This window comes from Limisalsivibrio acetivorans, assembly GCF_000421105.1.
GTDB lineage: Bacteria > Chrysiogenota > Deferribacteres > Deferribacterales > Geovibrionaceae > Limisalsivibrio > Limisalsivibrio acetivorans.
This window is the reverse complement of sequence record NZ_ATWF01000001.1, coordinates 576,714-634,384: the sequence shown is the minus strand read 5'-3', so window position 1 is coordinate 634,384 and position 57,671 is coordinate 576,714. Positions and strand designations below refer to the sequence as shown.

Annotated in this window: 48 protein-coding genes (1 of these 48 only partly in view); 32 read left to right on the top strand and 16 right to left on the bottom strand. The window is 48.9% G+C overall.

All coding sequences use genetic code 11. The features are described 5' to 3' along the window. From K300_RS0102990 to K300_RS0102975, 4 genes are all read right to left on the bottom strand, one after another. Window positions 1-742: the 5' portion of a phenylacetate--CoA ligase family protein gene (locus tag K300_RS0102990; protein WP_022850181.1), read on the bottom strand. It extends 560 nt beyond the left edge of the window; 742 of the gene's 1,302 nt are visible here — the first part of the coding sequence; it begins with the start codon at window positions 740-742; its stop codon lies beyond the left edge, outside the window. A gap of 234 nt (window positions 743-976) precedes the next feature. Next, on the bottom strand, window positions 977-2,560 hold the full coding sequence (locus K300_RS14370; RefSeq protein WP_022850180.1) for an ArnT family glycosyltransferase: 1,584 nt from the start codon (window positions 2,558-2,560) through the stop codon (window positions 977-979). Then, on the bottom strand, window positions 2,557-3,201 hold the full coding sequence (locus K300_RS16920) for a lipid-A-disaccharide synthase N-terminal domain-containing protein (protein ID WP_022850179.1): 645 nt from the start codon (window positions 3,199-3,201) through the stop codon (window positions 2,557-2,559). The genes K300_RS14370 and K300_RS16920 overlap by 4 nt, the downstream gene beginning before the upstream one ends. Continuing rightward, window positions 3,188-3,907, bottom strand: coding sequence for a glycosyltransferase family 2 protein (locus tag K300_RS0102975; protein WP_022850178.1), 720 nt, complete (start codon window positions 3,905-3,907; stop codon window positions 3,188-3,190). Before K300_RS0102975 ends, K300_RS16920 begins: the two co-directional genes overlap by 14 nt. Window positions 3,908-4,055: 148 nt before the next feature. Here K300_RS0102975 and K300_RS14360 point away from each other — a divergent pair, with 148 nt between their 5' ends. From K300_RS14360 to K300_RS0102960, 3 genes are all read left to right on the top strand, one after another. Then, a complete protein-coding gene (locus K300_RS14360; RefSeq protein ID WP_022850177.1) occupies window positions 4,056-7,058 on the top strand; it encodes a PAS domain S-box protein in 3,003 nt (1,000 codons plus the stop codon). Then, on the top strand, window positions 7,055-7,411 hold the full coding sequence (locus K300_RS0102965; protein WP_022850176.1) for a cupin domain-containing protein: 357 nt from the start codon (window positions 7,055-7,057) through the stop codon (window positions 7,409-7,411). The genes K300_RS14360 and K300_RS0102965 overlap by 4 nt, the downstream gene beginning before the upstream one ends. Window positions 7,412-7,527: 116 nt before the next feature. Further along, the gene (locus tag K300_RS0102960) at window positions 7,528-8,787 is read left to right on the top strand and encodes an ammonium transporter (RefSeq protein ID WP_022850175.1); all 1,260 of its coding nucleotides are present in this window, start codon (window positions 7,528-7,530) and stop codon (window positions 8,785-8,787) included. A 1,392-nt stretch (window positions 8,788-10,179) separates the two neighbouring features. On the opposite strand, the gene scpC is transcribed toward K300_RS0102960, so the two are convergent. From scpC to K300_RS0102945, 3 genes are all read right to left on the bottom strand, one after another. Continuing rightward, entirely contained in the window at window positions 10,180-11,739 is a 1,560-nt protein-coding gene (gene scpC, locus K300_RS0102955; RefSeq protein WP_022850174.1) for a succinyl-CoA:acetate CoA-transferase ScpC, read from the bottom strand. A 27-nt stretch (window positions 11,740-11,766) separates the two neighbouring features. Continuing rightward, window positions 11,767-12,552, bottom strand: coding sequence for a nitrilase-related carbon-nitrogen hydrolase (locus K300_RS0102950; RefSeq protein ID WP_022850173.1), 786 nt, complete (start codon window positions 12,550-12,552; stop codon window positions 11,767-11,769). A 299-nt stretch (window positions 12,553-12,851) separates the two neighbouring features. After that, on the bottom strand, window positions 12,852-13,922 hold the full coding sequence (locus tag K300_RS0102945; protein WP_022850172.1) for a radical SAM/SPASM domain-containing protein: 1,071 nt from the start codon (window positions 13,920-13,922) through the stop codon (window positions 12,852-12,854). Between the two features lie 209 nt (window positions 13,923-14,131). Here K300_RS0102945 and K300_RS0102940 point away from each other — a divergent pair, with 209 nt between their 5' ends. The 9 genes from K300_RS0102940 to K300_RS0102900 all read left to right on the top strand — a co-directional run bounded on the left by K300_RS0102940 (window position 14,132) and on the right by K300_RS0102900 (window position 23,906). Beyond that, entirely contained in the window at window positions 14,132-14,986 is an 855-nt protein-coding gene (locus K300_RS0102940) for a hypothetical protein (protein ID WP_022850171.1), read from the top strand. A 17-nt stretch (window positions 14,987-15,003) separates the two neighbouring features. Further along, entirely contained in the window at window positions 15,004-16,113 is a 1,110-nt protein-coding gene (locus K300_RS0102935; RefSeq protein ID WP_022850170.1) for a hypothetical protein, read from the top strand. 90 nt (window positions 16,114-16,203) lie between these two features. Further along, on the top strand, window positions 16,204-18,216 hold the full coding sequence (locus K300_RS0102930; RefSeq protein WP_022850169.1) for a CHASE2 domain-containing protein: 2,013 nt from the start codon (window positions 16,204-16,206) through the stop codon (window positions 18,214-18,216). An 18-nt stretch (window positions 18,217-18,234) separates the two neighbouring features. Beyond that, window positions 18,235-18,915 carry a 7-cyano-7-deazaguanine synthase QueC gene (gene queC / locus K300_RS0102925; protein WP_022850168.1) on the top strand — a complete coding sequence of 227 codons (681 nt, stop codon included), beginning with the start codon at window positions 18,235-18,237 and terminating at the stop codon, window positions 18,913-18,915. A 27-nt stretch (window positions 18,916-18,942) separates the two neighbouring features. After that, on the top strand, window positions 18,943-19,905 hold the full coding sequence (pfkA, locus tag K300_RS0102920) for a 6-phosphofructokinase (RefSeq protein ID WP_022850167.1): 963 nt from the start codon (window positions 18,943-18,945) through the stop codon (window positions 19,903-19,905). Next, window positions 19,905-20,411 (top strand): cob(I)yrinic acid a,c-diamide adenosyltransferase, encoded by a 507-nt coding sequence (locus K300_RS0102915; protein WP_022850166.1) that lies wholly within the window; start codon window positions 19,905-19,907, stop codon window positions 20,409-20,411. The genes pfkA and K300_RS0102915 overlap by 1 nt, the downstream gene beginning before the upstream one ends. A 1-nt stretch (window position 20,412) precedes the next feature. Then, window positions 20,413-20,865 (top strand): GatB/YqeY domain-containing protein, encoded by a 453-nt coding sequence (locus K300_RS0102910; RefSeq protein WP_022850165.1) that lies wholly within the window; start codon window positions 20,413-20,415, stop codon window positions 20,863-20,865. After that, the gene (locus K300_RS14355) at window positions 20,852-21,625 is read left to right on the top strand and encodes a CvpA family protein (RefSeq protein ID WP_022850164.1); all 774 of its coding nucleotides are present in this window, start codon (window positions 20,852-20,854) and stop codon (window positions 21,623-21,625) included. The genes K300_RS0102910 and K300_RS14355 overlap by 14 nt, the downstream gene beginning before the upstream one ends. Beyond that, window positions 21,609-23,906, top strand: a complete 2,298-nt coding sequence (locus tag K300_RS0102900; RefSeq protein ID WP_022850163.1) for an endonuclease MutS2 — start codon at window positions 21,609-21,611, stop codon at window positions 23,904-23,906. The genes K300_RS14355 and K300_RS0102900 overlap by 17 nt, the downstream gene beginning before the upstream one ends. Before the next feature lie 62 nt (window positions 23,907-23,968). Here K300_RS0102900 and K300_RS0102895 read toward each other — a convergent pair whose 3' ends face one another. After that, a complete protein-coding gene (locus tag K300_RS0102895) occupies window positions 23,969-24,358 on the bottom strand; it encodes a response regulator (RefSeq protein WP_022850162.1) in 390 nt (129 codons plus the stop codon). Window positions 24,359-24,747: 389 nt separating this feature from the next. On the opposite strand from K300_RS0102895, the gene K300_RS0102890 reads away from it, so the two are divergent. Beyond that, entirely contained in the window at window positions 24,748-25,341 is a 594-nt protein-coding gene (locus K300_RS0102890) for a helix-turn-helix domain-containing protein (protein ID WP_022850161.1), read from the top strand. A gap of 3 nt (window positions 25,342-25,344) precedes the next feature. Here K300_RS0102890 and zapE read toward each other — a convergent pair whose 3' ends face one another. After that, window positions 25,345-26,397 carry an AFG1/ZapE family ATPase gene (gene zapE / locus K300_RS0102885; RefSeq protein WP_022850160.1) on the bottom strand — a complete coding sequence of 351 codons (1,053 nt, stop codon included), beginning with the start codon at window positions 26,395-26,397 and terminating at the stop codon, window positions 25,345-25,347. Window positions 26,398-26,502: 105 nt separating this feature from the next. On the opposite strand from zapE, the gene K300_RS0102880 reads away from it, so the two are divergent. The 11 genes from K300_RS0102880 (at window position 26,503) to K300_RS14340 (ending at window position 38,168) form a co-directional block, all read left to right on the top strand. After that, a complete protein-coding gene (locus tag K300_RS0102880; RefSeq protein WP_026836261.1) occupies window positions 26,503-27,267 on the top strand; it encodes an inositol monophosphatase family protein in 765 nt (254 codons plus the stop codon). A gap of 148 nt (window positions 27,268-27,415) precedes the next feature. After that, window positions 27,416-28,198 carry an ABC transporter ATP-binding protein gene (locus tag K300_RS0102875; RefSeq protein ID WP_022850158.1) on the top strand — a complete coding sequence of 261 codons (783 nt, stop codon included), beginning with the start codon at window positions 27,416-27,418 and terminating at the stop codon, window positions 28,196-28,198. Continuing rightward, entirely contained in the window at window positions 28,189-30,087 is a 1,899-nt protein-coding gene (locus K300_RS0102870; RefSeq protein ID WP_022850157.1) for an AMP-binding protein, read from the top strand. Before K300_RS0102875 ends, K300_RS0102870 begins: the two co-directional genes overlap by 10 nt. A 3-nt stretch (window positions 30,088-30,090) precedes the next feature. Continuing rightward, on the top strand, window positions 30,091-30,975 hold the full coding sequence (locus tag K300_RS0102865) for a branched-chain amino acid ABC transporter permease (protein WP_022850156.1): 885 nt from the start codon (window positions 30,091-30,093) through the stop codon (window positions 30,973-30,975). Next, the gene (locus K300_RS0102860) at window positions 30,972-32,024 is read left to right on the top strand and encodes a branched-chain amino acid ABC transporter permease (RefSeq protein WP_022850155.1); all 1,053 of its coding nucleotides are present in this window, start codon (window positions 30,972-30,974) and stop codon (window positions 32,022-32,024) included. The genes K300_RS0102865 and K300_RS0102860 overlap by 4 nt, the downstream gene beginning before the upstream one ends. 26 nt (window positions 32,025-32,050) lie before the next feature. Then, complete coding sequence (locus K300_RS0102855; RefSeq protein WP_022850154.1) at window positions 32,051-33,196, top strand: ABC transporter substrate-binding protein; 1,146 nt, start codon at window positions 32,051-32,053, stop codon at window positions 33,194-33,196. After that, a complete protein-coding gene (locus K300_RS0102850) occupies window positions 33,196-33,978 on the top strand; it encodes an ABC transporter ATP-binding protein (RefSeq protein WP_022850153.1) in 783 nt (260 codons plus the stop codon). The genes K300_RS0102855 and K300_RS0102850 overlap by 1 nt, the downstream gene beginning before the upstream one ends. Then, window positions 33,966-35,138: a phenylacetate--CoA ligase family protein gene (locus tag K300_RS14350; RefSeq protein ID WP_022850152.1), complete on the top strand. Its 1,173-nt coding sequence runs from the start codon at window positions 33,966-33,968 to the stop codon at window positions 35,136-35,138. The genes K300_RS0102850 and K300_RS14350 overlap by 13 nt, the downstream gene beginning before the upstream one ends. Window positions 35,139-35,163: 25 nt before the next feature. After that, window positions 35,164-35,829, top strand: coding sequence for a CBS domain-containing protein (locus tag K300_RS0102840; protein WP_238320635.1), 666 nt, complete (start codon window positions 35,164-35,166; stop codon window positions 35,827-35,829). A gap of 574 nt (window positions 35,830-36,403) precedes the next feature. Further along, window positions 36,404-36,667 carry a helix-turn-helix domain-containing protein gene (locus K300_RS16810; protein WP_162139841.1) on the top strand — a complete coding sequence of 88 codons (264 nt, stop codon included), beginning with the start codon at window positions 36,404-36,406 and terminating at the stop codon, window positions 36,665-36,667. A gap of 73 nt (window positions 36,668-36,740) precedes the next feature. Beyond that, entirely contained in the window at window positions 36,741-38,168 is a 1,428-nt protein-coding gene (locus K300_RS14340) for an SDR family oxidoreductase (RefSeq protein ID WP_022850149.1), read from the top strand. 1 nt (window position 38,169) lies between these two features. On the opposite strand, the gene K300_RS0102815 is transcribed toward K300_RS14340, so the two are convergent. The 7 genes from K300_RS0102815 to K300_RS17030 all read right to left on the bottom strand — a co-directional run bounded on the left by K300_RS0102815 (window position 38,170) and on the right by K300_RS17030 (window position 47,041). After that, a complete protein-coding gene (locus K300_RS0102815) occupies window positions 38,170-39,297 on the bottom strand; it encodes a sodium ion-translocating decarboxylase subunit beta (protein WP_022850148.1) in 1,128 nt (375 codons plus the stop codon). 6 nt (window positions 39,298-39,303) lie between these two features. After that, window positions 39,304-39,717, bottom strand: coding sequence for a biotin/lipoyl-containing protein (locus K300_RS0102810; protein WP_022850147.1), 414 nt, complete (start codon window positions 39,715-39,717; stop codon window positions 39,304-39,306). After that, on the bottom strand, window positions 39,714-40,073 hold the full coding sequence (locus K300_RS0102805) for an OadG family protein (RefSeq protein ID WP_022850146.1): 360 nt from the start codon (window positions 40,071-40,073) through the stop codon (window positions 39,714-39,716). Before K300_RS0102805 ends, K300_RS0102810 begins: the two co-directional genes overlap by 4 nt. 11 nt (window positions 40,074-40,084) lie before the next feature. Beyond that, on the bottom strand, window positions 40,085-41,635 hold the full coding sequence (locus K300_RS0102800; protein ID WP_022850145.1) for an acyl-CoA carboxylase subunit beta: 1,551 nt from the start codon (window positions 41,633-41,635) through the stop codon (window positions 40,085-40,087). 121 nt (window positions 41,636-41,756) lie between these two features. Further along, window positions 41,757-42,737, bottom strand: a complete 981-nt coding sequence (locus K300_RS0102795) for a hypothetical protein (RefSeq protein WP_022850144.1) — start codon at window positions 42,735-42,737, stop codon at window positions 41,757-41,759. Window positions 42,738-42,885: 148 nt separating this feature from the next. Further along, window positions 42,886-44,586 (bottom strand): thioredoxin domain-containing protein, encoded by a 1,701-nt coding sequence (locus K300_RS14335; protein WP_022850142.1) that lies wholly within the window; start codon window positions 44,584-44,586, stop codon window positions 42,886-42,888. Window positions 44,587-44,764: 178 nt separating this feature from the next. Beyond that, window positions 44,765-47,041 (bottom strand): NADP-dependent malic enzyme, encoded by a 2,277-nt coding sequence (locus K300_RS17030; protein WP_022850141.1) that lies wholly within the window; start codon window positions 47,039-47,041, stop codon window positions 44,765-44,767. A gap of 520 nt (window positions 47,042-47,561) precedes the next feature. Between K300_RS17030 and xerA the strand changes: the two genes are divergently transcribed. From xerA to recO, 8 genes are all read left to right on the top strand, one after another. Further along, complete coding sequence (gene xerA, locus K300_RS0102775) at window positions 47,562-48,458, top strand: site-specific tyrosine recombinase/integron integrase (RefSeq protein WP_022850140.1); 897 nt, start codon at window positions 47,562-47,564, stop codon at window positions 48,456-48,458. After that, on the top strand, window positions 48,425-51,115 hold the full coding sequence (locus K300_RS0102770; RefSeq protein ID WP_051135282.1) for a CBS domain-containing protein: 2,691 nt from the start codon (window positions 48,425-48,427) through the stop codon (window positions 51,113-51,115). Before xerA ends, K300_RS0102770 begins: the two co-directional genes overlap by 34 nt. Beyond that, complete coding sequence (locus K300_RS0102765; RefSeq protein ID WP_022850138.1) at window positions 51,112-52,077, top strand: PhoH family protein; 966 nt, start codon at window positions 51,112-51,114, stop codon at window positions 52,075-52,077. Before K300_RS0102770 ends, K300_RS0102765 begins: the two co-directional genes overlap by 4 nt. Next, a complete protein-coding gene (ybeY, locus tag K300_RS0102760; RefSeq protein ID WP_022850137.1) occupies window positions 52,074-52,529 on the top strand; it encodes an rRNA maturation RNase YbeY in 456 nt (151 codons plus the stop codon). Before K300_RS0102765 ends, ybeY begins: the two co-directional genes overlap by 4 nt. Before the next feature lie 236 nt (window positions 52,530-52,765). After that, window positions 52,766-54,031 carry a hemolysin family protein gene (locus K300_RS0102755; RefSeq protein ID WP_238320634.1) on the top strand — a complete coding sequence of 422 codons (1,266 nt, stop codon included), beginning with the start codon at window positions 52,766-52,768 and terminating at the stop codon, window positions 54,029-54,031. Window positions 54,032-54,036: 5 nt separating this feature from the next. After that, window positions 54,037-54,930 (top strand): GTPase Era, encoded by an 894-nt coding sequence (gene era, locus K300_RS0102750; RefSeq protein WP_022850135.1) that lies wholly within the window; start codon window positions 54,037-54,039, stop codon window positions 54,928-54,930. Window positions 54,931-55,122: 192 nt separating this feature from the next. Beyond that, window positions 55,123-56,481: a magnesium transporter gene (gene mgtE, locus K300_RS0102745; protein WP_022850134.1), complete on the top strand. Its 1,359-nt coding sequence runs from the start codon at window positions 55,123-55,125 to the stop codon at window positions 56,479-56,481. Continuing rightward, a complete protein-coding gene (gene recO, locus K300_RS0102740; RefSeq protein WP_022850133.1) occupies window positions 56,478-57,173 on the top strand; it encodes a DNA repair protein RecO in 696 nt (231 codons plus the stop codon). Before mgtE ends, recO begins: the two co-directional genes overlap by 4 nt. Window positions 57,174-57,671: the final 498 nt, after the last annotated feature.

Genomic DNA, 57,671 nt, shown 5'->3' with positions numbered 1-57,671 from the left:
ATTCGAAGGCGACACCGGGGCCTATTATCTCGCTGAGACCGTATATATCAACTGCATCGATACCCCATTTCTCTTCGATATCCCTGCGCATCTCATCGGTCCATGGCTCTGCACCGAAGACCCCCACTTTTATGGGGAGTTCTCGCATATCTATCCCTTCCTCTTTGGCTATCTCGTAAAGGTTAAGGGCGTAGCTGGGCGTGCAGGAGATGGCTGTGGAGCCGAAATCCTTCATTATCATAAGCTGGCGCTTGGAGTTACCACCGGAGATGGGGATAACGGATGCGCCTATCTTCTCCGCGCCGTAATGGGCGCCGAGACCTCCTGTGAAAAGGCCGTAGCCGTAGGCGTTCTGCATAACATCACCCTTGCCGACACCTGCTCCGCTGAGGGTTCTGGCCATGAGTTCCGACCATGTATCGATATCCCTGCGGGTGTAGCCGACAACGGTTGGCTTGCCCGTTGTCCCGCTGGAGGCATGTATCCTTACAACCTGTTCCTGGGGAACGGCAAACATGCCGAAGGGGTAGTTATCCCTTAGGTCCTGCTTATAGGTGAAGGGGAATTTTGAAAGATCTTTAAGCGTTTTGAGGTTCTCGGGCTTGACTCCCACCTCGTCAAACTGCTTCTTGTAAAAGGGGACTCTTGCATAGACGTTTTCGAGCATAGCTCTCAGCCTGTTAAGCTGGAGTGCTTCCAGGGCTTCTCTTGGAAGGGTCTCGAAATCTTCATTCCAGATCATTGACACATCTCCGGGGAAAATTTCAAAAAATGTAGCAGGTTTAACAACTTTAGTCAAATTAAATTTAACAATGTTTAGTCTATCTTTATCGACGAGATGTGTTGATTGCTGTGCAGATTGTAATATACAACAGTAGTTTACTGGTTAATAGTGCGGATTTGCTCACTAAAACGATATTTTAATCATCCCGTTTGCCCTGTTTTTGCTCAGATAAAATATTAACGAGATATAAACTCAGTCCCTTTCGCAGAGGAAGAGGTGCTGGCGGTCGTGTTCAAAAGCGACACTGCATTCATAGCCGAACCACCACTCGAAATATTTCCTGTTTTTGGGTTTTGTTACCATAAAAAGCCTTTCTCTCGAGGATAGCCATTCTTTGAGTTCGCTGTTTTCATCGATGTAATACTCGCTGTACTCCTCTTCATCCTGAAACTGTGTCTCCCTCGTTTTGCTTATGGCCGCAGGGACTATCTCGTTCCTGTAGAAGCTGAGTGAGGGGAGGAAGCAGTGGTAGCAGAGCATATCCAGCTCCGGTGCGATATTCTTCGATGCTTCGGCCATTAGCCTGTAGCCCTTCATATGCGGACCGATGAGCGGGGTTACAAGGTAAACAGAGTTTATTGAGATGATGAGCACAAGGGCGGAGGCGGCTATAAGCCCCCTCTTCATTACAAAGACAGTCACAAACCATACCAGCAGGCAGAACGCTGATGCGGCATACATCTGAATCCTGTAAGGCTCTGTGAAACTGATGAAACTACCCGCCAATGCAGGAAAAAATGCAAAAAGCAGGAGGTAGGCATGCCCCGCAGAAAGCCCCCATCTGTTTGTTATTCTGGGTATCTCCCCCGCAAATAGTATGGCAAAGAGTGGGAAGAGGGGGAGGATATACGTGGGAAGCTTGCTCATGGACAGGGAGAAAACGATAAAGGGGAACAGTATGTAGAATGTTATCGTTGTTGCCTGTCTTATCCCCCTTCGCCGTATCATGGCGGAGGTTATGTAGAGTGAATACGGTCCGGCAAGGAGCATGAAAATCTGCAGGAAGTACCACCAGGGTTCCATCCGTTTGAATTTATCCGTGGCTACACGGTCGATGGTCTGGGTTCCTATGAAGTAATCAAGCAGACCGGGATTTTTCAGTATGACAGCGATGTACCACGGCAGCCCGATGAAGAGGAAAAGTACAGCTGTGATCCCCCACTCCCTTAGGGAAAACGCTCTGCGGTGGTTTTTTGAGAATGGAATGCTCAGTATGAAAGGAATAATAGTGAATAGGAGTATCAGCGGCCCCTTGGTTAGAAAGCCCAGCCCGAGTATAACCCCCAGCTTGAGTGAATCCAGCTTGTTACGTACACCCTCAAGCCTACAGAAGATGTGATAGTAGGCGATGGCGGTGAACATTGTGAGGTAGATGTCCGTAGACACCACCCTTGAAACGATGATGAAGAGAGCCAAAGAGGCGAGGATGAGAACGGCGTTCCCCCCTGTTTTTTCATCCCCCAGGAGCCTGGCGGTTCTATAAGTGTACATCAATGTAACAAGGGCGGCGAATGCACCGAAGAACCTTGCTCCGAATCCGTTTATTCCGAATAATAAGTATCCGAGGGATGTCATCCAATAGGTTAAGGGTGGCTTGTGGAAGTGCTTTATCCCGTTGAAATGGGGCTCAAGAAGGTTCCCGCTAACGAACATCTCCCTCGCAATCTCTGCATACCTTGCATCGGTGGTTTCGAAAAGGGGGATAAAGTAGTTCGGCATTATTATCAGAAGAAACCAGCCTGCCATGAAAAGGGGTGCGTACGATACCCGGTTCATTCTGAAGCCTTTGCCTCTTTGCCTATGTAGTATATGTTCCGGAAATAGATGAGGAGCCCGATAATCTGTCCGATGATGAAGACGACATCGCCGACAATTATGGAATACGTGAGAAGGAATACGCTCCCTGCTATGCTGAAATACCAGAAAAGCACGGGGAATGCGCTTTTGCGCAGCTTCTCAGAATACAGCCACTGCACGAAGAAGCGCAGGAAGAAAAATCCTTGACCCACAAGGCCTATGCCGTATATCCAGAGGAGCTGGGAAGCCTCCTTCTCCTCACGAATAGATGGAGCAATGAACGCAGCGGCGGCGGAAACGCCAACATAGACTATAAGGAATATAAGGGTATAGCGGGTGAACTTCGATTTGCTCACACCCCTTTCTAGATATATGAAGTAAAGATTCCGCAGGTAAATGATAAAGCCGAGGGACTGACCGAAGATGAAGATAGGATCCTTTATGATTATGGAGTAGGTAAGTAGTATAAAACTGCCCGAAAGACTGAAATACCAAAAAGATATGGGAACAACGCTCCTCTTCTGCCTCTCGGTGTAAAGCCACTGTATGATAAAACGGGTGAAAAAAATTATCTGTCCAGCTATCCCGAAAATCAGGAGAAACGTTTCAAAGCTGGTCATTATGCTCCTTTATCTCTGGTTCAATATGCCTGAGCATCATCCATCTGGTACTTAAAAGATCATAGAAGGCGACCTTGGCACGCTTCAGGTTTGTATATTTCGACTTTCCGAACTGCCGTGCCTGATGGTTTACCGGGACCTCAATAACCTTTGCCCCCTCATTACGCATCATGGCTGGGAGGAAGCGGTGAAGACCATCGTACATCTTAATGCGTCTTACCATGTCGCCGTTCATTACCTTGAGCGAGCAGCCGGAATCGTGCAGGTTCTCCCTGAGCATCCTGTTGCGGAGCCAGTTGCCGAATCTGCTTGCTATCCTTTTGGAGGAGCTGTCCTTCCTGTTTTTCCGCCATCCGTTCACCATCTGATATTCGCCGTAGTGCTTGAGCATCTCCGGTATATCGGCGGGGTCATTCTGCAGGTCTGCATCCATGGTGACAACTATCTCACCCCTGCTCATAGAAAAACCGGCATAAAGAGCGGCGGACTGCCCCATATTTCTGGAAAGGGAGCCGTAGCGTATTCTTGGCTCCTCTGCGGCCAGTTCCTTTATAGTCTCCAGACTGCCGTCGGTACTTTTGTCATCAATATAAATAATTTCGGCTTCATATCCGGTTTTTTCCGCCGCCATGAGGATCTTCTCAGTAAGGGGCCTCAGGCTCTCATTTTCATTATAAACCGGAACGACGTAGGAAATTAGCCTCATTAGCTGATTTTCTCCTTTACTACAGGAGGCTATAAGTACCATGATTATAAAATTTTCTCAACGGGTGTTTAAACCATTCTCATTTTTGTAATCGCAAGAAATAAGTGTTATAATTTTAAACGAAATTTGAAAGGGATGAAGGTTTTAAATGAAAAAACTCCTGATCGCCGCCGTTGCCGCTGCTGGTATTGCTGCTTCAATGTTCACTGGTTTTTATTTCACCAGCTCCATCCTTGCCTACATTTCCGAACATAACAAAGAGGATGCCGAAGAGCTTGTTGAGGTTACCTCCACTATGCTCGATCAGTTTTTCACCGCCCGAAAGTCCGAGATTGCCATGCTTTCGAACACCCCTTCTGTGCAGTCTATGGATTGGGAGCGGATGAAGCCCTTTCTGCTTCGTGAGCAGGAGCGGTTGAGCAACACATACGACAAGCTCTTCATCGCCTATCCCGACGGCAGAGTACACTCCACAAAGGACGGCAACCCGTTTCAGGATGGCTATGTCAGCTATGACGACAGCTCGCCGGATTCGGAGCTGATATCCATAAAGCACCGTGAATACTGGAAAAATACCGTTCATCGAAACGGCGGCAGGCACGTCATAGATATATCCAAGCTGATGTTTGAGGTACTTTCCGGTCAGAGGCAGGTGGTCATCGCTTCGACAATCTTGTCCGGCAAGGGGGAAACCCTTGGTATGATAGCCGGGAGTATCGAGTGGTATTTTCTGGATAAGCGCCTTGAACGGATGACAGAAAGGATCAAGAGCCGCTTTGGCGATGAGTCCTACATCTCAATATTCAATTCGGACGGAACATATATCTATCATTCCAGAGCAGAAGAGGCGGCGCACCGTCAGTTTGATGATGATGGTCACCTTATCCCTGTTGCACCCAAGGTTGAGGGGGATTCATCCCTCTATAAGCACTGGGAGGCACTCCTCCAGAACAAAAAGGGATCTTTCTTTTACAGCAGTAACAACAGGCGGATACTTGTTCATCATCACCGCATCGAATCCGCAGACTATATTATAACCCTGCATATACCCGCAGAAAGCATATCCCGGGTTGACAGCATAACCTTAGAACTGGCAATCCCTGCAGTCCTTGCGGGTGCTGCTACTGCTATCCTTGTACTTATCGCCAGTCTTTACCTAATGCGGAGGAAGATTGCCGGCATTAACTCCGCCTTAATAGGAGGAGGGGAGGTCTTCGATTCCGATTTCTCTGATGCCGTCTCCCATCTGAGGCGTATGCAGGATGACTACGGGGATCTTGTGAACAAGTGGGAACTCCTCAGCAGGCATACCTCCGAGGTGGAGTACTGGTTTTCTCCCGACGGCTCACTTGCTTTCATTTCGCCTAAATGTGTTGAGCTTACAGGCTATGAACCGGAGGAGTTCTACGCTGATCCAACCCTGATTGATGCCCTGATACATCAGGATGACCTCGATAAATGGTTCAGGTATAAATCCGGACCAGGCGAAAGCACCGATGTTGTTCTGCGAATCAATGGCAGAGGTAGAGGCGTCAAATGGGTGAGAGCTTTCTGTACTGAGGTTCCATGTGGTGAACAGGGTAAACCTGTCCTTAGAGGCTCCTTCCGTGATATCAGTGAGAGGATGGAGACCGAAAGGAAGCTGAGGGAGAGCGAACAGCAGTTTAAGAAGCTGTTCATGAAGAATGGTGCCGTTATGTTGATAGTGGATCCTGTGAGCGGCGTTGTGGGGGATGCAAACAATTCTGCGGCGGAATTCTTCAGTCTTGAGCGTCAGGATCTGATAAACCATAACATCGAAGACTTCCTCGATGCGGGGGAGGGTGAGTATAATACATTTTCCCTTGATAAGATGATAAACAGCGGCTCGGTGGGGATCCTCATGCCTGACAGCACGAGGAAGGACTGTGAGATACATTCAACATTAATCAGATTCGGAGAGCAGATACAGCTTTTCCTCATTATCATAGACGTTTCGAAGAAGAAGGAGCTCTCCGAGCTTCTTGAGGAGCGTGAGGAGATGTTCCGTACACTGGCGGAGTATAACGTGGCCGGTGTGGCTCTCTTCACCGAGCAGATTATATACAGCAACCCTGTTCTTGAGGATATAACCGGATACAGCACAGAGGAACTTCAAAAGCTGAGCCCATGGGAGTTAGTGGCGCCGGAGGGTGCTCCGAAGATAAAGGATGTCTGCTTTAAAGCCCTTTACGGCGATAAAAAGGTCCGCAAATACAGAGATGTGCGTATAACCCATAAGAGCGGCAGGGAGAAGAGCGTATTCTTTTTCCTTACCTCGGTTCCTTACAAGGGTAGAAGTGCAGGCCTTGTCACCTTCGTTGATATCACAGAGATCAGCGAGATACAGGAACAGCTCGAGAAGCGTGTCAATGAAGAGATAGAAAAACGCCGTCATCAGGAACAGCTTCTTATCAACCAGTCCCGTCTTGCCTCCATGGGGGAGATGATAGGGGCTATTGCCCACCATTGGAGACAGCCCCTCAACACTATTGGTCTATTTGTTCAGGATCTGGAGGATGCCTTTGAGTATGAAGAGACCGACCGTCAGTACATTAAGGACACCGTCAGGGACACAATGCACTATGTGACCAGGCTCTCGAAAACCATCGATGACTTCAGAGATTTCTTTAAGCCGTCGGGGATCTTGTCGGATTTTGACGCATCGGATGCAGTGGAGGATGTGCTTAAGCTTCTCAGGGATCGTTTCGAGCTCGAAGGCATTCAGATTAAGCTGTATACGGATAAGGAGCAGGATCATACTGTAACGGGTTACAAGAGTGAGTTCAGGCAGGTTATCCTCAACATCATAAACAACTCCCGTGATGCGGTGGTCGAAAAATACACAAAGCTGAGCGAGGAGTGCAAGGGGCTTGTGGAGATAACGGTGGAGAACATCGATAACAAAGTCTCTGTGGCTATTACAGATAACGGTGGCGGCGTTAACCCCGTTTATATCATGAAGGTTTTCGACCCTTATTTCACCACAAAAGAGGAAGGGCAGGGGATTGGAATGGGCCTCTTCATGTCAAAAACCATCATCGAAAAGAATATGGGTGGGCAGATTACCCTCGAAAACCATAATAACGGCGCCCTTGTTAGAATATTGCTCAAAAAAACACCGGCACAATGAAGAAGTCATATAGCGAAGTTAACCCATACATAACAAAGGATCTTTCAGAGATAAGGGAGCTTCTGCATCCGGATAATGATGGCGAGTTGAGAACCAGCCTTGCAGAGGCCGTTGTTGCTGTAGGGGGTATAACAGAGCTGCATTGCCACGTTGAGAGTGAGGAGATCTATCACATACTTAGCGGTTACGGTGATATGAATCTATCGGGTAAAAGCTTCGCCGTTACCGCCGGTGACAGCATACTTATTAAGCCAGGAGAACCACATAGGATTATAAACACAGGTGATGAGCCGCTGAGGATCCTTTGTATATGCACTCCCCCTTACTCCCATGGTGATACAGAGCTCCTTTGATTATTATTTAACCATGCACTCGTCCATTTATTAACCACCGACCCTTTGAAAACCCCAATTTTTCGTTCCCTGCTTTTGGCATGCGCATTGCACAGATGAGGCAAACAGGAGGAAACATGAAAAGGATAATGCTTATTACCTTACTGCTTTGCAGTAGTGCGGCTTTCGCTGCTGAGGGCGGTGTAGATACAGGCGATACGGCCTGGCTCTTGGTCTCTTCGGCCATGGTTCTTTTTATGCTGCCCGGACTGGCAATGTTTTACGCCGGTATGGTTAGAACAAAAAGTGCTCTTTCAACAATAATGTACAGCTTCGTAGCGATGTGTGTTATCGGTCTCCAATGGGCGATATGCGGTTTCACAATCGCCTTCGGACCCACAGAATCCGCCTTTATGGGAGGTTTTCAGTACCTCTTCCTCGGCGGCGATTTCCTTGAAGCGCTCAGCGGAACAATACCCCTTTCCGTATTCGCTATGTTTCAGGGTATGTTTGCCATTATCACTTGTGCTCTTATAAGCGGTGCAGTTGTTGAGCGGATCAAATTCTCTGCATTTGTAATCTTTATATTAATCTGGGCAACCGTCGTTTATGCACCCATAGCCCACTGGGTATGGGGAGACAACGGCTGGCTCCTTGAAATGGGTGCACTCGATTTCGCCGGCGGTACTGTTGTACACTTCTCATCCGGTACAGCAGCTCTCGCTCTTGCCCTTGTTCTGGGCAACAGAAAAGACTTTATGAAAAGCTCCACAATGCCCCATAACGTAAGCTATACGCTCATCGGTGCTGGTATCCTCTGGTTCGGATGGTTCGGCTTCAACGCCGGGTCCGCTCTTGGTGCCGGTACTGGTGCCGGTACTGCCTTTGCGAACACTCTGGTAGCACCCGCCGCCGCAGGTACAAGCTGGATGGTTATGGAGTGGATTAAATCAAAGCCCAGTGGAATCGGTCTTGCATCAGGTATTGTAGCCGGTCTTGTGGCAATAACCCCTGCTGCGGGGTTTGTTGAGCCTTGGGCGGCAATAATAATAGGTCTTGTAGCCGGTATACTCTGCTACTACGGCGTACAGCTTAAGTTCAAGCTCAAGCTTGATGAATCACTGGACGTTTTCGGAATCCACGGTATCGGCGGATTCTGGGGAGCTATCGCAACTGGTATCTTCGCCACTCTTGGTGCGGAAGGCCTTATAGCCGGTAACCCCAAGCAGGTATGGCTCCAGTTCGCAGGTATTATGGCTGCGGGTATATTCTCATTCGTAGTAAGTTATGTAATCGCCATGGGCATAAAGAGCACTATTGGTATCCGTGTTGAAGCAAACGAGGAGACCGAAGGGCTTGATATTACCCAGCATGGTGAGAGCGCATATAAATTTTAAGAACCCAACCCGTTCCTGCTTCCTAATGTGTTGTGCTGTCGGCCCCCTTATGGGGGTCGGCTTGCTTATTGATTTTATGTATGGAATTTACCTGGTCTTAATTTATCTGGGAAATTCATCATCCTGAGAATTTCCCTGCCGCTCCGCTCGGCAAAGCCTTCGCTCCGCTTACTTCCGGCTACATAAATTGAATACAATTCAATTTAGTTTCGCCTTCTGGGCTTCCATTCTTGGAAGCCTGTTGCATATCAACCATGATTGTATGACTAGCATAAGCTTTCATGGATGAAAGCTCGCTCGCGTAAGTAAGAAGGAAGTCTCTTTCTTCGAACGGCAGAATAATTTCCATGGACGGGAAATTATTCAGATAGATAAAGGAGTTTTTAAGGGGTGTGGGGAACTTTGTTCCCTAAAAATTTCCCCTTAGTCTTTTATATACATACTCAAACTAGAAATAAGTCACTAATTTATTTGTCTTCGTGCTAAAGCATGCCATACTTTTGGCGCAAAAGTATGCAAAACTATTCCCTCAGGGTTTTTAAGCCACCATTATTACTCATTTATTATCATAAATTCGTAAGTGATGGCGGTGCCCTCATTTCACTCTTTTTCCACCTGAAGTTTTGCTGATGCTGAGGAGTGTAACCGCACTTCATGCGTACTGCTGTACATCCAAACTGCCTAATCGGCCTGTCATGTGCGGCCAAAACTTCCGGGCGGTTCCAAAAGAGCTCATTCGGCTGTAAAACATTCGGGGAGGAGAAGAAAGGGACGTGGACGCAACAACTACATGGTCGAATGTATGACTACTGATCAAACAGATCCACACGGGGTACTTTGTTTTGCTCGCACCGGGCACGTGACAGCATACTTTATAATGGTCTGCGTTGTGATTAACCTGGGAAATTGTAGGAAAAACTATCCCCTTTAAAATCCATTTGAAAGATAATTATTAAGGTTGATACGCAACAGGCTTCCAGGGATGGAAGCCCTGAAGTGAAGAATATGGAGCTATGCTTCATATTCTGTAACGGAAGTAAGCGGAGCGAAGGCTTTGCCAAGTGTAGCGGCAGGGAAATTCTCAGGATGATGAATTTCCCAGATAAATTAAGTCCAACATGGATGTTGGCTCTGAAGGCGAGAGGAAGAACAGCTTTGCTGGTCTGACGTAGCCGGAAGTGCGAGAGGGCAGGGTTTCCATGCCCGAACAATAATGGAATTTCCATGGATGGGAAATTCCATACATAGAATCAGACCCTGGAAATTCCATAGATAGAGTCAGGATGATGAATTTTCCAGATTAATACGCCATAGCTTAATTAAAAAGACCCTGTCCGAAGACAGGGCCCCTTTTGCTGTATTGCCAACTTTGCCGGATAGAACTCTAAGTTATTACTTCTCCCAGAAACGCATAGTTCCGTTTTCTGCGAGGCTGAGGTGGAGCTTGTAGCACTCATCAAGAAGGTGGGGCTCATGGTGATAGCCGGTAGCCTTCTCAGCACGCTCGAGGTAGTCCATAAGGTACTCTTTGTAAGTGGGGTGAGCACACTTGTTGATGATCTCTCTCGCTCTGTCCTTGGGAGCAAGTCCACGAAGGTCTGCGAGTCCCTGCTCGGTAACGAGAACATCGATGTCCGCCTCGGTGTGGTCCACATGGGGAACCTTGGGAACAACGCCTGTGATACCGAATTCGTCTGTCTTGGAAGGACGAACGGAGGGGCAGTGCATGATGGAGATGTAAGCGTTACGCTCGAAGTCTCCGGAACCGCCGATACCGTTAAGCATCCTTGTACCGCCTGCGCAGGTAGAGTTTGCGTGGGCATACATGTCGAACTCGAGGGGCGTGTTCATACCGATAACGCCGAGCCTTCTGATGAGCTCAGGGTTGTTGGAGATCTGCTGAGGTCTCATGAGAACCATGTCCTTATACTTATCGAACTTCTCCCACCACTCTTTGAAACCTTCGTTGGAGAGTGACAGAGATGTACAGTTAATGTACTTGCACTTTCCTGAATCGAGGAAGGGGAGGAATGTATCCTGAAGAACCTCTGTGAAAACTACGAGGTCTTCGAAGGGTGAGGCTGTGAGGCCGCCCACAACTGCGTTTGCGATGGAACCAACACCGGACTGAAGGGGAAGAAGGTTATTAGGAAGACGTCCTGCATTAACTTCGTCCTTGAAGAAATCTACGATGTTGTCTGCGATGGCCTGAGCTACATCATCGGTACCACGGAGCGCACGTCCGTTATCGGGCATGTCTGATTCAACGATAGCAACGATCTTGCTCTTGTCGGTGGGGACCCAGGGGGTACCGATTCTCTGCTTAACATCTGTAACGGGGATGATCTTCCTGTAGGGGGGAAGGTCTGTGGAGAAGATGTCGTGCATTCCCTCAAGGGAAGGTATGCTTGTGTTGATCTCCACGATTATCTTGTCTGCGATATCTACGATTTCAGGAGCAGCACCAACTGAACCAGCAAGGATAATGTTTCCGTCCTCGGTTATTCCGGTTGCTTCGATAAGGGCTACGTCAAGCTTGCCGCCTCTGTCTTTTGTATAGAAGCCGTACCTGAGGTCCTGAGCGAACATAGAGAGGTGTTTATCTCCCATTCTGATTTTTCCGCTGTTGATACCTTTACCGATGTTTTTGCCGGTCTGATAGGGCCATCTTCTGTCGATCATGTCGAGGGTTGCCCACCTGTCCTCGGTTTCAGCACCAACGGATGCACCGATGAAAAGGTTGAACTTCCACTTACCCTGAAGGTTGTTTTTCTCTACGTGATCAGCAAGAGCTATGGGTACAACCTTGGGATATCCCACGGGTGTGAAGCCTGACCATCCGAGGTCCATTACTCTGTTGTCAGCGTCTGCGAAGAACTTGATAGTCTCCTCAGGCTTCATGATGAGGTTGTGAAGGCTCTTATCGCGAACCCTTTTTAAAAGTTCAGACATGCTTTCCTCCTTATGTCGTTTAATTGACTAATCTTTTCTTTTTATTGTGAATGCTTTCTTTGCGTCTTCAAAGCTTGGTATCTTCTTTCTGATATCCCGCACCTTTTCGGGGTCGAACTCTGATATGAAAACCCCTTCACCTGAGACAGGCTCATATGCGGCTTCGCCCCATGGGTCCCATGTAACGGAGTATCCGCATTCCATATCCTTCTTGCGGGTGTGCATAACGCTGGTGTTGCAGCCTGCGATATAGCACTGGTTTTCAACAGCTCTGGCCTTTAGCAGGGTGAGCCAGTGGTTCTTCTTCATCTCCGGCCAGATGGCGGGAACGCATATCAGTTCGGCCCCTGCGAAGGCGCTTGTTCTGAAAAGCTCGGGGAAGCGTATCTCGTAGCAGACCTGAAGGCCTATCTTTGCTCCGTTGAATTCAAAAACGGAAACCCCTTTCCCTCTCTCTATATACTTGTTCTCGCCCAGCGGGCTGAAGAGGAAGTTCTTTCTATATTTGGCCTCAACACCCTTCGATGAAACGGCGTAGATCGTGTTGTAAACCTTGTTATAAATTCCCTCGGGCATCGCAGAGATGACAAGGGAGTTTTGGTTAAGCTGAGAGCTTATTTCCCTGCAGATCTCGTCGGTTTTCGTAGAGAATTCCAAAAGCCTTTCGTAATCGAAACCGGAAACCCACATCTCGGGAAAGATGATAATAGACGGTTCATCACCAATAACTTCCGGCAATTTTCCAAGAAAGGTTTTTTTGTTTGCTTCCACATCACCAAGATGTACGGGAAGCTGAATCGATACTATCTTCATGCTACCTCTCTTAAGTGCAAGGCATAATAAAACAGAATTTGAACCATGTCAAGCAGTTCAGTAAAAGATAACTGAAATTAATTAACACCGTACGGACGCACTTGTGTTATAAGGATTAATTTGGATTCAAATAACAGAACGGAACTTAATAATAGAGCAAAAAAGTTATGGAACACCCTTCTACTGAACAGTATTAGGGGCCTTTATCCAGGGAAGGGGAGGGGATTTAAAAACGTAGATATAAAAAAAGCCCCCTCGTTGGCTGGAGGGGGCTGTCGATGATGTTTATTATATTTTTGCTACTTGCATGCGCCGTAGTTCTGGGGGATGTAATCGCAGAAGGGCTCCTCTTCCATATATGAGCCTGTAACCGCATAGGAGCGTGCACGGCATCCTCCGCATACACCGAGGAATTTGCATGAACCGCATTTCCCCTCGTAGTCCTTGAAGTTACGTATATCGTTGAATAGCTTTGAGTTCTCCCAGATCTCCTTGAGGGGCTGTTCAAAGACGTTGCCCGCCGCAAGGGGAAAGTATGAGCAGGGGTACACATCCCCTTCGAAGTTGACTAGGCATATCTTCTGGGCTGCGATGCAACCTTTGCCTCCCCCTGTTCCGAAGGAGAGGTTGCGTCTTTCTGTATCCTTCCCCTCCTCCTTACTGCGTTCATTCCAGATCCTGTAATACTGTGGTGCGCAGGTGGGGCGTACCATGATATCTTCCTCCTGACGCTCCATATCGTAGTGCCAGTTCAGGATATCCTCGTAGTCCTCTTTGGATACAAGCTCTTTCATCACCTCTTCCCCCCTGCCTGTGGGGACGATGAGGAACATATACCATGCCGTAGCACCGAGCTTTTTGCCGAGCTTGTAGGTCTCCTCTATATAGGCCTGATTCCTTTTGGTAAAGGATGAGTTGATGATGAATGGTATGCCGTGCTTATTGAAGAGCTCGGAAGCCCTCATAACACCATCGTAGGAGCCTGCATCCCCCCGGAAATCATCGTGGATCTCCGCAGTGGGCCCATCAAGGCTTAGGGATACTATCTTTATCCCGGATTTCTTAATGTTCTCACAGACCTCGTCATCCACAAGCATGCCGTTTGTTGCCATGGCCATGCGGAAGCCTTTCTCTGTGCCGTATGTAGCTATATCAAAAACATCCTTGCGGAGAAGGGGTTCGCCGCCGGAGAGAACTATTACCGGTTTTGCGAATTCGGATATTTCGTCCATCAGGCTTTTGCATTTGTCGAAGGTAAGGGCACCTTCGGCGGATTCTATAGATGAGGAGGAGCGGCAGTGTACACAGTTAAGGTTGCACTTTCTCGTGATCTCCCACGCCATCCACTTAAGTTCCCATTTATTGCTCATTTGTCTACCTCGCTTATCGGGGTATAATAAACAACTATGGGAAAAGGGCAATATTTTTCCTACCCAAACACTGCGTTATCCCCTGTAAAAATTATTAGGACACCTTCTGCGCCTCAGCAGCTTTTTTGTCCATTGTTACTTTTGCCTTGAGAGTATCCCTGCCAAAGGGTAAACTCTGTATGACAATACCTTACAGGCGAGGGGGGTTGATGCGGTTTCTGGCAATTTGTTTCCTAATCATACTGTTCACATCTGTATCCGGGTTCTGTGCCGATAACACCGATGCAGCAGAGCCGGAGATGGTTATTACCGAGAAGAAGGTTCTCCAAAAGGGTGAGCTTCCTGAGGAGATAAGCCGTTTCCACGAGGTGCTTAATACGGGGAAGCTTCGGGTTATAGGAGAGTCAAGGGACGGACTCCCCAGGTATTATGCCGTTTCCAGAGCCAAGCTTGATGCCCGCAGACGGATACGTACCGACCTGCTCGACTTTCCTCTGATGGGCTTCTCCGGTATACAGGAGTTGGAATCCAGAAACCCTGAGTTTGCAGTCTTATTTACTGAATATCTAGAGAGAGCTGAACCCTGTGAAGGGACGCACATGAATTTCTCTCAGGGGGACAAGAAGGGGTATTTCTGCATGGAGATCCCGTTTGAGGATCTCCGTAAGGAGATCCTTGATCATGAACCGGTACCAGATGAACAGAAGGTTCCCCCCTTTAATCCGGAGGCGGATCCGATACTCTCCGATTATGGATGTATAATAGTTGATACGGGTGGGTACAGCTTCGTTCCGGCTATCCTGAACAGGGTACTCTCCAATACGGGTGAGCTGGTTTGGATGCCCGGGGAAGATTCGACTACGCCGGTATATACGTTTAACGTAACAGATGCTGTCTCTTCGCTTATAGGTGCAGGGTGCAGAAAGCCTTTTACGGCAAAGGTTAAAGAGGTTCAGCGTTACACAGACGCTGTGCTTACTTATACAGACGCCCTTGAAATCAGCCGGATTCTGGCAGAAAACAGCGATGCGCCGGTGTATTTTGTATTTAACTACAGGGATTAGAACTCTTGAGGTGTGAAATGAAAAAACTGATTATTATCATTATAATTATGGCTCTCTCCGCCGTATCCTTTGCAGCTGTGAAGGAGGTCTCCGCCATAGGTGAGGCTGATATCCTTAATGGAGATGTCTCCGAGGCGAGGATAAAGGCCGTTGCCAGAGCAAAGTGGGCCGCCCTTGAAGAGGCCGCCGGTATGAAGGTTAAGGCGGATACGATTATCCAGAACGCTGTCCTTGTGGATGAGGCGATAAAGACAGAGGTTCAGGGTGTTGTCAAAAGCTATGAGGTAACCGGGGAACAGCAGGATGGCTCCATATACAGGGTTATGGTCAAAGCGGTTGTGGAGGAGACAAAGGCAAAGGAGGCCATGGGCGTTCTTGCAAAGAACACATCCATTGCGGTTCTTCTCCCTGTAAGCTTCCCTGACGGGCGTGTGGAGGAAACCACAGCGCTATCTGAAACGGTTATCAATGAGCTTATTACCAGAGAGATGGAGGTTGTTGATATAGCCTCCACAGGTGAGGGTGTAGGCGCTTCGGAGCTTGAGACTGCAATGAGAAACAACGACTACATGAGCCTTCGCTCCCTCGCCCAGAAGTATCTTTCGGGTACAATACTTGTGGGTAAGGTGGAGACAAGCACCACCGCCAGCGAGGGTTCGGACATCGGCTATGGTGTTAAGCTCCCCTATAATGTTGTTACTGGAAGGCTAACCTACAGGCTCCTCACCGAGAAGGATGGACGCAGTGTGATACTCGCCAGTGGATACCTTCCCGTAAGAGGGCAGGGGAGTTCTCTGGCCGATGCCACATTCCGGATGACCGAGAACCTTCGTGACAGGGTTGCGGGTCAGCTTGTGGGTATAGTGATGGAGAAGATAAAGGGGATCAACAACCGTACAGTAACCGTTCGCCTCACAGGGAAGGCGGACCTGAAGAAGCTTATGGATCTTAAGCAGGTCCTTAACTATACAAGCTGGGTGCTTGAGGTGAAGGAGCAGGGGATGGATACGCTCATGGCTGTTTATCCTGAGAAGGCTCTTTACCTTGCAGCAGCACTTAATAGTAAGCCTAAGTATAAGGTAGAGAGATTTTCAGACTATGAGATAGTCGTGAGCGAGGTTTACTAGGGGAGCATAGAACCTATGGAGAGGCTTAAATCCTTTTTGCTGGGGTATCGTTTCATCGTCTTCTTGTTGTTTACGGTGCTGTGCCTCTCTATGTATCAATTCAAACCCTCCTTTGTGGATCGTTTTGCCCTTGGCCTTGAGGACTCCAAGTTCGGAGTACGCTCCGCCCTCGGGATGTCGCCGAAGCCCTATGAGGATATGGTTATCGTTACCGTTGATGAGGTGAGCGTAAACCTCCTCGGCAGGTGGCCCTGGCGCAGGGATATCATCGCAGATACATTCGCAAACCTTTCCGAAGCTCAGATTGTGGCCCTTGATATTGTTTTCTCAGAGGAATCCGAGGCTTTGAGGGATGAATACCTTGCGGAGCAGATCTACGATATGGACAACGTTATCCTCGGTTTCTTCCTGCGGGATAACGCTACCCAGAAAACTACTGAGCAGGCTTTGTACTATCTGGAAGACTGTGCCTATATGAACTTCGAGCTTGCCGATGAAACGGTAGGCGTTAAGGAGTTCCCGAATGCCGAGGTGAATATACCCATAATCGCCGACTCCGGGCTTACCTGTGCTTTCTTCAATACCGAGGCGGATACGGACGGAGTATACAGGCGTTATCCCCTCTCGTATATCCACAAAGGGATGCTGTTCCCTCCCATTGCCGTACAGACTTTGCGTTATTACCTCAATCAGGACAGTGAGATGGTTCTGGACAGTGAGGGTGTGGACTACTTCAAGCTGGGTGATACGGTGATTGAGGATCAGTCGTATTTCAAACTGAATTTCTATGATGATGTTACATATATATCGGCCTATGACGTTTACTCGGGCAAGGTTAAGCCTGAATTTTTCCAGGATAAGATTGTAGTAGTGGGCGTTACAGAGGTGGGGGTCTACGATATGCGCCCAACCCCCCAGAGCCCCATAACGCCCGGTGTGTCGCTTCACTATGCGGCAATAAGCAACCTTCTCAAGGACCATATAATAAGGACGGCGCCTCTTCTTGATATGGCTCTTATCGTCGGAGTTCTTCTGCTTATATTCCTCGTAAGCTTCTATAAGAAGCAGTATATGCGCTGGCTTCTGGACTTCTTTATAATCGTCATGGCGGGATTTGTCTCCTATTCCCTCTTTTTCTCAGAATTCATATGGCTTCGGGAGTTTTATTTCACCATTCCTCCCATATTGTTTATGGTTACCCTTGAGGGTTTTGCATTCTTTAAATCCGAGATGGAGGCTCTCGAGGTGAAGAAGGCCTTCGGTTCCTACGTCTCCCCCGAGCTTGTGGAGGAGATTCTCAGCAATCCTGAAGGGCTCGAGCTTGGCGGTCAGGAACGTGAGATATCCGTACTGTTTTCTGATATACGTGGCTTCACAACCCTATCCGAGAGCCTTACCCCCACAGCTCTGGTATCGATGCTGAACAGGCTCCTCGATCCAATGACCAACGTTATCCTCAACAACAGAGGCATGCTCGATAAGTATATCGGCGATGCGATGATGGCGCTTTTCAACACTCCTGTTGATGTGGAGGACCATCCGGATAAGGCTGTCCTCTCCGCCCTTGAGCTTATAAGGTGTCTTAAGGGGATAAATGCGGAGTTTGAGAAGGAGGGGATACCCGTTGTGGATGTGGGTGTGGGTATCAATACCGGTACGGTGGTAGTTGGTAATATGGGTTCCCGCGTGCGCTTTGAGTATACCGCCATCGGCGACAGTGTTAACCTTGCCTCCCGTCTTGAGGGGCTTTGCAAGCAATATAAAACGAGGATAGTTATCAGCGAGTTCACCATGGCTAAGCTGAGCCATCCGTTCCTCATCCGCAGGCTTGACAGGGTGCTTGTTAAGGGTAAGGTTAAGCCTGTGGAGATATTTGAACCGATGGAGGATGAGGGTAACAACAGAGAGATCAAGGAACGGTTTGAAAAAGCCCTCGAACTCTATTACAGTAAGGACTTCAACTCTGCTCTGAAGAAGTTTCGGAGCCTGGGCGATGATTTAGGTGACAGAACCTCGCAGGTCTTTGTTGAGAGATGCAGGCTGTTCATGGAGGAACCCCCGCCGGAGGATTGGGACGGGGTTTTTACCCTCAAAACAAAGTAAATTTCAGGAGCAAAAGATATGCAGAAGAAAAAGGCTGTGGTTCTCGTGAGCGGCGGCATGGACAGCTGTGTCACATCCGCTGTGGCGGCTGAGGAATATGAGCTTTACTTCCTTCATATAAACTACGGTCAGCGTACCGAGGACAGGGAGTACAGGGCATTTATGGATCTCTGTGCCCATTTTAATGTGAGCGCAAAGCTCGTTGTGGACATAAGCTATCTCAAAGAGATTGGGGGCTCTTCGCTCACCGATGATGACATGGCTGTAGAGAAAGGGGAGCTTGAGCGTGAGGGTGTCCCTTCAACATATGTACCCTTCCGTAATGCAAATATCCTCTCCATCGCCGCCAGCTGGGCGGAGGTTTTGAGGGCGGATGCCCTTTTTATAGGGGCTGTGGAGGAGGATGGCAGCGGGTATCCCGACTGCCGTAAGAGCTTCTACGATGCCTTTGAGAGAGCCATAGACCAGGGTACAAGGCCGGATACAAAAATAAGTATTGAAACTCCGCTGATAAACCTTCGTAAAAAGGATATAGTTAAGCTGGGTATGGATCTTAATGCGCCTCTGCACCTTTCATGGTCATGCTACAAGAGTGAGGAGAGGGCTTGCGGAGAGTGCGACAGCTGTCTGCTGAGGCTCAGGGGCTTCCAGGAAGCTGGCTACGAGGATCCCATAGAGTATGCAAAACGGCCTGGATAGAATAATACCGAAATAACGGGGTTAGATATGAAAAGGATTGCAGTGATGACAAGCGGGGGTGACAGCCCCGGCATGAATGCGGCTATCCGCAGTGTAGTTAGGACTGGAATAGCCAACGATATCGAAGTCTTTGGAATAGAGCAGGGGTACAAAGGGATTATACAGGATAAGATGCGCCTGCTTGAAAGCAAGGATGTTTCAAACACCATCTACAGAGGGGGAACCTTCCTTAGAAGTGCCCGATGTCTGGAGTTTAAGACGAAGGAGGGGCGTGAGAAGGGTGTGCAGAACCTTAAGAAGCATGATATCGAGGCCCTTGTGGTAATCGGAGGGGACGGCTCTCTCACAGGTGCAAAGGTTCTTGAGGATGAATACGGATATAAGGTAATAGGCATCCCCGGCTCCATCGATAACGACATATACGGTACTAACATATCCATAGGCGTTGATACTGCACTTAACAACATTATCCACGCCATTGACACCATCAACGATACCGCCTCCTCCCATGATAGAACCTTCATGGTCGAGGTTATGGGAAGGAACTGCGGATATCTTGCATTAACGGCGGCCATCGCCGGAGGTGCGGAGGCGGCTCTTATCCCTGAGATCCCCTTCGACCTGGAGAGCATCCTTGAGAAGATTCGTAAGCGTTACGAAGAGGGGAAAACAAGGAGCATAATCCTCATAGCAGAGGGTGTTGGTTCCGCCCACGACTTTGGTAAGACCCTCCAGATGATGGGTGGTTTCGATACAAGGATAATGGTGCTGGGGCACCTTCAAAGGGGTGGAAGCCCCACTGTGTTCGACCGTATGCTTGCCACTCGTATGGGTGCGGCGGCGGTTGAGGGTCTTATGGAGGGGAAAACAGGGGTTATGACAGCCCTTGTGAACAAAAATATCGAGTTTATCCCCTTTGAAGAGGTGCTTGGCAATACACGCCAGCTTGATGAGCGACTTATGAAGATTGCGGAGGATTTGAGCCACTGATGTCTGTTACAACGAAGGGCGGAGACGGAGGGGAAACATCCCTCTATTCCGGAGAAAGGGTTAGAAAGGACGACGCACTCATGGAGGCTGTAGGAACAGGCGATGAGCTTGTTTCCCATCTGGGCGAACTGAGACTGCGGTGTGTTGAGCATGCGGATACTATCCTCAGGGTACAGAAGACGATCTTTACCCTTAACGCCCATGTGGCCACAAAGGGTGAGCAGAGGGAGAAGTTTTCCGTTAGTGAAAGCGATATATCCTTCCTTGAGGAGAAAACGGCGGAGTTCGAGGAGTTCTACGGCGAGCTCAAGGCGTTTATAATACCCTCTGGGAACCTTAAGGCCTCGAAGGCGGATATCTGCAGAACCGTTGCGAGGCGCTATGAAAGGAGATTGATTACTGTCTCCGGATATGATAATTTTAATCCCGCTGTCCGAAAATACGTTAACAGACTGTCGGACATGCTTTTCATGCTCGCAAGGGTGCTTGAGAAGGAGGAAGAGTAGGATGAGCCTTAAGGATCAGATAAACGAAGATATGAAAACCTTTATGAGGGAGAAGAACAAAACCGCTCTGGATGCTGTTCGTATGCTCCGCTCTGAGATAAAGAATGTTGAGATAAACGACCGTGTGGATCTGGATGATGCCGCCGTACAGAAGGTCGTTGCCTCCGCTATTAAGAAGCGCAAGGATTCCGCCGCCCAGTATTCCGAGGCGAACAGGCCTGAGCTTGCAGAGAAAGAGCTTGCCGAAGTTGCCGTCCTCGAGAAATACATGCCCGAGCAGATGGGCGAGGAGGAGGTTCGGGGTATCATAGCCGAGGCGTGCAAGGGTGTGGACACCTCTGATAAAAGCCAGTTCGGCAGGGTTATGAAGGAAGTTATGCAGAAAACCGCCGGCAAAGCGGATGGCAAAGTAGTTAATCAGCTTGTAAGGGAAGCGTTTGATGGGAATAATTGATATTGTAATACTTACAATAATCGGGATCTTCGCCCTTAGAGGTCTTTTTAAGGGTCTGGTCCATGAAGTATTCGGAGTAATCGCCATAGTGGGTGGTTATCTTCTCGCCTTTAAGTTTGACAGCGACGTGGGTTCGCTATTCCGCTCCCTTGAGATAAGCGAGAGGGCGATAAACGCCATCGGTTTTGTTATCGTCTTCATCGTGGCCTATCTGCTTATCATGATCGTCTCCGTTTTCATCTCCCGCATCCTCAAGGATGTTAAGATGAGCGGGGTGAACCGTGGCGGTGGTCTTGTGTTTGGCGGTCTTAAGTCCGCTGTTATTATAACCGTTATACTCGGAGCGCTTATCTCCTTCCTCCCCGATGATTACAAGTTTGTGAAGGTGGTGGACGAATCACCCGTGGCCTCGACCCTCGTTAAGGCCAATCCCGTTATATACGATCTTCTCAGCCGTATCCCCGGAGACGGCAACGTGAACCCCTTTAAGAGGGATATGGAGATCGATCTGAAGCCCGCTGATATGTTCAAGGGAGACAATATCAATGAAACCCTTGAGCGTGTTAAGGAGAAGACGGGTAAGCAGTTTGAGGATATAAGGGACGCCGCAGCAGAGACAGGTGCTGATATCAAAGAGAAGGCTGGTGAGAAGGCGGAGCAGTCCAAGGAAGAGCTTATGAAGAGCATCGAGAATCTCTCCGATGAGGAGAAGGATGCGCTCGTGGAAAAACTCCTCGCACCGGATGAGCCTAAGAACTGATATGTCCCATTCAGAAACCCTTGAGTTCCCCCTATTTAAAGATTATCTGGGCGGTTCCTTCGTCTCTTCCTTCTCAAGGCAGAGGCTGGAGAAGCTCACGGTCATAAGAGACAGTCAGGATCTTTCTGCAATGCAGGAAGAGATGGCCGAGGCTCTGGATTTTGTAAAAAACTCACCCCTTGAGCGTATGCGGGATGAGGACTTCGTCGAGGTGTATAAGAAACTCGATGATCCCCTCTCGTTCTATGAACCGCAGGAGATGCTCACCTTCTCGGAATTTCTTAAGCAGGCGAGATACGTTAAGGCCACCCTCCACGAGTGGGAGGCGAAGCATCTTAAGAGGTATCTCAGCAACATATATGCGCTCACAAGGATAAGCGATGAGATAGATGATGTTGTCAGCGAAAAAGGTGAGATCAAGGATAACGCATCCCCAAAGCTTTCGAGTATTCGAAGCGATCTTAAAAAGATTAAAAAGGATATAAACAAGAGCCTCAACTCCGTTATCTTCAGCAGAGATGCGGATAAGTTCGTTCAGGAAACTGTTGTAACAGAACGGAGCGGTCGCTTTACCATCCCCTGTAAGGGTAATTTTCGTCAGTATATACAGGGTATCGTACACGATCGCTCCGCAAGCGGACAGACCTTCTTTGTGGAGCCCTCCTCCACTGTCCAGCTGAATAACTCCCACCACGAACTCATGGCGGATGAGCGTAATGAGATTTCACGCATAATCGCCTCTATTATCACAGAGATAAACAGGCACAGCAAAGAGATACGCCTTACTGTAGAGAACTACACCGAGGTTATGTTCCGTCTTGAGACAGCTCTTTTCTATAAGGAACGCCCCCACTGCTTCCCCTCCTTCGGCGACAGGCTGAGGATGAAGAAGGTGCACCATCCGATCATATTCCTTGAGAAGGGGAGTGAATCTGTTCCGCTGGATATAGAGATGGAGCCGGGGCAGAATCTGGGTGTGGTCACAGGGCCCAACACAGGGGGGAAGACAGCCGCCCTGAAGTCCCTTGGTCTTAACCATATCATCGCCTCCTGCGGCCTGCCGCTGTTCGGCAAAGAGGCGGATATGTATGAAACAGGTGACGTTCTAGCCGATATTGGCGATAAGCAGTCCCTCGTTATGGACCTCTCCACCTTCTCATCCCATATGGTAAATATCCGGGATATACTGGAGGCCGCCGGATCGGGTTCACTCGTACTTATGGATGAGCTCGGTACAGGCACAGAGCCCAGAGAGGGTGCAGCCCTTGCGGTATCCATATGCGAGATGCTCCTTAGCAGGGGTGTCAGGGTGTTTGTAACAACCCACTTTGCGGATATGAAGAACTTCGCCCTCAGCAGGGATGACTCGGCTGTTTTTGCCGTTGAATTCGATTATAAGGAGTTTGAGCCAAGATACAGCCTGCTGAAAGGAGTTGCCGGGAAATCCGACCCCATACTTATAAGCCGTCGCCTCGGCTTTCCCGATGAGGTGATAAAGCGTTCCGAGGAGATCATTGAATCCCAGCAGGACAGCATAGAGCTTGGGCTTGAGGAGGTTAATACCCTCCGTGCGGAGCTCCTGCGTGAGCGGGAGAGTGTCAGAAACCGCCAGCTGAAGGTTCTGGAGCGTGAGGCCGTTATTGAGGAGCGTGAAAGGGAGCTTAAGAAACGCCTTGAGAAGAAGGAAAGCGAGCTTCTGGAGGAGGCGTACAGGCTTCTGGAGAAGGGTAGACGTCTTGCAAAGGAGAAGCCCGGCAAGGGGAAAGAGAAGGATATTGATGCCGATCTCGAGAAAGCGGGGGGCAGGCTCAAGAAGCTTGAAAGCAAGAAGAAGCCCGTCCGTGATATTCAGGAGGGGGATGTTATCCATCTCGATAAATACGACAAGACAGGCAAGGTTCTGGAGCTTGATTCAAACAACGCCTATATCGACATGGGGGGTATCAGGGTTAAGATAAAGCGCTCGGAGCTTGTGGGGAAGAAGATAGAGCAGGAAGAGAAGATAAAGGATGTCAAGATTTCCGGCAGTGCTTCTCCCGAACAGCGCATGGAGCTTGTGCTGGTGGGTAAACGTGTGGAGGAGGGGTGCGATATGCTCGACAAGTTCCTCGACGATTCCGTTTTAAGCGGCAGGGATAAGATATACGTTGTCCACGGCAGGGGATCCGGCCAGCTTCGAAAGGGGCTCCACGAGTTCATGCGCAATGACCCCAGGGTGAAGAGCTACCAGGTAGCACCCCAAGGGGAAGGCGGGCAGGCGGTTACCGTTGTAAGCCTTTGATCCGCTCAGGTAAGAAGCGGGGGCGAGAGAGGCTTTGATAACCGCCTGTGTAAACGAATGTGTCAGGCTGTTGCTATGGAAGGATCGTAGAAAATGGAGTTCTTTATCCTTTCCACAAGGAGCCTCGGTTTATAGGCCCCCTGTATATTATCTCTATCATTCTTGAGCAGGTAGCTGTACATGATCTTATCCGCTCCGGTGGAGATTATCATCCTGGGCAGAACCAGTTCGCTCCCTTTAACTTTTCGGAACACACCCCTTTCGGCAAGCTTATGTTCCATTACCACGAGGTCGTATCTCTTTCCAGATTCGTGCATATCCCGAACCATTGTAAGCCCGTCCTCGGGTGTTTCAGCACCGTCCGCCCTGAGCCCCAGAAGGGCGAGCTCGTTTTGAAGTATGGATAAAAATCCCGGGTCCGAGTCTATAATTAATACGGATCTTCCTTTCATGACAGCCTCCATGCTACCTTGCTGTGTTAAAAGAGAGCCTTTTATCCGTTCGGGCTCTCCTTATCATATCGTTCGATTCTGCTGAATATTAAGCAACAACTGTGCCATATGATCGGGAAATGGTTTTGACAGTGGTTTAGAGCATCACTCCGGGGTGAGGGTTGTGGTTATTATTTAGGCAGCCTGCCCGTGTGGTGGGTTCTAAATATATGGGATTATATGAAAAAAATACAGAGTAAAACACCTGTTACGGTTTTCGGTATCAATGATAATTGCGCAAGTGCAACGGATGTTGCAGGCAATTATTGCACCCCGACGGAACTTGACATATTTGATAGAATTTAGTAAAACTGAACATTAATCAATATCATTAAACAAGGGACGGTGCTATGGCTGAGCCTGAGATCAAGATTGGCGAGAGGGTACGCAAGATACGAAACCAGCGGGGGCTTACCCTGCAGGATGTGGCATCCTATACAGGGTTTTCCAAAGCGCTGATATCTCAGATAGAAAACAACGTTGTCACTCCCCCTATCAATACACTCGCAAAGATTGCCAAGGTTCTGAACGTTAAAATGACCTTCTTCTTCGAAGAGGAGATCGACAGTAAGGATTATTATCTTGTGCGTGCCGATGAACGTAAATATGTGTTTCGTGAGGGTGTTAAGCACGGATATATCTACGAGGAGCTTGCAAGGATAAGAAATTTCGAGAACCTCGAGATCTTCATGGTTACTGTGAAACCCAACGACGGTGAGAAGAAGCTTTTTAATCACCAGGGCTTTGAGTACCTTTATATGGAGAAGGGGAGGATCAAGCTCTTCCTTAATAATGATGTCATAGAGATCTCCGAGGGTGATTCCATCGCCTTCAATTCACGAATTCCCCATTATATTGAATGCCTTGAGAGTGAGGCCCGTATACTCACAGTCGCCCTCAGAACGGATAACATCAAAGAGAGCATCGAGAAGCGGGAAAAATAATCCCTATTTAAACCAGAGAGCCAGCTCATCCAGCCTTGAAAGACACCTGAGCAGTTTTTTCTCAAAGGGGGATTCTATCTGCTCTTTTGTGAAAAGTTCGCTCAGTTCACAGTCCGAACGGATAAAAAGCTTTGTGTTGTAGTAATAGCAGTGATCGATGAGGTGATTGAACCTCAGGGCGCTGTTGAGCTGGTCGAAGGTTTTGAGACCGTCTATGAATATCGCCTCGCATTGAGAGGGGATTACAAAGAACTTGAAGGGGTGTGCGCCTTCGAGGATCTTCATCAGCTTATCGAAGCCTATCCTGGTTTTCGCCTTCTCCTCGGTTTTACAGTCGTTGAATGCATCTAGGAACGGTTCATCGGCGAAGCCTATCTTCCATGTGGTCTTCTTCTTTCTTTTGCGGTAGTCCTCACCCTCCACAACGACGGTTTTGAAGGATTCCGCAATAACCCCCATCTCCTTCTCGAACCGCTCCACCTGAAAACGTGTTTTGCCGAGCTCCGTGGGTAGTGTGTTTGACGTTGTTATAACGAGGGTATCCTTGTTAATCTCCCTGAAAAACCTCGCCATAATCAGGCACATGGCGGGGTCGTCCAGCTCAAACTCATCGATGAGCAGCAGGTCGAGATCCGAGAAGAATTCAATGCATTTCTCAACGCCGAGATAGTGGAAGAAGTAGTTCATCTCCGAGAAGCTCATGAATGATTTCTTCATATCGGCCATGTTGTAAGCCGCACTCAGCAGATGGGTTTTTCCGATGCCGTAGCTGCCGTCTATGTATATATTAAGCGGCTTTTCAAATCCAGATTTCTTTGGTTTAAAGAAGCTGAATCTCTTCTTCTCCGGCGTTGCCTCTTTGGTTCCCATCTTCTCAACCGTTTCGTGAAGGAGGGTTTTTATGTAGTGCTGGGAGGGGTAGTTATCATCGGGGATGTAGTTTTCGAAGGTACATCCGCTGAATTTAGGATGGGGGCGCAGATTATTGAAACAGTCCTCTATGGATATATCGAAGCTGATATCTTCGAGATTGATATATCGGTCTTTATTACTCATGGAATCATTGCTCCTGGTGGCTACCGGATTTTGGCATCTGGAAAAGTTAGCGAAAATGTTTGCATGATGCAAGACATAATTGTTATAAAAACGGGGGAGGATGTTATGGAATCATTGATTAAAGCCGTGCTGGAAGCGGGTGAGCACGTAAAAAAAGGTTTTAGTGAGGTTCAGGATGTTCAATATAAGAGCGCAAAGGACCTTGTTACCCGTTACGATGTTGAGACCGAGAATATACTTAAGAAGCTGATACAGCCCCTCTATCCAGAGCACACCATAGTCGCCGAGGAGTCCTCAAAGGGGAATGAGAAGCCGGAGAAGGCTATATATATAGACCCCATCGACGGAACCACAAACTTTGTACATTCGTTCCCCTTCACAGCAATATCTGTAGGTGTGTATGAGAATGACGAGGCTGTGGCGGGTGTTGTCTACAACCCGATAATGAACGAGCTTTACTCGGCGGAGAAGGGCTCCGGTGCGTGGTTGAATGATGAGCAGATAAGTGTCAGCAGTAACGATGATACTAAGAAATCCCTCGTCGCCACCGGCTTTCCCTACAGTATCGTGGAGCGGGAGTGCACCAATATGCTCACCATGCTGGGCAACATCCTCAAAAGTACAAGAGGTATCAGAAGGGCGGGTTCAGCTGCACTGGATCTCTGCTACACGGCCAAGGGTGTATTCGACTGCTATTATGAGTTCAACCTGCGTCCATGGGATGTTGCCGGCGGTATCTGCATTGTGCGTGAGGCGGGTGGAACGGTAACCGGTTTCGACGGCGTTCCCCACGATATTACAGGCAATTTTATCATGGCCTCCAACGGGGTTATCCATGGGAAGATGCTCGATCTGATAAGATGCCCTTGAAACAAACCTCTGTTATATGAATATATTCATGTTAACAGAAGTTCCCGGCTGTTGTTTAGTGAAATGAAAAAATATTTGGTGAGCCTGAATAAATCTTTGACATCACCTCTTTAAATGTGTTAACTTCTCCCTCATACGGAAGGGAGTTATGGAAAAAGAGCCGCTTTTACATGCCGATAATATATACCTGAGTTTTGGTGGGATACAGGCCATTGCGGGTGTCAGCTTCAAGGTTTATGAGGGTGAGATTTTCTCCATTATAGGACCGAACGGAGCAGGCAAAACCAGTATTCTTAACACCATTACAGGTATATACCCCCCTACAAAGGGGAAGATCATCTACGAGGGCAGGGATATAACTCGCGTGCCCGTTCACAAAAGACCCTCTACGGGTATCGTCAGAACGTTCCAGAACCTTGAGCTCTTCAAGGGTATGAGCATTCTGGACAACCTGATGCTCAGCCGACATATCTACATAAAGTATGGACTGTTCTCATCCCTGTTCTACTACGGCAGAACCCGCAGGGAGGAGATTGAACACCGTCGGCGTGTGGAGGAAGTTATCGACTTTCTCCAGCTCACCCACGTGCGCAAGAAGCCTGTGGGAACGCTCTCTTACGGGATCCAGAAGAGGGTGGAGCTGGCCAGAGGTCTCTGTCTTGAGCCACGTCTACTCCTTCTTGATGAGCCCATGGCGGGAATGAACACCGAGGAAACCGAGGATATGGCACGCTATATCCTTGATATAAATGAAGAGATGGGGATATCCGTTATCCTCATTGAGCACGATATGAACGTTGTAATGGACATATCCTCCCGTGTGGTGGCTATCAACTTCGGCGAGAAACTCTGCAAAGAGGGAACCCCCGATGAGGTATCCAGCAATCCGGAGGTTATCTCCGCTTATCTAGGGGAAGAGCAATGGCTGTAGACAAGACTATCCCCTATTATCTCCTTGAGAACGTTAAGAAAAACCCCAAGAGAACGGCTATCCGTGAGAAGGACTATGGCATCTGGATAGAAACCTCCTGGGAGGATTATGCTGTGCGCATAGCCAGCATGGCTGCCTATATGCAGGAGCTCGGGGTCAAGCCGGGGAACAACATATCCATCATCGGCGACAACAAACCCGAATGGGTTATAGCAGAGCTCGCTGCCCAGCTCCTCGGCGCCATCGCCATAGGAATCTATCAGGATTCTGTTACGGAGGAGGTCAAGTATCTCCTTGAGGCGTCGGATTCCGTGGCAGTGGTGGCCGAGGATCAGGAACAGGTGGATAAGGTTCTTGATATACTCGAAGAGATCCCCCGCATACAAAAGATAATATACTATGACGACAGAGGGATGTATCAGTACGATCACGATTCCCTCATATATTTCGATGATGCAGTAAATGAGCAGAAGATGGGACACAGCGAGGCTGTTCGCTATATAGAGGGGAGGATTAAGTCCCTCAGCATGAGCGATGTGGCTGTTATGTGCACAACTTCCGGAACAACGGGTAAGCCCAAACTCGCCATGCTCACCCACAGCAACCTTGTCAGCATGGCGGAGAACCTCGCCGATGCGGACCCGAAGTATCAGTCCGATGAATTCGTTTCCTTCCTCCCCCTCCCGTGGATCGGTGAGCAGATGATGTGCGTTGTATCCGCACTCCGCTTCGGCTTCACTGTGAACTTCCCCGAGAGTACAGATACCGTACAGGAGGATATGAAGGAGATAGGCCCCAATTTCGTATTCTCACCCCCGAGGGTCTGGGAGAATATGGCCTCCACCGTTCAGGTGAAGATAATGGACGCTACCCCTTTCAAGCAGTTCATGTACAAAAAGATGTACCCCATAGGCGAGGAGTGGGCGAACTGCAAATTCGAGAAGAGGGAGCCGGGCTTCGGCCTTAAACTGAAGTATAAACTCGCCTACTGGACAATGTTCCGCAAGCTCAAGGAGCGCATGGGCTTCTCCCATCTTCGCAGCGCCATGACGGGTGGAGCGGCACTCGGCCCCGATACATTCCGCTTCTTCCACGCTCTGGGCATAAACCTGAAACAGATCTACGGTCAGACGGAGATATCCGGTATCTCCTGCATACATAGAAACGACGATATTGACTTCACCAGTGTGGGAACACCCATACGTGGAACCGAGATTAAGCTCACCGATGACGGAGAGATCATATCGAAAAGCGGTGCGGTCTTTGCGGGGTATTACGGCAATAAGGAGGCCACCGAAGAGGCTCTCGTTGACGGCTGGCTCTATTCCGGCGATGCGGGATACTTCGATGATGAAGGCAAACTAGTTGTCATAGACCGTATGAAGGACCTCATGTATCTCAACGACGGAACCCGCTTCTCCCCCCAGTTCATTGAGAATAAGATCAAGTTCAGCCCCTATGTGAAAGAGGCTGTTGCCCTTGGCGACAAGAGGGATTACATAACCCTCATCCTCAATATCGAGATGGGCATCGTAGGCAAATGGGCGGAGAACAACAAGATAGGCTATACTACCTATACCGACCTCTCTGCAAAGAAAGAGGTCTACGATCTTATTGCGGAGGAGCTTAAGGGGGTTAACGCCGAGCTCCCGCCGGAGATGCAGGTTAAGAAGTTCGTACTTCTTTATAAGGAGCTCGATGCCGATGATGGTGAGCTCACAAGAACCAGAAAGGTTAGAAGAGGCTTCATCGAGGAGCGTTATAAGGAGATCGTGGAGGCACTCTACAAGGATCTCGAAAGTGTTCATATCAAAGCGACTATTAAACTACAGGACGGGCGTGAGCGGAGCATCGAAACCGACATGCGCCTTTATTATATGCAGGGGTAGTGTATGGATCTGTTCTTTCAGCTAATTATCACAGGCGTTGTTATCGGGAGTATATATTCCCTCCTCGCCCTCGGCTTCACGCTGATATATAAGGCAACGGATGTTGTTAACTTTGCCCAGGGGGAGCTTCTTATGGTGGGGGCTTATGTGTGCCTTCATCTCACAGTAAGCTACTCTATCCCATTCATCGCCTCCTTTGTGATAACCCTTATATTCACATTCCTGATGGGATTCTTCATAGAGAAGGTTTTCCTGCGGAGGATGATCGGCGAGCCTATCATATCAATTATCATGCTTACCATAGGCCTCTCATCGGTGCTTAAGTCCATCGTGCAGATAATCTGGGGTACGGACACAAGGACATTTCCCCCGGTCTTTTCTCAGGAGCCTATTCAGATAGCGGGTCTCAGCATAAGCCGTGTTTATATCTATTCCATCGTTGCCGTTGCGGGCTTTCTGGTCCTCTTCTCCATATTCTTCAAGAAGTCCAAGGTGGGCGTTGCCATGCGTGCTGTGGCGAGCGACCAGCAGGCGGCACTCTCCATGGGTATCGATGTTAAGAAGATCTTCGCCCTTAGCTGGGCCATCGCAGCCGTTGTATCCGCTGTGGGTGGAATATTCCTCGGCAACATAAACGGTATCAATACGTCTCTATCCCACTTCGGGCTTATGGTGTTCCCCGTTGTTATCCTCGGCGGGCTGGACAGCATCCTCGGCGCCATAGTAGGCGGGCTTATTATAGGCATACTGGAAAACCTCGCCGGAGGCTACATTGACCCCCTCATCGGTGGCGGTGCGAAGCAGATATTCCCCTTTGTGGTAATGATCATCGTCCTCATGATAAAGCCCTACGGACTCTTCGGAACCGTGGAGGTTGAGAAGGTATGAATTACGTCAACTGCGGCAATTTCAAAACCTCTTACACCAAAGATGCCGAAGTCTATCAGACGAAGTTTTCAAAGGCCCTCATTTGGGGCTTTGTTATTGCTCTGTTCGGGCTCCCTTTTCTTTTAGGTCCTTATCTGCTTTATGTTATGAACCTTATCTTCATCGCCGTTATCGGTGCGGTGGGGCTTAATATACTCACAGGCTACACAGGGCTTATCTCGCTGGGGCAGGGTGCTTTCATGGGCGTTGGAGCCTATGCTGCCGGATATTTCTCCCTTCGGTGGGGTATACCTTTCTACCTTGCAATACCGATGGCAGGGCTTACCACAGCGGTGTTCGGCGCCTTCTTCGGGATACCCTCACTGCGGCTTAAAGGGCTTTACCTCTCCATTGCAACACTGGCCGCTCAGTTCATTATAGAATTCCTCTTTATCCGCCTGGAGCCGATAACAGGCGGTGTAACGGGGCTTTCCATAGACTATGCCAACTTCTTCGGCATAGAGATATACGACGATTTCAGGTTCTACTTCCTCAGTCTCACAATCTGCATACTGATGACCCTCGCAGGGATGAACATGATGCGCACAAAGCTGGGAAGGGCGTTCCTCTCCATCAGGGACAACTACATAGCCGCAGAGGCCATGGGTATCAGCCTTTTCCGCTACAAGCTCCTCTCATTTGCCGTCAGTTCTTTTTATGCGGGTGTTGCAGGCTCACTCTGGGCATACTACACAACCATCATTACGCCGGAAAACTTCACCATCAGCGTTTCTATCCAGTACCTTTCGATGATAATCATCGGCGGGCTTGGTAGTATACAGGGAGCGATATTCGGAGCGGCGTTCATCGTTGTTCTGCCCGAGTTTCTGCAGAGTATATCCGACTGGGCGGGGTCGTACTATCCCGCAATGACCCAGATTATCGGTTCGATCAAGGAAGGGGTCTTCGGTCTTGTAATTATCCTTTTCCTTGTTTTTGAGCCCGAAGGTCTTGTGCGCAGGTGGAGGCTGATCAAGGCGTATTGGAAGCTTTGGCCCTTCTCGTATTGACGTGATTATATAGTCAGGAGGTTGTTATGAAAAAGTTATTTATGGTTGTGCTTACCCTTGCCCTGCTTGTGAGCGGTGCATATGCGAAAAACATCAAGATCGGCGTTCTTGTGGACGAGTCCGGCCCCACCGGTGACGTGGGTAAACCCTACGGCGAGGGTATACGTGACTGTGTGCAGTGGTTCAACGACAACGGCGGCATAAACGGCAACGAGATCGAGCTTATCTATGTGGATTACGGATACAAGATCCCCGCCGCTCTCAGTGCATATAAAAAATTCAAGCGTGAGAGGGTTGTGGCTATCCACGGCTGGGGAACGGGTGACACCGAGAACCTCATCAAGATGGTAACCAGAGATAAGATCCCCTATTTCTCTGCCTCCTACTCCGATCACCTCACCCATCCCGACAAAGCACCCTACAACTTCCTTGTCGGTGTTACCTACGGCGATCAGGTTAAGATCGGTCTCAAATACATAAAAGAGCAGGGTGGGGATAACAAGGACGTCTCCTTCATATACAACGATACAGGCTTCGGGCGTGCTCCATTCTTCCCCATAGGAGAGGACTACGCCAAGGAGCTGGGGCTTAAGGTTGTGGACAAGCAGGTTGTGGATCTCAAGGCACTTGATGCCACCAGCCAGCTTCTTAACCTCAGCAAGGCAAACCCCGGTTACGCCTTTATTCAGGAGACGTACATGGCCGCCTCTACCATCCTTAAGGATGCAAAGAAGCTAGGCATAGAAACCCAGTTTATCGGCCTCAACTGGACCTTCGGACAGAAGCTTGTTGAGCTTGTGGGTGAGGCATCTAACGGGTTCATGGGAACCAACGCCTTTACCCTGTGGCATCAGACCGATGTTAAGGGGATAAAGTTCCTCCACGAGCTGAACAAGAAGTACCATCCTGATGTTACATATAGAAAGGTTAATTACATACAGGGGTTTACATCCATGTATGTGCTTCTCCACGGCATAAAAAAGGCGGGCGGCGACTATGACGGCGATAACCTTAAGAGCGTATATGAGAATATGAGCAACTTCGACACCATGGGTCTGACTTCCCCCGTTTCCTTCTCCAAGGAGAGCCATAAGGGTGTTCACTCCCTTAAGCTTTACAGGATAGAAAACGGTGAGCTTAACCCCTTTACAGACTACATAACTGCTGAGTAATGCTGAATATCAGTAATATAGAGGTCGTTTACAACGACGTAATTCTTGTTTTAAAAGGACTTTCCATGGATGTTGAGGAGGGTAAGATCGTTGCCCTCCTCGGCTCCAATGGAGCTGGTAAGACCACAACCCTAAAGGCTGTGTCCGGTCTGCTCCGCCCCGATGACGGCGAAATTACCGATGGCGAGATCCGCTTTAACGGTGAGCGCATCGACAAAGCTGATGCCTCTGAGATCGTGAAATCAGGGATCTTCCAGGTCATGGAGGGGAGAAGGGTCTTCAAGGATCTGACCGTTGAGGAGAACCTTATCGCAGGAGCATACACCCGTCCGGGTAATTCAATCCCCACTTCCATAGAGAGGGTGTACACATACTTCCCCCGTCTTAAGGACAGAAGGAGCCAGCTAGCCGGCTACATGAGCGGCGGCGAACAGCAGATGCTCGCCATCGGAAGGGCGGTTATGGCTGCGCCTAAGCTTATCCTGATGGATGAGCCCTCCCTGGGCCTTGCGCCCCTGCTGGTTAAGGAGATATTTAATATTATAACCACCCTTAACCGTGAGGAGGGGACAACCATCATGCTCGTTGAACAGAATGCGAGCATGGCACTGTCTGCAGCGCATTACGGCTACATCATGGAAAACGGTCGCGTGGTTCTGGATGGTGAGAGTTCCGAGCTTAAGGAAAACGATGACGTCAGGGAGTTCTATCTGGGCGCAGTGGGCAAGAAGAGCTTTCGTGACGTTAAACACTACCGCAGGAGAAAGAGATGGCTTTCATAGGAGACTTTTCCAAGGTTGCAGAGTTTTTTTCGGAGATGGATGGTACACACCCCCTGGTACGGTTCCAGGAGGAGCGCTCCGGCGTAAAATGCTCTGAGATAAAAACCCTCGATGACCTCAGGAAGGTAAAGCCCCTGAGTAAGCGTGAGCTTTCCGAGATGCAGGGTGGAAGGATACCTGCGGAGAATCTCTTCCAGTTCGGTTTTGTAACAAAGATATTCAAGTCACCAGGCCCAATATTCAACCTCAAGGGTGAGGAGTATGAGCACTTCAGGTTCTATAAGGCGCTTGAACAAGCAGGTTTTCTCGTCGGGGATATTGTTCTTAACAGCTTCAGCTACCATATGAGCCCCGCAGGGGATATGTTTGATGAAGCATGTGCCAAGATTGGGTGCGCCGTTATACCCATGGGAACGGCGGACAGCACAGCAGGCGCAGATCTCATCAAGGAGACCTCGGCCACAGCTTTCATAGGAACCCGTACATACCTTCTTAAATGCCTTGAGAAGCTTGGTGATGAGAATACTGTAACAAAGGCCTATCTTATTGCAGAAAAGCTCACCGAGGACGACAGACGCCTTTTCAGGGAGACCTTCGGAGTGAGTGTGTACCAGGGCTACGGTACTGCAGAGCTGGGGCTTATATCCACCGAGCATGAGGATCTGGAGGGTATGCACGTGGATACGGATGCTCAGTTCCTAGAGATCCTTGATCCACAGACATGGGAACCCGTTCAGGATGGTGAGATAGGGGAGGTTGTGGTTACATTCATGAACAGGACCACCCCCTACCTAAGGCTTGCCACTGGGGATCTCTCCATGACCGCTCCCGGGAGCATCTCCGATAAGCGTGATGAGGGCAAGATAGCCGGTATATTTGGTCGCTCCGATGCCTCTGTTAAGGTTAAGGGTGTTTTTATCCACTACTGGCAGGTGGAAACATTCATGCGTGACGAGCTTGGCTCGGAGGGAGTTCTTGATGTATTCAGGGATGAAACAGGCTCCGATGCTCTGAAGGTAGTACTCAAAAGTGGTGATGAGAGCAGTGTGGCAACAGCCTTTAAGGAGCGGTTCGGCCTCAGGTTGAATGAGGTTCAGATAGATGATACCATTGAAAAAACGGAAGTACGTGACCGAAGGGAACACCTTAAGGAAAGGTAGGTGAGATATGTTTGTTAAAAACTGGATGAGAAAGGACCTGATAACAGTCAATAAGGATGATACCATCCTTGATGCGAAACACCTTATGCAGGAGAATAATATACGCCGCCTTCCCGTTGTACAGAACGATAAGCTCCTCGGAATCATCACCGAGAAGGATATCAAGGAGTTCACCCCCTCAAAGGCGAGCTCCCTCGATGTGTATGAGCTTAAGCGTCTTCTGGCAAAGACCGTTGTTTCCGATGCCATGAATACGGATGTTATCACAGTTCACCCGGACAGCCCTATTGAAAAAGCAGCGTTAATCCTTAGAGACAAGAGGTTCGGCGGTTTACCCGTTGTGAATGATGACGGCACCCTTGTGGGGATTATTACCGCAGTGGATATATTCGACATTTTTGTTGAATCAATGGGGGTTAGCCACCAGAGTACCCGCATCGCTATCCTTGTGGAGGACCGTAAAGGTGCCCTTCATGAAATGACATCTATTATCGATAACAACAAACTGAATATTGTAAGCCTGTCGACATTCTTCCTCAAGAATAAGCCAGAGGGAACCAGGGATGTTGTTATCCGTATAAACGGCGATCAGGAGGAGATTGACAAAACGGTTAAGGAGCTTAGAGCCGCAAACTTCAATCTCACAAGCGTAATAGATGTGGATGAAATCATACCCGAGGATATACTTTAAAGTAACTAGAAAAACACCCCGTCGGAGCGGGGTGTGTATTATAAGTTGATATGCATTGTCAATGTAGCCCTACTGTGTACTATTGATGAATCCAATAGATGACTGAAATCTCATTTCAAATATGTAGAATTGATCTTTTTCTTAAGAGAATTACCTTATTAATATAATTTCCAAAATACATACTTGTTAGTATTTACACCATATAAGATTGCGGTTAATGTAAAAATGAACATGTTAACTATCATTTATTTGGTGGGCTATGGAAAACGTTGGCATTGCAAGCACTAACACAATCTATCGTGAGTCTCTTACAGAGCTTATACAAAAAATGGGCGGAGTATGCCTTTTCTCAGCAGGGTCACATGAGAGTGCTTTATCACTTTTTGAAGAAAAAAAACCGGAAGCGATGATCATCGACATCTTTTCGCGAGGGATTGGAGATAATCTTATATCCTCTGTCTATAATTCCCGTCACGAATGCGCAATGCTTCTCGCATCATCCTACAGTAATCCGCTTTTAGGTTATTATTCCCAGAAATATAAAATAGAGAGCTTTGTCTACGTTGAGGATTGCATGAGTAAAACTGCGGAGAATATCAAGCTCTTTCTCAGCGGTGTGGGTAATGGCTTTAATGCAGCTATTCAGGATTTCCTTACCGTTCGGGAGTGTGAGATCCTTAAGCTGATTGCAGCGGGGAAAACGAGCAGACAGATCGCCGATGAGCTCTTTATAAGCAAGAACACAGTAGATACGCACAGAAACAAGATGCTCCAGAAGCTTAATCTGACCAATACAGCCTCACTTGTCGGCTATGCCTGCAGTGCAGGGCTTATCTAAACACATTACGTTGTAATACATCTCTTTGGGCGTTATTATGTATATAACAAAAACCTAATACTGGTGTGTGTTTATGAAAGTTCTTCTCACGGGCTCCACAGGATACATAGGGCGCAGGCTCCTGCACAGACTTCTTGGTGATGAAGGTCTCAGTCTAAGGCTCTTCGTACGTAACAAAGACAAACTTTCGATCCAGCTTCCAGAGAGAGTGGAGGTTTATGAAGGTGATACATTCCATGAAAAGAGCCTGCATGAAGCTCTGGAAGGGATCGATGTGGCGTATTACCTTATTCACTCCATGGGCTCCAAGGGGAGCTTTCGAAACCTTGATGTCATAAGTGCTGAAAATTTTCGAGAGGCATGTATCGCAAATGGTGTTAAGCGTATTGTGTATCTGGGTGGACTCGGGGATCCCAAAAACTCCAGCGAGCATCTTGTTAGTCGTAACGAAACCGGTGAAGTGCTTGGTGCAAAACCGGAGGAAACGGGTGTAACCTCCTTCCGTGCCGGCGTTATAATAGGCTCCGGAAGCGCCAGCTATGAGATAATCCGCAACCTTGTACAGAAGCTCCCTGTGATGACAGCACCAAAATGGGTACTTAACGACACAGAGCCCATCGGCATTGATGATGTGCTTACCTATCTGGATCGTGCACGTTTCCTGAATATAGAAGGGAACCTTACTGTAGATATTGGCTCTGGTGTACACACATTCAAAGAACTCCTCGAGCTTGCCGCAAAGGAGATGGGGCTCAACCGGAAGGTTATCCCCGTTCCGGTGCTTTCACCAAAGCTCGCCTCATATTGGCTTACATTCTTCACACCCGTTCCTGTATCCGTTGCAAGGGCGCTTGTGGAGGGGCTGAGGTATGAAACCGTTAAGATGAACGACAACGCAGCCAGGTATTTCCCGGAGATTGTCCCTGCGAGCTATGAGGAGTGCGTCCGCAAGGCTATACGTGAGATAGAGCATCGTCAGGTAGTAAGCCGGTGGTGCGACAGCACCATGGGGGAGGTATGCGATGTCGTTAAGGATGAGGATATGGAACACTCGGTCTTTGTGGACCGGAAAAAGCTCCCCATAGGCGATGTTCCCCCCTATAAGGTTTTCCATGCTGTTATCTCCATCGGCGGCGATACCGGCTGGTATGGTTACGATTTCCTTTGGCGTATAAGAGGTTTTATAGATAAGGTCTTTGGCGGTGTAGGGCTTAACAGGGGGCGCCGTGAGCGTGACGAGCTCAGGGTTGGCGACAGTGTGGATTTTTGGAAGGTGGAGGATCTAAAGCCGGGTGTACGCCTTGTGCTTGCCGCCCAGATGAAGCTCCCCGGCAAGGCTTGGCTGGAGTTTATCGTAGGGGAGGACTACATATATCAGAACGCCTACTTCTACCCCAAAGGATTGGCAGGACGGCTTTATTGGTACTCCGTCCTGCCGTTTCACGGTCTTATCTTCAAGAAGATGGTGAGCAGTATCCTTGAGAGTGCCCGCCGTCTTTAAACTATCCTGAGAAGGTGGAGAGGAATATACCCGCCGCCACCGCAGAACCGATAACGCCCGCAACGTTGGGTGCCATAGCGTGCATTATGAGGAAGTTGTTAGGATCCTCATGGGCGCCCACATTCTGGCAAACCCTTGCTGAATCGGGCACAGCGGAAACCCCTGCCGCTCCTATAATCGGGTTTATCTTATCCTTGCAGAAAACGTTCATCAGCTTCGCAAATATGATACCGCAAGCCGTCGCCACGCAGAATGAGCCCGCACCCAGTGCGAAGATCTTTATGGAATCGGGGGTCAGAAAGCGTGTCGCATCGGTTGATGTTCCCACTGTGAAGCCGAGAAGGATGGTAACTATATCGATAAGTGCATTACGTGCCGTATTTGCCAGCCTCTCCGTAACGCCGGATTCCTTAAGGACGTTACCAAAGAACATCATACCCAGCAGTGTAATGGAGCCGGGCGCAATGAAGGCGGTTACCATGAAGGCAACGATGGGAAATATTATCTTCAGGCGCTTGCTTACCGGCTTTGACGGCTTCATACGGATGAGCCTCTCCTCTCTGCTGGTAAGAAGCTTTATGATAGGGGGCTGTATAACCGGCACGAGAGCCATGTATGAATAGGCCGCAATGGCGATGGGACCCAGATATTCAGGGGCGAGCTTGGAGGAGAGGAAGATAGCCGTAGGGCCGTCCGCTCCGCCTATGATACCGATGGCCGCTGCATGTTCGTTGCTGAATCCGAGAAGCACCGAGCCGAAGAAGGTGATGAATATCCCCGCCTGCGCCGCCGCACCGAGGAGGATAAGCCTCGGGTTGGAGAGCATGGAGGAGAAATCGGTCATCGCCCCGATACCGAGGAAGATGAGCGGAGGATAAAAACCCTGGCTCACACCTTGATAGAGGATCGAGAGAACGCTTCCCCCTTCGTATACGCCGATGTTCATCCCTTCGCTGAACGGGATGTTCCCCACAAGAACGCCGAAGCCTATGGGCACCAGCAGGAGGGGTTCATAGTCCTTGGTGATGGCGAGCCATATGAAAACGCACCCCACCACCAGCATTATAAGGTTTCCGAAGGTGAAGTTTCCCACAGCTCCGGAGTGTATAAAATTCAATAAAATGTCCATGACGGATTACTCCAGTTCTACGAGTGCCTGACCCTCTGTTACGGAATCCCCTTTGTTCACCTTGATGGTTTTGATCTTACCCGAAGCGGGGGCGGCTATGGAGGTGTTCATCTTCATCGCCTCGATGATGATTATAATATCCCCTTCGCTCACATCCTGTCCGGGGGAGCATTTAACCTCCACAACGGTTCCGGCTATGGGTGAGGTAACGTCGCCGCCGCTCATGGCTGGTTTGTTCTGTGCGGGGCCCTTGGGGGCTCTGGGTGGAGCAGCCGAAGGGGCCGGCCCTGCTGATGGTGCAGACTGCGGCATCTGCATCTGGGGTAGGGGAGCACTGGGTACCGTCATCTCCTCACCGGGATCAAGGACCTCTACATCAACTTCGTATGCAACTCCGTGAACTGTAATCTTGAGCTTCATCTGTATCCTCTTTCGTGTTTCACCGGAAGAACATGGGAGCCGTGGAGTACGGCACGCCCCTGGAAGGACCATGAGGCTGTTTTTGCCTCCGGCGAATGTATTCTTTTAATGGTTTTAATCCTGAACCTCTGCATAAGAACCGCCGAAACCGCCGCCGAAATAAGTACAACGGTGGTGGTGTCAATATTCGGCTCCTTAGTGAGTTTCTCCGCCTCTTCCTCTTTTTCTCTGTTCTGCCATCTCTCGTCCATCCTGCGCATAAAGGATACGAGGGTGGATATGAGAAATAGGGATACGAAAACAATAAGTACCCCTACCACAGAGAGAGTGATGGCGAATGACATGTTGCTCTGCATATCTGCCTGCCTTAAAGGGGGATTAGGCCGTGCTTCTTCTGCGGCCTGACGTCCCTTTTGGTTTTGAGTATCTGAAGATCCTGTGCGAGGATACCCTTGGTGTATGCCGGTTCGATAATATCGTCTATGTAGCCTCTGGAGGCTGCTATGTATGGCTTTGTGGCCTCTTCCTTATATTTTTCTATGAGCTCTGCACGCTTGGCATCCTTGTCCTCAGCCTCCTCAAGCTCTTTCTTGAAAAGGATCTTGGATGCACCTTCAGCACCCATGACGGCAACCTCCGCCGTGGGCCAGGCATAAACCCTGTCCGCACCCATCTCCTTGGAGCACATGGCAAGGTATGCACCGCCGTATGCCTTGCGTACGATGACGGTTATCTTGGGGACCGTGGCCGCTGCATAGGCAAAGAGCATCTTTGCGCCGTGGCGTATGATGCCCCCGTACTCCTGATCAAGCCCCGGGAGGAATCCTGGTACATCAACGAGGGTGAGTATAGGTATGTTGAAGGCGTTGCAGAAGCGAATGAAGCGTGCCGCCTTATCCGAGGAGTTGATATCGAGAACACCCGCACGGCTCATCGGCTGGTTTGCCACAACGCCAACGGTGGAGCCGTTCAGCCTGCCGAAGCCTATGATTATGTTCGGTGCAAAATGCTCCATAACCTCCATAAAGTCACCGCCAGTTACGATGCGCTGGATGATATCATGCATGTCGTAGGGCTGTTTGGTGTCTGAGGGAACAAGGGTGTTAAGGTATTCATCCGATGGTATCGCCTGTTCGTCGCATTCGGGGTAGTAGGGCGGGTCCTCGGTATTGTTGCTGGGGAGGAAGGTGAGCAGGCGCTTCGTGATATTCATCGCCTCGTATCCGTTTTCTGCGGAGAAATGGACAACGCCGGAGTACACCGAATGGCTCTCCACTCCCCCCAGTTCCTCGGAGGTTACATCCTCACCGGTTACCTCTTTGATGATCTTCGGGCCTGTTATATACATCTGCCCCTCACGGCGTATCTGAACGATGAAGTCCGTGAGTGCCGGAGAGTAGGCCGCTCCACCTGCGCATGGCCCTGCGATTATGCTTATCTGAGGCACAACACCGGAGAGTAGTACGTTGCGGTAGAATATCTTGCCGTATCCGGATAGTGCGTCCACACCCTCCTGGATCCGTGCACCGCCGCTGTCGTTTATGAAGATGAAGGGATCCCCGGTTTTCAGGGCGTTTTCCATCACCTCACGAATCTTATCCGCACCCGATTCACCCACAGTTCCGCCCGCTACGGTGAAATCCTGACTGGCGGCATAGGCCGCTTTTCCGTTTACTAGTCCGCATCCTGTGACGACGCCGTCTGCGGGGAATTCCTTATCCCCCTGGCCGAAGGCTGTGCATCTGTGTTTTGCAAATAGTCTGGTTTCCTGGAAGGTATCCTGATCAAAGAGCAGACCGAGTCGCTCCCTAGCTGTGAGCTTACCCTGATCGTGGTGCTTTTTGATCTTCTCTTCGCCTCCCCCTTTATAGAGTTCGGCTCGTTTCTCAAGCAGTTCCTTTAGTTTCTTGTCCGCCATATTGTCACCACCAAATAAAAAGGCTTTAAACTATTGGAATTATGGGCATAAAAAAAGGCGGGTGTCAAATCAATAAATGTCAGGTGTGAAAAGCAAACGGGGGTATAAAACCCCCGATATGTTAATCTTCGTCCTTGTAATCGCTCTTTACCAGTATGTACATGGTTGTATCTTCTGAATCCGGGTCTTCACCTACACATGAGATAACAGTTTTACCTGCATCCATGAAACAGCGGATATCATCGTCCATTTCGATGAGGCCTGTGGTGTTTACAACGGCGTTCCCGCAGACGTTTCCGGCGGTTCCGTTATCGAAATACATGCAGTAGGCACCGTCCATGAAAAGCTCCGCTTCCCCTGCTCTGTAGTATTCGTTGCTCCCTGTCTGCATTGCGACCGCATACCATTTCCCCTCCCAATCGTAATAGGTGTAGGAATCACCTTTCTTGAGAAGGGTATACAGGTCGTAAGACATTTCGTCGTCAGAGACATCCACAGCGGAGATAACGGTCTTGCCGCTATCCATGTATCCTGTGAAGTCCGAGTCTTCGACCATGCCTATCCTGGTTCCCGTAAGATAGAGCTCACCCGTATCTGCGAGGGGGTTGTCATCCTCATCGACACCGGCTATGGTGAATTCCTGATCCGAGTCCACGGAGATGCTTCCACGCATAAATCCCGGGGCATCTGCACCAGTGGTAAGCGAGGTCAGGTACCATGTTCCGCTGAGATCCCCGTCATCATAGCTCCCCTCTTTAAGCATAAGCCCGAGGAGTGCACCGTCGCCTGCAAAGGCGGTTACGGTGCGATGTTTGTCCATGTAGCCGTGCCAGCCGCTCTGATCACTTTGCACCATCCCTTTTTCGTTGATGGTGTAGTCGAGGGAGCCGTCGTTGATATAGGCGGTTGCGTAGCTGTCCATATCGCTTGCGGCGGATATCATTACTTGACGCCACTCACCGCTTAGGTCGTTCTGTGAGTAGGTGATGTTGTCGCCGGTGGTGTCTTCGCTGTCTTCATCCCTGAGGGCATCGTTTCCGTAACCGCATCCGAAGAGGGCGGCGGTAAGGAGTATGCAGATTATCAGTCGCAGTTTCTTCATATCTATTTCTCCGAAATGTTATTTACCCATTTTACCACTATAGCCTTGTTTGACGCTCATTTTTCCACCCTGGACGGGCTGAATATCACCCTGAACCGTGGTTTTGCACCCTGTCAGGGTTATCAGAGCCGCCAGAAGTATTATGAGCCTAGTCAACCCGAAGCCCTTTCAAAGCGGTTGCGTGGGCTGTGGGGTATTTCATGATCCTGTCGGCTGTGAAATTCAACTGATCGGGGGATATCTCAACACCCATATAACCGCCGTAAACGGCCAGATCCGCAACGATCATTCCGGAGGGAGCTGGCATGGAGTCATCGAAGGTTTCCAGGGTTCTGTGCTCACGGTCCAAGTAAAGCAGACCACCGTCGGTGAAGTCGTTAACGGCTCTCTCCATAATGGCGGATGCCCTTACGAGGAAATCCTTTTCGTTGGTTATCTCGAAGAACGCTGTATGAAGGTTCGCAAGGCATGCGTAGTCCTCAAGAGTTACGTGGCGGTGGGTCTCCCCCTCATAGTTCACACGGAATAGGGATGTTCCGTCCACATGGAAGTATTCTATCTTACCGAGCAGAGCCTTCGCCCGCTCCAGATAGAACTCCTCGCCGGAGGCTTCGAAAAGCTCCAGCACTGCACGGCAGAAGAGGGCGTTCCATGCGAGGATAACCTTGTTGTCCTTCGCCGGGGGCATTCTCTCATCCATACTTTCAGCAATCTTCTCAAAGAGGGGCTCTATCTTCAGGTATGTTTCATAGTCCGCAGAGGCGAACTGGGCAACGCCGTGCTGGGGGTAAACATGGGCCATGAAATTTTCTCGCTCACCCTCATCAAGGGCCTTGAGGTCCTTCTGCAGTATCTTGTAGTAATTACCCTCGCTCATCTTGCCGTTTTCATCGGGGCTGTCTGCATCCATGGAGGAAAGGAGTCCGAAGTCTGTGTTGAAGTTATCAAGGGTGAAGTCTATAGTCTTGCGGGCTACATGCAGGTATAGCGGGTTATCTGTGGCCATGAACATCCTTATGAGGAATATTGAGTTAAGAGCTTGATCGTAAAGCATCTTCTCGAAATGGGGGGTATGCCATTCCTTATCGATGGTGTATCGAAAGAAGCCGCCGTTTATGTGGTCGAAGATCCCCCTGCAGCACATCATATCCGCAGTCTTTTTAAGGAAGGAGGCGATGCGTTCGTTGTCGTACCGTTCCAGCAGATAAAGCAGGGAAGGGACCTGAGGAAAGCGTGCACCGGCGCCGAAGCCCCCCTTCTCCATATCCATGATACGGAAGAACTCGTTATCAAAGGCGGATAGGGGCGTTTCATCCAGCTCATCAAGGCTGAATTTTGTCTGTTTAAAGTCCATGAGGAAGTTGCGGTAGTTGTCCGCCGTCTCCTTAACATGCTCCCTATCGTTCATGTACATCTCGTAGATCTTCTCCAGCACCTCGGAGAAGGCCGGGAGGCTGTATTTCGATTCACCCGGGAAGTACGTTCCGCCATAGAAGGGGGTTCCATCGGGGAGCAGGAATATACTCAGGGGCCAGCCACCCTGTTGGTTTATTGTTTGGAGATAGAACTGGTAGCGTTTATCGATGTCGGGGAATTCCTCCCTGTCCACCTTTATGGGTATGAACTTTTCGTTCAGTATCTTGGCTGTTTTATCGTTTACGAAGGATTCCGCCTCCATAACGTGGCACCAGTGACAGGAGGAGTAGCCGATGCTGAGAAACACAGGGCGGTCAAGCTCCCTCGCCATCTTGAAGGCATCATCCCCCCATGTCTGCCATTTTACAGGATTATCTTTATGCTGAAGAAGATAAAGACTCTTCTCTTGGGATAGTACATTAATGAGTTCCATAAAATCACCTCTGCCTTATTTCCCTTCGCAGAAGGGATCGCAGATGAACAGGATATTTGTATTCGGCGTGTATTTCAAGAGGGATGAAAAAAAATAAGGGGGAACAGGGTATTAAAGGATCAAAAAAGGGGGACTGAAAACAGTCCCCCTTTCTCGCGGTAAGAAATCAAGGAGGTGATTACTTACATTTCTCTATGCAGTCCACCACTGCGATGGCTGCCATGTTTACTATTTCGTTTACGTCGCTTCCTCTCTGGAGAACGTGTACGGAGTTCTTGAATCCCTGAAGAACGGGACCAACTGCGATACCGCCGCCGAGCCTCCAGAGGAGCTTGTATGCACTGTTGCCGGACTCGAGGTCGGGGAACACGAGTACGCTTGCATCACCTTTGATCTCGGAGAAGGGGAACGCCTCTTCTGCGATGGGTGCATAAACAGCTGTATCCGCCTGCATCTCACCGTCGATAACGAGCTCGGGCTTACGCTCCTTAACAAGCTTGATAGCTTCGGTGATCTTCTTTGTACCGGCGTTGCGGACTGAGCCGAAGTTGGAGTAGGAGAGCATTGCAACCTTGGCATCCATCTCAAACTTGCGCATAGTGTCCGCAGACTGCAGAGCGATCTGGGCGAGCTGCTCAGAGCTGGGGTCTATAGATACTGTGGTATCTGCGCAGAGTACGACCCTGTCTTTGAATACCATGAAGTATGAGCCTGAGGGGAATGAGTATCCGTCCTCAAGGGGGAGTGTTTCAAGGAGGGGTTTAACCGCATCGGGGTAGTTTCTTGCGTATCCGTTGAGGAGGCAGTCTGCATCACCCTGGTTGATCATCATAACTGCGTAGTAGTCGCTGATCTTGCTCACACGCTTGCGTGCCTCGGCCATGGTGATACCCTTTCTGGCACGGAGCTTGTGGAGGGCCTCTGCGTACTCTTCAACCTTGTCGGACTCTCTGGGCTCGATGATCTCAATTCCAGAGATGTCCACATGGATCTCATCGGCGATGGCCTTGATACGCTTCTCGGAGCCGAGAAGGATGGGCTTTGCGATTCCCTCTGCCTGTATCTTGGCTGCTGCGCTGATAACCTTTGCGTATTCACCTTCGGGGAGAACGAGTCTTCTGGGTGAACGCTTAGCGACCTCGATGATGTGGTTGGTGAACTCCTTGGCGAAGGAGAGTCTTGATTCGAGGTGGCTCTTATATGCATCGAAGTCTTCGATGTTCTTTCTGGCAACGCCTGTGTCCATACCGGCTTTGGCGATGGCGGGGGCTACGAAGGTGAGAACCCTGGGATCGAAGGGTTTGGGGATGATGTAGTCCTTGCCGAACTCGATCCTGTCAACACCGTATGCCTTGCACACGCTTTCGGGTACTTCCTGCTTGGCGAGCTCTGCCAGGGCGTAAACAGCGGCGAGCTTCATCTCTTCGTTGATGGCACTTGCACGTATATCGAGAGCGCCGCGGAAGATGAAGGGGAATCCGAGAACGTTGTTAACCTGGTTGGGGTAGTCGGAACGGCCGGTGGCCATGATAGCGTCACCCCTTACTTCCTCAACAACCTCGGGGAGGATTTCGGGATCGGGGTTTGCCATAGCCATGATGATGGGGTTTCTGGCCATGGACTTAACCATAGACTTTGAAACTGCATCCTTGATGGAGAGGCCGAGGAATACGTCTGCGCCGTCCATAACATCCTCAAGGGTGCGCTTGTCTGTGGTTACTGCAAACTCATCCTTGTATTTGTTCATTCCTTCCTTACGACCCTTATAGATAACACCCTTGGAGTCGCACATGATGATATTTTCCTTGGTGGCTCCCATGAGAACCATGAGCTTGCCAATGGCGATACCGGCAGCACCTGCACCGTTTATTACGGTTACGATGTCTGCGATGTCCTTATCGATGAGCTCAAGGGCGTTAACAAGGGCTGCGAGGGCGATGATAGCCGTACCGTGCTGGTCGTCGTGGAAAACGGGGATGTTAAGGGATTCCCTGAGAGTTTCTTCGATGTAGAAGCAGTCGGGGGCTTTGATGTCCTCAAGGTTGATTCCTCCGAAGGTGGGCTCAAGGAGCTCACACGCCTTGATAACATCGTCGGGGTTCTGGGAGTTTACTTCGATGTCATAAACATCAACATCGGCGAAACGCTTGAAAAGAACGCCTTTACCCTCCATAACGGGCTTTCCTGCGAGGGCTCCGATGTTTCCGAGGCCGAGAACCGCACTACCGTTGGAGAGAACTGCTACGAGGTTTCCTTTTGATGTATAGTCATAAACTGTTTCGGGATTCTTTTCTATTTCACGGCAGGGCTCAGCAACGCCGGGAGAGTATGCGAGGGAGAGATCCTTCTGGGTGAAACAGGGCTTTGTTGCCACAACTTCGATCTTACCCGGGCGAGTGCCCTTATGATAGTCAAGTGCTTCCTGCACCGTGCTTTTTCCGGTCTTTTTTTCCATGTATTTCCTCCTTTATCTGGAATATTCTTCTTTTTTTCTCTGTCCAAAGATTACAGGGGTGTTGATTTATAGTCAACATAAAATTGAATAACGACATTTTTGAACCCTTTTTTGAGGAATGGTCAGACCAAAAAAATTAATTAATAGTATAATATAGAATATCTATAACAGTGTATTTTATATTCCTGATTATTATATGGTTCAAAAAAACGCTGAGCGTTCTAAAATGAGCATGTAGCATCTAGTAATAGAAATTATCAATGAAAAATAAACAATAACATGAGTGATTATCATAATATTAAGTATCATATGCTTTATGATTATTGTACGTATAACAGGTGGGTGATAATGAGAATATAAAAGAATAGTAAAAAAGTTTATTGTGAGTAGCTGCGGTTTTATCATTAAAAAACGAAAAACAATTTTCCCTCCATGGAGGCGTGTTAACAAGTAAATTTTTTTAAAAAAATACGGTGTTCAGCCTCGTTGCTATGCGATCCGCTATGTGGTAAAAACGATTATGGATAAGATGCGTCTGATAAAGGCTTTTAAGCAGTATCTTTATAGCGAGCTGGGTTTGTCTGAAAACTCGGTTAATGCTTATATTGCTGATACCAGGGATTATTTGACAAAGATAGAAGGGGAGTCAGAGGAGGCGCAGCCTGGCGATATCGTAGAGTATATGACAAAGCTCCGCTCCGAAGGACTCAGCGTTGAAACCATACAGAGGAGGCTTTCCGGCATCTCCCAGTATTTCGACTTCCTGATAAAGGAACGGATAAAGAGCTCAAACCCTGTGAGCATGATCACAAAGCCCTCCAAATGGGGGAAGCTGCCGGAGTTTCTCAATTTCGATGAGATCGATGCACTCCTTGATGCACCCGATGAAAACTTCGCAGCAGGCTACCGCGACAGAACCATGCTTGAGATGCTGTATTCCACGGGTATACGAGTCAGCGAACTTGTTAATATCAAGGTCGCCAATGTTGATATGCGAAGGGGGATCGTCAAAGTAACCGGAAAGGGTAGTAAGCAGAGGATTGTCCCCATATACCAGTCTTTACAGGAGCGTCTTGAAACCTATCTGCTTATACGGAGGGAGGATTTCGTCAAGGGGGATGATCCGGGATATCTTTTCATGAACAACCGTAACGGAGGGCTCAGGAGGGAGTACGTCTGGGTGCTTGTGAGGAAATACTGCGAAAGTGCCGGGATCACCAAGAAGGTTTCTCCCCATACTTTGAGGCACTCCTTTGCAACACATCTGCTGACAAACGGCGCAGACTTGCGTACGATACAGATGTTTCTCGGGCACTCAAGCATCTCCACCACCGAGATATACACCCATGTCTCCGACGATAAGGCCCGAAACGTCCTGGAGGCATGCCACCCGAGATTCCGAGGGAGAAAGAGTTGATAAAGACTTCTGAGATAAAGAGTGCTGTCATTACACATAAAACACCGGACTTCGATGCCGTTGCCGGAGCGTGTGCCGCAAGGTTTCTCCACGGTTGCGATCTGGTTCTCACAGCTACATCCTATGAGCCCAATGTTGACAAGTTCATCAAGGACCATGCCGAGTCGGAACTCCCCATAAGAAGGCTGAAAGATAAGGAGATAGAGGAGATAGGAAGTCTAGATCTCCTTGTTATAACCGACTGCAAGCTTGCAGAACGTCTCGGCTCCCTCGCCGTACTCGCGGAGAGGGCGAAGAAGATAATCATATACGATCATCACCCCGCCCACGGTATGGATATGGAAGGGGATGAATCATACGTGGAGGAGCTGGGTGCTTCCGTCACCATAATATATAAGCGGATAGAGGAGGCGGGGCTTGAGATACCCGAAAGGCTCGCCTCGCTCATGGCCTTAGGCATATACGAAGATACCGGACTGCTAACATTCAAAAGCACCACGCCCGATGATATCCGTACAGCGGCCAAACTCCTCGAGAGGGGAGCGGATCTCGACTATATAAGCGAGTACATAAAGCGGGATCTCAGCCGTGAGCATGTGTTTGTGCTGAACGAGCTTCTGCTTAATATGATGACGATGAAATTCCACGGTATATCCGTTGGGGTGAGTCAGGCCTCTGTGGACAAATACCTTGGCGAGATAGCGTACCTCGCCCACAGGATTATGGATATGGAGGGGATGGATGCCCTCTTTATTGCTGTGCGTGCAGGTGAGCGTATCGTTCTCATCGGAAGGAGCAGGGTGGATGAGGTAAACGCCTCTTCGGTTATATACCGTTTCGGCGGAGGGGGACATCCCACGGCGGCGAGCTCCATAGTTAAGGATATGACCCTCCATGAAACTATGGAGAAGCTCCGCTCTGTAATAAGGGAAGAGGTGCGGCCGGTACGTTATGCGGGGGACATTATGACAAGCCCTGTAAAGAGTGTTCCCGTTACAGAGAGCTTCGAGACCGCCATGGATCTTTTTATGAAATACAACCTTAATATGATGCCCGTGGTGGAGAATGGACTGCCAGTGGGGCTTATATCCAGAAAGGATATCCTTTCCGGCATGAAGCATGGTCTCAAGGGTGAGCCTGTGAACTCGCTTATGCAGATCGAGTTCGAAACGGTGGAGCCCGATATACCTTACTATGAGGCGGAAAGGGTTATGCTTAACAACAACCAGAAGATGCTCCCCGTTGTGCGTGAGGGTAAGCTTCTTGGTGTCATAACCAGAACCGATCTCCTTCGCATGATGCACGAGGAGATAAGCAGGATGCCCCGCTACATGCACGGACGAACCGAGGGTGAGGGGCCTGCGAGGATACGTGTTATAAAATCCCTGCTGGAAAACAGGATGTCGGAAAGGATAACCGCTATCCTCAAAGAGGTTGGGGAACTCGCTTCAAAGATGGGCTACAGCGCCTATCTTGTCGGCGGAGTTGTTCGGGATCTCCTGATGGACAGAGAAAACATGGATATAGATATCGTGGTGGAGGGGGACGCTCCAAAGCTTGCCAAACGGTTTGCCCAGAGTAACGGTGCGAGGGTGTCGGAGCATTTCAAGTTCAAGACCGCTGTCGTTATCTTCCCCGATGATTTCAGGGTGGATTTCGCCACATCCCGTACCGAGTTCTATACGAACCCCGCCGCCGCACCGGAGGTTGAGAACGCCTCCATACGTAACGATCTGTACAGGCGTGATTTCAGCATAAACGCCATGGCCGTAAAGCTGAACGGGGAGGATTTCGCCCAGCTTCTGGACTTCTTCGGCGGCCAGAGGGACCTTAAGGACGGTAAGGTGAGGGTTCTTCACAGCCTGAGCTTTGTGGATGACCCGTCACGTGCGCTCAGGGGAATACGCTTTGCCGTGCGCTTCGGGTTTGATATAGGCCCCCATACGGAAAAGCTTCTCAAGCACGCCGTATCTCTCAGCCTCATAGACCGTATTGTCGGGCAGAGGCTCTTTATGGAGCTGAAGTATATACTTAGCGAAAACGCATACATCGATGCGCTCCATATGATGAAGCGTTACGACCTACTCCGTTTCTTTCATCCTAAAGTTATTCTTGATGATGCCAAACTGAGGCGTTTTGATGCCGTTAAGCGCATCAACGGATGGTACTGCTTCCAGTTTGAGGATAAGCCGGAGCTTTGGAAGGCGAGGTTTGCTATCCTTTTCAACGAGCTGGGATGGGAGGATATGAAATCCCTTGCAGAGCGTTTTGAGCTCAGCCCGAAACTTCACGATGAACTGATTAAAAGCTTCTTTGATATGAAAAGTGCCCTCGGCAGGTTGAAAAAGCTTGATGAGCCCAACCCTGCTATGGTAACGGAGACCCTTGAGGTTCTGGATACTGAGTTTATACTGGCGGCCGGCGCTTTCATGGGCGAGGATTTCGAGTGGCTTCTTAAGGAGTATTTCTCGGTGTACAGGTTTGTTGAGCCCGAGCTTGATGGAAATGATCTTAAAAGTATGGGCATACCCCCCTCAAGCATGTATGGTGATATCTTCGAAGAGATACGCAGAAGAAAGCTGAACGGAACGATTAATAACATAGAACAGGAGAAGGAGCTGGCTATGGATATATATAGAGACAGGGGTGATTCTTGAGTGAGAACGTAACCGCAAAGGTTAGTTTCAAGGAGTCTGTTTTACCCTCCGTATTGGGGCAGGGGGACAAGAACCTTCGCTCGGTGCGGGATGCTATGAATGTTCGTATCGCTGTCCTCGGTGGTGAATGCACGATTGAGGGTAAGGAAGAGGATGTGGACAGGGCCGTTAAGCTCCTGGAGCATCTGCGGAACATGGCGGAGAAGGGCGAGCTTTGCGAGTCTGGCGTAAACGATGCCATAAGGATGATGGAGAATGAGGAATCTAGCGTTGATGTAAGCGGCGTTCTCCTTGAGTCCATCAAAGTGGGCGGAAGGGTCAAAAGCGTTTCGCCAAAATCAAGCACGCAGATGCGTTATGTCCAGTCCATAAGGGATAACGATCTCGTTTTCGGAACTGGTCCTGCGGGAACGGGGAAAACATACCTCGCCATGGCTATGGCTGTTCATCTATTTCTCCATAAAAAGGTTGGAAGGATTATACTCACAAGACCCGCTGTTGAGGCCGGCGAGAACCTTGGCTTCCTCCCCGGGGATATACAGGATAAGATAAACCCCTATCTGCGTCCATTATATGACGCACTATACAGCATGATGAACTTCGAGCAGGTTTCAACGCTCATTGAGAAGAATATTATCGAGGTTGCACCCCTCGCATTCATGAGAGGGAGAACGCTGAATGACTCCTTCATAGTCCTTGATGAGGCGCAGAACACCACCTCCGAGCAGATGAAGATGTTTCTTACACGCCTCGGTTTTCGTTCAAAGGCCGTTGTAACAGGGGATATTACCCAGGTAGACCTTCCCAGCAACAAGAAGAGCGGCCTTATCCTTGTTCGTGATATACTAAGGGGAGTTCCGGGGATTAACTTCGTGGACTTCTCCCAGAAGGATGTCGTAAGGCATAATCTGGTGCAGAAGATTATCGAAGCCTACGACAGGCACGAGGAGCAAGGGAAATGATGGTTGATGTCCTCATTACAGACAAGACCGAATCCGGGCTGGACAGGGAGCTTTTTACCCAGCTGACCAAGGATACCTTCCGCTGGATTGAGGCGGATTTCATGGAGGCGGAGGTCTCTATTCTCGTCACCGATGATGAGGAGATCGCTGGGCTTAATAGCCAGTACCGGAACAGGGAAGGGGCCACGGATGTCCTATCGTTCCCCTTATCAGACAGTGCCAGAAAGTATGGCGGAATGCTCGGGGATGTTGTTATCTCGGCAGATACAGCCCGCAAACAGGCGGAGAGTTCTGGTATAGACTTTGTACGTGAAATCGCTTTTCTCTATATTCACGGCCTTCTCCACCTGCTCAACTACGATCACGAGCGAGGGGAGGAGGATGAGAAGGAGATGTTTTCCATACAGGAGGCTATCCTGAAAGATGCCGTGGCAAGGGGATACGTTCCTTGAAAATATTTAAGAAAGTGCATGTTAGCCCTAGACCGCCATATTTTACTGTGATACTATAATGAATATGAAATCAGAGCCATATTCGGGTAATTCAAAGGTTGTATACCATTCAGTATTGCCATTCAAAGATTCCACAGCAGACGAACAAGTCGGAGCTGGTCGTATTACACTATCTAACAACAGTTTATCTGTTTCTTTTTCTAGGGGTGCTTTAATTGCAAGGTGACGGCATTGGTTTGGAACTTGCCTCAATAATAACATGTATCCTTCTTTCCGGTTTCTTCTCCGGCAGTGAAACAGCTCTTACATCATTGAATGAGTTGAAGATCCGCCATCTTATGGAGGAGAACAAGAGGGCGAAGGTGCTTGATCTATGGCTCCATCATCCAAACAAGGTTCTTAACACGATCCTTATCGGCAACAACATCGTGAACATTCTCGGCTCGGTACTTGCGGCTGAACTTGTGCGGAAGGTTTTCGGCGATACTCAGATCGCCCTGGTAACAGGTGTTATGACACTTGCCGTTCTTATCTTCGGTGAGATTACACCTAAAACCTTCGCCAAACATAACGCCGAGAAGATCGCCATATATATCATGCATGTGCTCAAAATCTTCTATACCGTTTTCTTCCCCGCAGCATACCTGATGAACAAGTTCGTTGTAGGGCTCATAAAGATTACCGGTGGAAAGCTCGATAAAGGACCACAGCTTACAGAAGAGGAGATCGAGTTTATTATCAACGTTGGTGAGAAAGAAGGGGTGCTTGAAAACGGCCAGAAGGAGATGCTCCAGAACATCTTCGAGATAGGGGATATGAACCTTAACGAGATCATGGTTCCCCGTACGGATGTTGTGGCTGTGAGCATCGATGAAAGTTTCGATTCCATAATGGAAAAGATTCTTGAGCATGAGTTTTCACGTCTCCCTGTGTATCAGGAGAGCATTGATAACATTGTCGGCGTTCTTAACGTTAAGGATCTCCTGAAGTATATGAGCAAAGGTCTTGAGGGGTATGAACTCAAGAATATGCTCAGGCAGGTTTTCTTTATCCCCGGCACAAAGAAGATAGACGAGATGCTCACCGAATTCCAGAAGAGCAGGAGTCATATGGCCGTTGTTGTGGATGAGTATGGCGGTGTTTCCGGTATTGTTACCTTAGAGGATATCCTTGAGGAGATCGTCGGCGAAATCTGGGATGAATACGACGAAGAGGAGAGCGAGGTTGATGTTATCGATGAGTCTACATTCAACGTCGACTCCATGATGGATATCGATGACTTCTGCGAAAGATTCAACATAGAAAAAACCGAAGAGATGGAAAAGTATGAAACGCTGGGCGGCCTGATATTCGACCTTGCCGGAAGGATCCCCGAAACGGGGGATGTCTATGAACATGCGGGCTACAGTTTCCATATACTTAATATTGAAGATAGAAAACTTGGCAAGGTTGAGGTAAAAAGGCTCGGGATAGGTTCACCTTTCCCCGATGAGGAGGATTAACAGCTTTGAGTACATTTAAATCAGGTTTCGTATCGATAATGGGTCGCCCGAACGTGGGCAAATCGACCCTTCTTAACGCAATGCTTGGCGAGAAGATAGCCATTGTATCCAATAAACCCCAGACAACAAGGATAAACGTTCAGGGTATCCTGAACCGTCCCGACAGCCAGATTGTTTTCATAGATACACCCGGTTACCACTCCGCAAGGGATTCCATAAACAAGATGATGGTTCAGCAGGCGGTGGATTCCGTGGAGATGGTGGATATCATACTTCTGATGGTACAGCCCGATGAGAAAAAGGACGGCAGGGAGTTCAAAAACCTTGTGGAGATCCTGAAAGGTGTTAACTGCAAGGTGTTTCTGCTTATTAACAAGGTGGACAACTACAGCAAAGAGGACACTTTTAAGGCTGCTGAAAAGTTCTTCCCCGAGCTCGACTTCGCCGAGGTAGTTCCCCTTAGTGCCCTTAGGGATAAGAATGTCGATACACTGGTTGAGCTCATAGAAAAGCATCTCCCCGAAGGGGAACAGATGTTCGACAGGGAGGAGATAACAACCCTTCCCGAGAAACTTCTAATCTCCGAGTACATCCGAGAGCAGGTTTTTGAAAGGCTCCGTGAGGAGATCCCCTATAATGTTATGGTGGAGACCGAGAAGGTGGAGGATGTTTCCGAGGACCGGATGGAGATATCTGCATCGATAATCGTCAACCGGGAGAGCCACAAGGGTATGGTGATCGGTAAACAGGGCTCCATGCTCAAAGAGATAGGTACGAGTGCAAGGAAGAATCTTGAGCATTTCTTCGGCGTCAAGATACATCTTCAGCTTTGGGTTAAGGTCAGGGGGGATTGGCAGAGCAATTCCGAATACCTCCGCATACAGGGTCTGTCCGAATAAACATCCGTTTTTTACAAAAAAAAGTCATTTTTGTGTTTTATTTTTAATCATTCTTTCTTATAATCTGCATTCTGCTCCAAAATGTTGTATTATGTAACCCTGAACATTTATAAAATTCATTAAACGGCACCCTCAGATAGATTGATTAGTGCTGTAATATGCGGATAGCACCGCTGTACAAGGGGGTATGAAATGCTGACACCAAGACTTAAGGTAACCCTTGAAAGCGTAAGAAAACTTCTCAGAAGAAACGCAAAGGCTCCTCTTGAGAAGATGATTGCAAAGCTGCACCCGGCGGATATTGCAACTATATACTCTAACCTGAATGACCTTGATGCAAAAAAGCTTATTAGCAATATAAAGGATAAACAGCTTCTTGCAGATATCGTTCCAGAGCTTAGCGAGGCGGAGATTATCGCCATGCTGGCAGAGAAAAAACCGGACGATATCGCCCAGATTGTTGAGCATATGGAATCGGATGATGCCGCCCTTGTTCTGCGTATCATACCCGATGAGACATCCCAGTCTGTACTTAATATAATCGGAAGCGGCGAGATGAGCGAGGTTGAACAGCTCCTCAGCTATCAGGAATACACCGCCGGTTCTATCATGAACACCAGCTACTTCTCCCTCTGCGAAACCATGACCGTTAAGGAGGCCACAAAGAGCCTTCACAACGCAGAGAACGTGGATATGGTTTTCTACCTCTATGTTACGGACGAAGAGGGGAAGCTTGTGGGTGTTATCTCCCTGCGGGAACTTATTCTGAATTCACCGGATAAGAAGCTTGAGGAGATAATGACGACGGATGTTATATACGTTCGTGACCATGAGGATCAAGAGGATGTGGCAAAGATAGTTGAGAAGTATGACCTCCTTGCAATTCCCGTTGTGGACGACTTCCATGTCCTTTCCGGTATCATCACCGTTGATGATGTTATCGACATTATCCGTGAGGAGGCCACCGAGGACATCTATATGATGGTTGGTTCCTCCGATGACGAGCTTCTCATGGGGCATAACTCAGCAAAGGTTGCAAAGGTGCGTCTTCCTTGGCTCATAGTCACCTTTGCGGGTGCAGTTCTTGCGGGTGTTGTAACATCGGTTTTCCAGAACAACATGTCGAATTTCGCCGTGCTCATTCCATTTATGCCCATCATTATGGCGATGGGGGGGAACGTTGGTAGCCAATCCGCTACGATCCTAATACGGGGGCTTGCTCTGGGTAAGGTGGCGAAGCGTGACATATTCAAGGTTATGATGAAAGAGGTCCGTGTCGGCATGATCATGGGCTTTGTCTGTGGAACGTTGCTTGGAATCATAGCACCATTCTGGTCGGGCTCCCCTTTGCTCGGAGTAATTGTCGGCACAGCGATGTTTGCTGCCATGACCATAGCAGCCTTTACGGGTACAGTGGTTCCCACAACTCTTATTAAGCTTAATTTTGACCCCGCTGTGGCTTCGAGTCCATTTATAACAATGCTCAACGACCTCATCGGTTTAACAATATATTTCAGTGTATCGATGGTGTTGTTTAATATTTTCGTATGAGCCGTCTTTCCACCAGAGGGGTTATCTACAGGCTGATCCGCTATTCGGATGATTCCGCCATAGCAAAGGTTTATACAGAGGATTTGGGTAAACTCAAGCTCTTCGTTCCCAAGGCCTTCACCAAAAAAGGGGGCTTGCCCGCTTTTATCCCAGGCGTTATCGACCTTTACCTTAAGGAAAACTCCGATCTAAACAGATATTACGGCTTTGAGAGGGATCCTGCCTACTATAAATATATCAGCACTCATGATATATCCCTGCGCCTGCACCTTGTTTTTGAGGTTCTTGATATAATCTGCCAGGAACGGGAGAAGGATGTGCGCCTGTGGAAGTATCTGCTCAGGTATACAGAAGAAAACTACCGCAAGGTAACTCCCTATATACTCCACCATCTACTACAGGAGGCTGGCCTGTTCTTCGATCCATACGTATGTTCATCCTGTGGAGGGGAGGGGGAGTCAGGACATGTGTTTGATAACGAATTCATATGTTCAAATTGCGCAGGGAAGGGGATCTATATAAAGCCTGCGGTGCTTTTTTATATCCGAAGTATCCCAAAGAAGGAGATCTTCCGCAATATGAAGATCACGAGGGAGCAGGAGATAGAGCTTATCAGATTCTTCTGCGAGTACTGCCAGTCCGCCCTTGAACAGAAACTTAAATCCTGTCGTACGTTGCTGGAGCTTATATAAAGCTGTGCTTTATTAATACTTATTTCAGTATGAAAGTTCCCTGCGTTTTTTTTGATTTCGTATTTGAGTATGTATAGAAAAGACTTAAGGGGTGCTTTTTAGGAACAAACCACCCCTTAACAACCCCTCAAAAACTCATTTATCTATCTGAATAATTTTCCTTCCATGGAAATTATTCTGCCGTTCGAAGGAAGAAGCTTCCTTCTCACTTACGCAAGCGAGCTTTCATCCATGAAAGCTTATGCTAATCATACTATCATAGTTGATATGCAATAGGCCTCCATTCATGGAATCCTTTTAGTATAATACTTTCTTAAAATCCTAAAATGGGTTTTTAAGGGGATTCTAAGGGGAAAGTTTTTCCTAAAAATTTCCCCTTAGTCTTATTATTTACATAATCACATTCGAAATTAGTCATTAATCCCTTTGTCTTGCGCTCTCGCGCCACATACTTTTTACGCAGATTGTAATAGCAATCTTATCACTAATATGAAATAA

Bases quoted from the DNA above. Each gene is read 5' to 3' on its own strand.
- K300_RS14370 (WP_022850180.1), bottom strand. From the start codon at position 2,560: ATGAACCGGGTATCGTACGCACCCCTTTTCATGGCAGGCTGGTTTCTT.
- K300_RS16920 (WP_022850179.1), bottom strand. From the start codon at position 3,201: ATGACCAGCTTTGAAACGTTTCTCCTGATTTTCGGGATAGCTGGACAG.
- K300_RS0102975 (WP_022850178.1), bottom strand. From the start codon at position 3,907: ATGAGGCTAATTTCCTACGTCGTTCCGGTTTATAATGAAAATGAGAGC.
- K300_RS14360 (WP_022850177.1), top strand. From the start codon at position 4,056: ATGAAAAAACTCCTGATCGCCGCCGTTGCCGCTGCTGGTATTGCTGCT.
- K300_RS0102965 (WP_022850176.1), top strand. From the start codon at position 7,055: ATGAAGAAGTCATATAGCGAAGTTAACCCATACATAACAAAGGATCTT.
- K300_RS0102960 (WP_022850175.1), top strand. From the start codon at position 7,528: ATGAAAAGGATAATGCTTATTACCTTACTGCTTTGCAGTAGTGCGGCT.
- scpC (WP_022850174.1), bottom strand. From the start codon at position 11,739: ATGTCTGAACTTTTAAAAAGGGTTCGCGATAAGAGCCTTCACAACCTC.
- K300_RS0102950 (WP_022850173.1), bottom strand. From the start codon at position 12,552: ATGAAGATAGTATCGATTCAGCTTCCCGTACATCTTGGTGATGTGGAA.
- K300_RS0102945 (WP_022850172.1), bottom strand. From the start codon at position 13,922: ATGAGCAATAAATGGGAACTTAAGTGGATGGCGTGGGAGATCACGAGA.
- K300_RS0102940 (WP_022850171.1), top strand. From the start codon at position 14,132: ATGCGGTTTCTGGCAATTTGTTTCCTAATCATACTGTTCACATCTGTA.
- K300_RS0102935 (WP_022850170.1), top strand. From the start codon at position 15,004: ATGAAAAAACTGATTATTATCATTATAATTATGGCTCTCTCCGCCGTA.
- K300_RS0102930 (WP_022850169.1), top strand. From the start codon at position 16,204: ATGTATCAATTCAAACCCTCCTTTGTGGATCGTTTTGCCCTTGGCCTT.
- queC (WP_022850168.1), top strand. From the start codon at position 18,235: ATGCAGAAGAAAAAGGCTGTGGTTCTCGTGAGCGGCGGCATGGACAGC.
- pfkA (WP_022850167.1), top strand. From the start codon at position 18,943: ATGAAAAGGATTGCAGTGATGACAAGCGGGGGTGACAGCCCCGGCATG.
- K300_RS0102915 (WP_022850166.1), top strand. From the start codon at position 19,905: ATGTCTGTTACAACGAAGGGCGGAGACGGAGGGGAAACATCCCTCTAT.
- K300_RS0102910 (WP_022850165.1), top strand. From the start codon at position 20,413: ATGAGCCTTAAGGATCAGATAAACGAAGATATGAAAACCTTTATGAGG.
- K300_RS14355 (WP_022850164.1), top strand. From the start codon at position 20,852: ATGGGAATAATTGATATTGTAATACTTACAATAATCGGGATCTTCGCC.
- K300_RS0102900 (WP_022850163.1), top strand. From the start codon at position 21,609: ATGAGCCTAAGAACTGATATGTCCCATTCAGAAACCCTTGAGTTCCCC.
- K300_RS0102895 (WP_022850162.1), bottom strand. From the start codon at position 24,358: ATGAAAGGAAGATCCGTATTAATTATAGACTCGGACCCGGGATTTTTA.
- K300_RS0102890 (WP_022850161.1), top strand. From the start codon at position 24,748: ATGGCTGAGCCTGAGATCAAGATTGGCGAGAGGGTACGCAAGATACGA.
- zapE (WP_022850160.1), bottom strand. From the start codon at position 26,397: ATGAGTAATAAAGACCGATATATCAATCTCGAAGATATCAGCTTCGAT.
- K300_RS0102880 (WP_026836261.1), top strand. From the start codon at position 26,503: ATGGAATCATTGATTAAAGCCGTGCTGGAAGCGGGTGAGCACGTAAAA.
- K300_RS0102875 (WP_022850158.1), top strand. From the start codon at position 27,416: ATGGAAAAAGAGCCGCTTTTACATGCCGATAATATATACCTGAGTTTT.
- K300_RS0102870 (WP_022850157.1), top strand. From the start codon at position 28,189: ATGGCTGTAGACAAGACTATCCCCTATTATCTCCTTGAGAACGTTAAG.
- K300_RS0102865 (WP_022850156.1), top strand. From the start codon at position 30,091: ATGGATCTGTTCTTTCAGCTAATTATCACAGGCGTTGTTATCGGGAGT.
- K300_RS0102860 (WP_022850155.1), top strand. From the start codon at position 30,972: ATGAATTACGTCAACTGCGGCAATTTCAAAACCTCTTACACCAAAGAT.
- K300_RS0102855 (WP_022850154.1), top strand. From the start codon at position 32,051: ATGAAAAAGTTATTTATGGTTGTGCTTACCCTTGCCCTGCTTGTGAGC.
- K300_RS0102850 (WP_022850153.1), top strand. From the start codon at position 33,196: ATGCTGAATATCAGTAATATAGAGGTCGTTTACAACGACGTAATTCTT.
- K300_RS14350 (WP_022850152.1), top strand. From the start codon at position 33,966: ATGGCTTTCATAGGAGACTTTTCCAAGGTTGCAGAGTTTTTTTCGGAG.
- K300_RS0102840 (WP_238320635.1), top strand. From the start codon at position 35,164: ATGAGAAAGGACCTGATAACAGTCAATAAGGATGATACCATCCTTGAT.
- K300_RS16810 (WP_162139841.1), top strand. From the start codon at position 36,404: ATGAGTAAAACTGCGGAGAATATCAAGCTCTTTCTCAGCGGTGTGGGT.
- K300_RS14340 (WP_022850149.1), top strand. From the start codon at position 36,741: ATGAAAGTTCTTCTCACGGGCTCCACAGGATACATAGGGCGCAGGCTC.
- K300_RS0102815 (WP_022850148.1), bottom strand. From the start codon at position 39,297: ATGGACATTTTATTGAATTTTATACACTCCGGAGCTGTGGGAAACTTC.
- K300_RS0102810 (WP_022850147.1), bottom strand. From the start codon at position 39,717: ATGAAGCTCAAGATTACAGTTCACGGAGTTGCATACGAAGTTGATGTA.
- K300_RS0102805 (WP_022850146.1), bottom strand. From the start codon at position 40,073: ATGCAGAGCAACATGTCATTCGCCATCACTCTCTCTGTGGTAGGGGTA.
- K300_RS0102800 (WP_022850145.1), bottom strand. From the start codon at position 41,635: ATGGCGGACAAGAAACTAAAGGAACTGCTTGAGAAACGAGCCGAACTC.
- K300_RS0102795 (WP_022850144.1), bottom strand. From the start codon at position 42,737: ATGAAGAAACTGCGACTGATAATCTGCATACTCCTTACCGCCGCCCTC.
- K300_RS14335 (WP_022850142.1), bottom strand. From the start codon at position 44,586: ATGGAACTCATTAATGTACTATCCCAAGAGAAGAGTCTTTATCTTCTT.
- K300_RS17030 (WP_022850141.1), bottom strand. From the start codon at position 47,041: ATGGAAAAAAAGACCGGAAAAAGCACGGTGCAGGAAGCACTTGACTAT.
- xerA (WP_022850140.1), top strand. From the start codon at position 47,562: ATGGATAAGATGCGTCTGATAAAGGCTTTTAAGCAGTATCTTTATAGC.
- K300_RS0102770 (WP_051135282.1), top strand. From the start codon at position 48,425: ATGCCACCCGAGATTCCGAGGGAGAAAGAGTTGATAAAGACTTCTGAG.
- ybeY (WP_022850137.1), top strand. From the start codon at position 52,074: ATGATGGTTGATGTCCTCATTACAGACAAGACCGAATCCGGGCTGGAC.
- mgtE (WP_022850134.1), top strand. From the start codon at position 55,123: ATGCTGACACCAAGACTTAAGGTAACCCTTGAAAGCGTAAGAAAACTT.
- recO (WP_022850133.1), top strand. From the start codon at position 56,478: ATGAGCCGTCTTTCCACCAGAGGGGTTATCTACAGGCTGATCCGCTAT.